The sequence below is a fragment of the Bradyrhizobium sp. ma5 genome (assembly GCF_042258955.1).
In the GTDB taxonomy this organism is placed as follows: domain Bacteria; phylum Pseudomonadota; class Alphaproteobacteria; order Rhizobiales; family Xanthobacteraceae; genus Bradyrhizobium.
Genome location: NZ_CP170156.1, coordinates 3,760,511 through 3,816,667, shown reverse-complemented (window position 1 = coordinate 3,816,667; position 56,157 = coordinate 3,760,511). Strand labels below are relative to the sequence as shown.

The window sequence follows — 56,157 nt, the reverse complement described above, 5'->3', positions numbered from 1 at the left end:
GCGCCACCGCGCAGGAGACCGCGGCCGAACATGCCGCCGATGGCGCGGAAGGACAGCGCAAGACGCTGTGGCAGGCCACGACCCAGATCATCATAGCCGACGTCTCGATGTCGCTCGACAACGTGCTCGCGGTCGCCGGCGCGGCGCGCGAGCAGCCGATCGTGCTGGTGTTCGGCCTTGCGCTCTCGATCGCGATGATGGGCGCGGCCGCGACCTTCATCGCTCGGCTGCTGCAAAACCACCGCTGGATCGCCTATGTCGGCCTCGCCGTGATCCTCTACGTCGCCGTCGACATGACCATTCGCGGCGCATCCGAGATCGCGAAGGTCGCGCCGGGCTGACGATCGAAAGCAAAACGGCGGGCCTTTCGGCCCGCCGTTCGGCATATCGAGGACGCGCGTTGCGTCAGTGGATTTCCGCCGAACGCTTCAGCGCGTCCTTCAGCTTCTCGAGGGTAAAGTCCTTGCTGCGCGCGATATCCAGGATCGGGGTCTCGCGGCGGCCGCAAAGCTCGGCGGTCTCGGGCAGCTTTGCCGCGATCTCATAGGGGATCACGATCGCGCCGTGGCTGTCGGCGTGGATCAGGTCGTCGGAGCGCACCGTCATGCCGGCGACACGGACCTCGCCGCCAAAGCTTTCCGCATGCACCCAGGCGTGCGACGGGCCGATCGAGCCGGCCAGCGCCTGGAAGCCCGGCGCCCATTGCGGGATGTCGCGGATCGAGCCGTCGGTGATGACGCCGAGGCAGCCGAGCGCCTTGTGCACCGCGCTCTGCACCTCGCCCCAGAATGCGCCGTAGCCGACGTCGGGCCCGTCGATGTCCTGGATCACGGAGATGCGCGGACCGAAGCCGGAGCCGACATATTCATAATAGTCGATGCGGCGCTTCGACTGCTCCTCGGCCGAGAGGCCGGACTTCAGCACCGAGCGGATCGCGACCGTGCGCGCGTAGCCGACGATCGGCGGCAAGGTCGGGAACGGGCAGACCAGCGGCTTCACGGTGTAGCCGATCAGACGGCGCTCCGGCGCGACGATCTCCATCGCATTGCAGATCGTCGGCGTGTCGTAGCGCGCCAACGCCTCGAGGACGGAAGCAGGCAGCGGGGCGGAAGCGGATGTCACGGCGTTTCTCTCCTGATTTTTGGCGTTCGCTGGGCCGTCTCAGCCTATAGCCGAGATCGCAGGCGAACCCAACCGAGCCACGCTCATGGCTGATATTTGGGAGAAGACGCACACATCGCCCTATGACCGTCACCCTGAGGTGGCCGCTTCTTCAGCGGCCCTCGAAGGGTCGACGGCCCCAGCTGGTGGCCGTGCATCCTTCGAGGCTCGCTTCGCTCGCACCTCAGGATGACGGATCAGGGAGAAGCACCTCAATGCAAATGCGTCGGACGATCGTCGTTGTCAGCATCCGCGACCGGCGCCGCGTAAGGAGCAGCGGCTTGCGCCGCCACCGGCGCACTCGCCCCTTGCGTCTGCGCCGCAAGCTGACGCTCCTGGTCGCGATACGACTTCCAGCCCCAGGGCAGGCTGATCAGATAGGCGACCGAGCCCGCCGACAGGATGTGCCAGGGGTAGCCGATCAGCAGCGCGACGAAGAACACCACCGACACGAACACCGGCAGCACCATTTCCGGCGGCACGCGCATCTTCACGGTCTTGCCGGAGAACACCGGCAGCCGCGACACCATCAGGAAGGCGATCAAGAGTGTGTAGAACGCCGTCAGCGTCGCCGGCGGCATCGGCACGCCCAGGAAGGCGAGATAGATCGGCAGCAGCACGGTGATCGCGCCGGCCGGCGCCGGCACGCCCGTGAAGTAATTGGCCGCGAAGGCCGGCTTGTTCGGATCGTCGATCGAGGCGTTGAAGCGCGCCAGCCGCAGGCCGCCGGAGATCGCAAACACCATCGCGGCGATCCAGCCGCCATTATTCAATTCATGCAGCTGCCAGAAATACAGGATCAGGCCCGGCGCGACGCCGAAATTGACGAAGTCGGCGAGGCTGTCGAGCTCGGCGCCGAATTTCGACTGGCCCTTGATCATGCGCGCCACGCGGCCATCGATGCCGTCGAGGATCGCGGCGAACACAATGGCGGCGACCGCGAGCTCCATCCGCCCTTCCGTCGACAGCCGGATCGCGGTGAGGCCGGCGCAGATCGCCAGCAGCGTGATCATGTTCGGCACGAGCATCCGCACCGGGATCGGGCGGAACCGGCGGCGGCGCAACTCGCTGGAATTGGGATCAAAGGGCATCATGGTTTGCAATATAGCAAGCATGGCCCGGCTCCGCCATTGGCGCCGGAACCGGCTGATCGTGCGGGCGAAAGAGAGTTAACCGCCTCATAGGCGTGCCAATTCCCTGCTCGTCAAGCCCGGCCTCGTGCCGGGCATCCACGTCTTTGCGCCCATCACACGACAAGACGTGGATGGCCGGGACAAGCCCGGCCATGACGAAAACTCGGTCCAGAGGATTCCGCGCAATCAATCGGCGCGGTAGGTGCGGCCCGGGTCGGCGTTGCGGAAATCCGCCAGAATGGTCTCGCCGGCAACCGCGGTCTGGCCTTCCGAGACCAGCGCCTTGGTGCCTTCAGGCAGATAGACGTCGAGCCGCGAGCCGAAGCGGATCAGACCGAAGCGCTCGCCGGCGCCGATCGACTGGCCTTCCTTGACGAAGCAGACGATGCGGCGCGCCACGAGGCCGGCGATCTGGACCACGCCGATGCGACCATTGGCGCCCGAGATCACCAGCGAGTTGCGCTCATTGTCCTCGCTCGCCTTGTCTAGCTCGGCATTGATGAAGGCGCCGGGCCGGTAGGCGATGCGGTCGATGCGGCCGGCCACCGGGCTGCGGTTCACGTGGCAGTTGAACACGCTCATGAACACCGAGACCCGCGGCAGCGGCTTGTCGCCAAGGCCAAGCTCGGCCGGCGGCAGCGCCTGCACCACCATGGAGACGCGGCCATCGGCCGGCGACACCACGATGCCGTCGCGCAGCGGCGTCACGCGGACGGGATCGCGGAAGAACAGAGCGCACCAGACCGTGAGCAGCGTCCCGATCCAGCCCAGCGGGGTCCAGATCCAGAACAGGATCAGGCTCGCCAGGGCGAAGCCGCCGATGAACGGATAGCCCTCGGGGTGGATCGGCGGGATCTGCGCGCGGATGGAATTGGCGATCGACATCAGAGCTCGCTTGCGTTTCCCCGCCCCGTTTGGCGGGAGAGGCCCTAAATCGACTATTCCGCGGCGGTCGGCAAGGGTTTCTCACCCTCAACGGGGGTGGAATCCTCCGACGAATCGGTGACCACCGGCGGCAGGCGATTCGGCGCGCTGCCGTCGTCATCGACCTGGGCGAGCCGTTCGCGGGCCTCCTCGGCCTCGCGCTGCCGGTTCCACATGCTGGCATAGAGGCCGCCCGAGGCCAAAAGCCGCGCGTGGGTGCCGCGCTCGGCGATCCGGCCCTGGTCCAGCACGATGATCTCGTCGGCGCCGACAATGGTCGAGAGCCGATGCGCGATCACCAGCGAAGTGCGGTTGCGAGACACCCGCTCCAGCGCGCCCTGGATCTCGTGCTCGGTGTGACTGTCGAGCGCGGAGGTCGCCTCGTCCAGCACCAGGATCGGCGGCGCCTTCAGCACCGTGCGCGCGATCGCGACGCGCTGCTTCTCGCCGCCGGAGAGTTTCAGGCCGCGCTCGCCGACCTGGGTCTCGTAGCCCTGCGGCGACATCCGGATGAAGCCGTCGATCTGCGCCAGCCGCGCCGCCTCCTCCACCTCGCCGTCGCCGGCATCCCAGCGGCCGTAGCGGATGTTGTAGCGGATGGTGTCGTTGAACAGCACGGTGTCCTGCGGCACCATGCCGATCGCCGACCGCAGCGAGGTCTGCGTCACATTCTTGATGTCCTGGCCGTCGATCAGGATGCGGCCGCTCGAGACATCATAGAGCCGGAACAACAGCCGCGAGATCGTCGACTTGCCGGCGCCGGAGGGACCGACGATCGCGACCGTCTTGCCGGCCGGCACCTCGAAGCTCAGGCCTTTCAGGATCTGGCGATCGGGCTCATAGGCGAAGCGGACGTCCTCGAAGCGCACGCTGCCTGTGGACACCACGAGCGGCTTGGCGCCCGGCATGTCCTTCACCTCGGCATCGCGCGCCAGCACGTCGAACATCTTCTCGATGTCGATGATCGCCTGCTTGATCTCGCGATACACCATGCCCATGAAGTTCAGCGGCTGGTAGAGCTGGATCATCATCGAGTTGATCAGCACGAAGTCGCCGACGGTGTGGGTGCCGTTGCGGATGCCGAACGCGCACATCAGCATGGTCGCGGTCAGGCCCGCGGTGAAGATGATCGCCTGCCCGGTGTTGAGCACAGCGAGCGAAGTGTAGGTCTTCACGCTGGCCTGCTCGTAGCGCTCCATCGAGCGGTCGTAGCGCCCTGCCTCGCGCTCCTCGGCGCCGAAATACTTCACCGTCTCGTAGTTGAGCAGCGAGTCGATCGCCTTGGTGTTCGCCTCGGTATCGGAATCGTTCATCTTGCGGCGGATCTCGATCCGCCACTCGGTCGCGATGTAGGTGTAGTACATGAACACGACTACCGTGATCAGCACCGCAAGCACATAGCGCCAGTCGAACTGCCAGAGCAGCACCGCCGCCAGCAGGGTGACCTCGACGATGGTCGGGATCAGCTGCAGGATCACCATCCGCACAATAGTCTCGATGCCGGAGCGACCGCGCTCCAGTACGCGGGTCAGGCCGCCGGTCTTGCGCTCGAGATGGAAGCGCAGCGACAGCTCGTGCATGTGCACGAAGGTGATGTAGGCGAGCCGCCGCACCGCGTGCATCGCGACGCGGGCGAAGATGCCATCGCGCCACTGCGTCAGCACCGCCATGATGATGCGCACCGCGCCGTAGCTGATCGTCATCAGCACCGGCGAGGCGATCAGCCAGACCATCCAGTTCGAGGAAGCGACTGGCGCCGAGCCCGTGCCGTTCAGCGCGTCGATCGCCCATTTGAAGGTGAACGGCACCGACAGCGTCGCGAGCTTGGCGAACAGCAGCAGCACCACCGACCAGATGACGCGCATCTTCAAATCGGCGCGATCGCCGGGCCAGATGTAGGGCCAGAGATGAACGAGGGTGCCGAGCAGCGTCCCCTTCTCGGCCGCCGAGGTCGTGGCCGCGGGCTGATCGGCCGCCGTCACAGTCTGTTGCGGCGGCACCATCAGGAGCCCGCTCGCGACGTCATGGCGCGGCGGTCCGCGGCCACATCTTTTCCACGATTTGCCATTGTGCCCGTCATATAGATCGTTTCAACGTGGCGTACAGGCTTATGACGAAAATTGTTCGCGATTCGCGGGAATTTACGGGATTTTTTGGCTCTCAATCCCCATATGCTAGTCTTGACCCTGTTTACGCTGCAGTGCCACAAGGATCGTATGAACCAAATCAAGACTGTCTGTGTTTATTGCGGCTCCGGCCCCGGTAACAATCCCCGCTTCGTTGAAGCTGCCGTCGCGCTCGGCAAGGCCTTTGCCGAAAACAACGTGCGCCTGGTCTATGGCGGCGGTTCGATCGGCCTGATGGGTGCGGTCGCGAAATCCACGCTCGATCATGGCGGCTCCGTCACCGGCATCATTCCGGAATTCCTGCGGGCGCGCGAGAATGCGCTGACCTCGGTGCAGGAGATGATCGTCACCCCCGACATGCATGAGCGCAAGCGGCTGATGTTCGAGCGCTCCGATGCGTTCGTCGCGTTGCCCGGCGGCATCGGCACGCTGGAGGAACTGGTCGAGCAACTGACCTGGCAGCAGCTCGGCCGTCATCACAAGCCGATCCTGCTCGCCAACATCGACAATTTCTGGGAGCCCCTGCTCTCGCTGCTCAGCCACATGCGCACGACCGAGTTCATCCGCCCGACGCTGCCGATCAACGTGCTGATGGCCGACCGCGTCGACGACATCCTGCCGCGGCTGCGTTCCGCGGTGGCCGGCAAGCCGGCGGCCGCGAAGGAGCTTGCGCCCGAAGTGGCGCGGCGGCTTTAAACGATCGAGCGCACGAAACCATCCCCGTCATCCTGAGGTGCGAGCGGAGCGAGCCTCCAGCGACAAAGGCGAAGCCTTTGCGCGGGGATGACGGATTGAGAGAGGCACTCGTCCCCGTCCAAATCACTCGCTCGGAAACGTCACAGCCTCGATGCGGTTGCCGTCGGGGTCGAGGACGAAGGCGGCGTAGTAGCGCACGCGGTCGTGCGGGCGCAGGCCCGGTGGACCATCGGACTGGCCACCGGAAGCCAGCGCCACGGCATGGAACGCATCGACCTCGGCGGTAGTCTTCGCGCGCATGCAGATGTGCGTGCCGCTCTCATGCGCGACCTGCGCCATCGTGGCGCGCAGATTGATCCAGAATTCGGGATAGGCCTTGCCAAAGCCGATCGTCGCCGGTCGCGTAACGAGGCGGCTCAGGCCAAGCGCGGCCAGCGTCGGCTCATAGAACCGCGCGGCGCGTTCGAGATCGCGGACGCCGACGGAGACGTGGTCGATCATGAAAACCTCTCCCCTGTCATTCCGGGATGGTCCGCAGGACCAGACCCGGAATCTCGAGATTCCGGGTTCGATGCTTCGCATCGCCCCGGAATGACGGATCAATCGCTCAAGCTTGCGCGCCCGACTTCACCAGCTTGTAGAACACCGAATCCATCAGCGCCTGAAACGAGGCGTCGATGATGTTGGGCGAGACGCCGACCGTGGTCCAGCTCTCGCCGGTTTCGTCCTCGCTTTCGATCAGCACGCGCGTAACGGCCTCGGTGCCGCCATTGAGGATACGCACGCGGTAGTCGATCAGCTTCAGGCCATCGATATATTTCTGGTACTTGCCGAGGTCCTTGCGCAGCGCCACGTCGAGTGCGTTGACCGGACCGTTGCCCTCGGCGGCCGAGATCAGCCGCTCGCCGTCGACGTCGACCTTCACCACCGCAAGCGCCATGGTGACGCGCTGGCCGTTGGCGTTGTAGCGCTGCTCAACATTGACGTCGAACTGCTCGACCTTGAAATATTCCGGGACCTTGCCGAGGGTGCGGCGCGCCAGGAGGTCGAACGAGGCGTTCGCCGATTCATAGGCAAAGCCCGCCGCCTCGCGTTCCTTCAGCTCTTCGACCAGGCGCGTCAGCCGCGGATCGCCCTTGTCGTAGACGATGCCGGCGCGGTCGAGTTCGGCCATCACGTTGGAGCGGCCGGCCTGATCGGAGACCAGCACCTTGCGGTGGTTGCCGACAGAATCCGGCAGCACGTGCTCATAGGTCTGCGGATCCTTCATGACAGCGGAGGCATGGATGCCGGTCTTGGTGACGAAGGCGCTCTCGCCGACGTAAGCTGCGTGGCGGTTGGGCGCGCGGTTCAGCATGTCGTCGAGCGTGCGCGACACCTTCATCAGCGTCGCCATCTTCTCGGTGGTGACGCCGATCTCGAACCTGTCGGCAAACTCCTGCTTCAGCTTCAACGTCGGGATCAGCGAGCAGAGATTGGCGTTACCGCAGCGCTCGCCGAGGCCGTTGAGCGTGCCCTGGATCTGCCGCGCACCGGCCCGCACCGCTGCGAGCGAATTGGCCACCGCCTGTTCGGTGTCGTTATGGGCATGAATGCCGACATGGGTGCCGGGCACCTGCTTGACGACATCAGCGACGATGGTCTCGATCTCGTGCGGCATGGTGCCGCCATTGGTGTCACACAGCACCACCCAGCGCGCGCCGGCTTGATAGGCCGCTGTGGCGCAGGCAAGCGCATAGTCGCGGTCCTCCTTGTAGCCGTCGAAGAAATGCTCGCAGTCGACCATCACCTCGCGGCCGAGCTCCTTGGCGGCCGCGACGCTGTCGCGGATCGAGGCGAGGTTCTCCTCGTTGGTGGTCTCGAGCGCGACCCGGACCTGATAGGCGGAGGATTTGGCGACGAAGCAGATCGCATCCGCCTTGGCCTCGAGGATGCCGGCGAGCCCCGGATCGTTCGAAGCCGAACGGCCGGGCCGCCGCGTCATGCCGAACGCGGTGAAGCGCGCATGGTCGAACGCAGGCTTCTTGCTGAAGAACTCGGTGTCGGTCGGATTGGCGCCGGGATAACCGCCCTCGACATAGTCGATGCCGAGCGCGTCGAGCATGCCGGCGATCACCTGCTTGTCCTGCAGCGTGAAATCGACGCCGTTGGTCTGCGCACCGTCACGCAGCGTGGTATCGAACAGATAGAGGCGCTCGCAGCTCATGCGTGGCCTCCGGGCGTGGCAACGCCGTCGAGCGTCTTCTGCATCGTGGTGTTGGCGAGCCATTCGTCGCCGATGGTGACCGTATTGCGCTGCTGCGCGACATAGCCGCGCTTGCGGAAGAATTCGAGCGCGGTGTCGCTGGCATCGACCTTCAGGGCCTTGGTGCCGCGGGCGCTCGCGATCTTCTCTAGCGCATCGCACAGCGCGCTGCCTGCACCCTGCCCGACCGCGCTCGGATGCACATAGAGCATGTCGATGTGATCGGCCCCCTTCAGCGAGGCGAATCCGACCGGCGCGCCCTGCAATGTCGCGATCAGGGTCAGCTGCCCGGCGAGCTTCTTGCCGAAGGCTTCCTCATCGTCTGCGGCCATCGCCCAGGCTTCCTGCTGCGCCTCGCTGTAGTCGTCGCCGGTCAGGTCCATGATCGACGCCGCGAAGATCGACGCCAGCAGCGGCGCATCGTCGGGCAGATACGGGCGCAACGCGGGTGCGGATCGGCTCATCGCGCGACCTCCCAGGTCGTGATCGGCTTTCCTTCGGCATCCTTGCCGTCCTTGATCGCCACGCCCATCGCCGCGAGCTGATCGCGGATCCGGTCGGATTCCTTGAAGTCCTTCCGCGCACGCGCCGCAGTGCGCTCGGCGATCAGCGCCTCGACCGCGGCGGCATCGACGCCGCTAGCCTGCTCCTTGCGGCCCTTCCACGCCGCCGCGCTCTCGGAGAGGAAGCCGAGCAGCCGCAGCGAACCGGCAAATTCCTTGCGGCTCGCTTCACTGCTCGCGGCAGCATTGCGCAAGCTGTGCAGCACGGCCATGGCCTGCGCCGTGTTGAGGTCGTCGCAGAGCGCCTCGACCATCGCCGGCGACGGCGCTCCGGGCTCGGCGTCGGCCGCGACCGCATACCAGTCATCAAGCGTCCTTGCGGCTTCCTCCGCACTCTTCAGCGTCCAGTCCAGCGGCGAACGGTAGTGCGTTCTCAGCATGCTGAGCCGCAGCACCTCGCCCGGCCAATCCGCCAAGAGATCGCGGATCGTGAAGAAGTTGCCGAGCGACTTCGACATCTTCTCGCTTTCGATCTGCAGGAAGCCGTTGTGCATCCAGACATTGGCCATGCGGTCGGTGTGGAACGCGCAGCAAGTCTGCGCGAGCTCGTTCTCATGGTGCGGAAACACCAGGTCGATGCCGCCGCCATGGATGTCGAACTTTTCGCCGAGATGCTTCCAGGCCATCGCCGAGCACTCGATGTGCCAGCCGGGCCGGCCTTCCATCGCAATGCCTGCCGGTGACGGCCAGGACGGCTCGCCGGGCTTCGACGGCTTCCACAGCACGAAGTCGGTGTTGTCGCGCTTGTAGGGTGCAACATCGACGCGGGCGCCCGCGATCATCTCGTCGAGCGAGCGCTTCGACAGCGCGCCGTAGCGCGGCAGCGTGGAGTTAGCCGCATTCATCGCCTGCGGCGAGAACAGCACGTGATCCTCGGCGACATAGGCAAAGCCGCCGGCGACCAGCTTCTCGATGATCGCGCGCATCTCCGGGATGTGCTCGGTCGCGCGCGGCTGCACGGTCGGCGGCAAGCAGCAGAGCGCGGCGACGTCGTCCTGGTACTGCTGATAGGTCAGCTCGGTGACCTTGCGGATCGCCTCGTTCAGGGGCACGCCGGGATAGTCCCGCGCGGCGCGAACGTTGATCTTGTCGTCGACGTCGGTGATGTTGCGGACATAGGTGACGTGATCGGCGCCGTAGCGATGGCGCAGCGCGCGGAACAGCACGTCGAAGACAACAGCGGCCCGACCGTTGCCGATATGGGCGAAGTCGTAGACCGTCGGTCCGCAGGCATACATGCGGACATTATCGGCATCGAGCGGCACGAACGTCCGCTTCTCCCGGGTCAGCGTATCGTAGAGGCGCAAATCCATGGGTACCCATCCCTTGCGGCCGGGCGTCCAGTGATCTCAGGGTGATTGAGAAAAGACGGCCTCAGCCAGCGAATCGCTAGCTCATAATCTCGCGGCAAATGCTGCAGATGGCGAGGTGGCCGTTCATGGTTCCATCGTGTCTCACGGCCCCCTGATCGCGTCAAGGGGCAGTTTTCGGGCGTTATGCAGCGCCCACCGCACCGAAATCACGCCAACGCCCTCTTGGTTAATCATTATTAAGGAATTGGGCGTACGGGAGGGCCAGCGGATTCCCCGCCATTTTCACTGGTGCACCATGCGGCCCATTTCAGCATTGATTGCCTCCACGTTCCTCCTTGTCTCCTCGGCCGCTTTGGCCGACAGCCGCGTTTTCATCGTCGCCAACCAGGCCGACGGATATGGCATCGACCAGTGCCTCGCTCACGGCGACCGCTGCGGCGCCTCCGCCGCCCGCGCCTACTGCCGGTCACGCGATTTTGCGCAGGCCACCAGTTACCGCCGCGTCGATCCCGACGAGATCACCGGCGCGGTTCCGCACGCCGCCAACGAGACCTGCAGTGGCAATAGCTGCGGCGAATACGTCGCCATCACCTGCCAACGCTGAGCCAAGCCGCTGGACAAACGGGGTTATTGCCACACCGGCGCCCCGGAAACGACGTGACGCTGCCCCGAGAAACGGCTATTGCAGCGGCCTTGCCTGCGCGCATTGGCGTTGATCGCCGCGCGGCGTCGTTTTAATGGCCGGATATGCCCAATAGCTCCCGTTCTCGCTTTTCCCGCTGGTTCCTGACTTGCGCCGTGCTGGCGGGCATCGTCCTGCCTGCCGCGGATGCCCTGGCGCAGGTGCCTCCGGGCCCGCCCGGCCCGGCGCCCCAGGGCGCGCAAGCCAATCCGATGTGCGCCCGGCTCGAAGGCCAGCTGGCGGCGATCGACCGTGGCGGCGGCGATCCGGCCAAGGACGAGCAGATCCGCCGCTATCAGGACGCGGCGACCCGGCAGCAGGGCGAACTGGATCGCGTTACCGCGCAGGCCCGGCGGATGGGCTGCGACAGCTCCGGATTCTTGTCCCTCTTCAACAACAACTCGGCGCAGTGCGGACCGGTCAACAACCAGATCCAGCAGATGCGCGCCAATCTCGACCAGATGACTGGAAATCTCGAACGGTTGCGCACCGGCGGGCTCGGCGGCGCCGATCGCGAGAACCAGCGCCGCTCGGTGTTGACCGCGCTGGCGCAGAACAATTGCGGCCCGCAATACGCGGCGGCCGCGCGCGGCCCCGGCAATTTCATCGAGAACCTGTTCGGCGGCGGTGGCGGTGGCAATCCCAACAATCCGCTGCCCCCGCCCGACGCGCAATATGGTGGGCAGTCCGGCACCTTCCGCACCGTCTGCGTCCGCACCTGCGACGGCGCCTACTTCCCGATCTCGTTTGCGACCAGTCAGGCGCGCTTTGCCGCCGACGAGCAGATCTGCAAGGCGCAGTGCCCGGCCGCGGAAGCCAGCCTGTTCGCCTACCGCAATCCCGGCGAAGACATCAACCAGGCGGTCTCGATCAACGGCCAGTCCTACTCGTCGCTGCCGAACGCCTTCAAGTACCGCACCGAGTTCAATCCGTCCTGCTCCTGCAAGGCGGCCGGCCAGAGCTGGGCGGAGGCGCTGAAGGCGGTCGACGACCAGGCGTCCGCCGCGCAGCAGGGCGACATTATCGTCACCGAGGAGAGCGCGCGGAAGATGCAGCAGCGCGCGCAGACCAAGGCTGCCGCAGGCAAGAAGGGCGCGCCCGCAACCGCGGCGGCTCAACCGCAGCAGCCCGCCGCCGCCGACGCCACCGCGCCGGCCGCGCCCGCAAGCGACGGCCAGATCCGCACGGTCGGCCCGACCTTCATCCCGAAGAAGCAGTAAGGCTCATTACATTTTGAGCGTGATCTCCGCGCAAACGCTTACGCGTTTGTCGCGTGGGAAAACCGGTCTCCACTTTTCCGGATCACGCTCTACCCCTCGAACGCTTCCGCTGACGCGCGCGAACCGCGCGTCACTAGCTTCTCGTCCGGCGCCGGCAGCGCCTTGCCGAAATCGCGGAAGCGGTTGGTGATGGGATAGCGGCGGTCGCGGCCGAAATTCTTCCGCGTCACCTTCACGCCGGGCGCCGCCTGCCGCCGCTTGTATTCGGCGATGTTGAGCAGGCGGTCGACGCGCGTCACCACATCGCGGTCGAAACCGGCTTCGATGATGGTCGCGAGCGGCTCCTCGCGCTCCACCAGCCGCTCGAGGATCGCATCCAGCACCTCATAGGGCGGCAGCGAATCCTGGTCGGTCTGGTTCTCGCGCAATTCCGCGGTCGGCGGCCGGATGATGATGTTGACCGGGATCACCTCGCCCGAGGGCCCAAGTGCGCCGTCCGGCTTCCATTCATTGCGCAGGCTCGAGAGGCGGAACACCTCGGTCTTGTAGATGTCCTTGATCGGGTTGAAGCCGCCATTCATGTCGCCGTACAGCGTCGCGTAGCCGACCGACATTTCCGACTTGTTGCCGGTCGTCACCACCATGGCGCCGGTCTTGTTGGAGATCGCCATCAACAGCGTACCGCGGGCGCGCGCCTGCAAGTTTTCCTCGGTGATGTCGCGCTCCAGCCCTTTGAACACCGGCGCCAGGATTGTCTCGAAGCCGTTGACGGCGTCGGCAATCGGCAGGATCTCGTAGCGGATGCCGAGCGCGGCGGCGAGCTTGGCGGCATCGTCGAGCGAGACCTGCGCGGTGTAGCGGAACGGCAGCATCACGCCGCGCACCTTGTCGGCGCCGAGTGCATCGACCGCGATCGCCGCACACAGCGCCGAGTCGATGCCGCCGGAGACGCCGAGCAGCACGCCGGGAAAACCGTTCTTGCGGACATAGTCGCGCAGGCCGAGCACGCAGGCCGCGTAATCCGCCTTGTCACCTTCGAGTTGCGGCGTGATCTGCCCATTGCAGCGCCAGCCGTCCGCGGTCTTGCGCCAGGTCAGCGTCGTGATGTTCTCCTCGAACGCCGGAAGCTGCGCCGCCACGGAGAGATCGGCATTCAGCGCAAACGAGGCGCCGTCGAAGATCAGCTCGTCCTGGCCGCCCATCTCGTTGAGATAGATCAGCGGCAGCCCGCTCTCGGTGACGCGCGCGACCACGATCGAGAGCCGGAGATCGGCCTTGTCGCGCGCATAGGGTGAGCCGTTCGGCACGATCAGGATCTCGGCGCCGGTCTCGGCCAGGCACTCGACGACGTTTTCGTAGTCCTCGGATTCCTCGAGCCAGATGTCCTCGCAGATCGGCACGCCGATGCGCACGCCGCGCACCGTCACCGGGCCCGATGCCGGGCCACGCGCGAACAGCCGCTTCTCGTCGAACACGCCGTAGTTCGGCAGATTGGCCTTGAAGCGGAGCGCCGCGATGCGTCCGCCGTCGAGCAGCGCGCAGGCATTATAGAGCTTGCGGTCCTCGACCCAGGGCGTGCCGATCAGCATCGCCGGGCCGCCATCAGCGGTCTCGCGCGCCAGTTCCTCGATCGCGGCACGGCAGGCCGACTGGAACGCCGGCTTGAGCACCAGATCCTCCGGCGGATAGCCGGCGACGAACAGCTCCGACAGAACCACGAGGTCGGCGCCGTCGGCCTTGGCTTTCTCGCGCGCCGCACGCGCTTTCGCGGCGTTGCCGGTGACGTCACCGACCGTCGGATTGAGTTGCGCCAGGGTGATCTTGATCTGTTGTTCGCTCATAGCTTTATGTTGTCCCGCACAACGGCAAACTGCAATGGTCGTCCGATCATGGTGCGATTGCAGAAATCGCACTGGGATCTTGGGCGCCAATCAGGGGGCAAGCTCCGCCCTCACCTCGCCGAGCAGCGCCATGCCACCCAGCCGGCCCAATTCGTCCGAACATTTCGCGCTCTTGCCATAGCAGCCGAATGCGACCCTGACCCGCTCGGAAAGTGGTCCGATGCTGGGCAAGCCGGTGTCGCCGAAGGTGGTCATGCAGGGCACGACGCGGCGTTCCTCGAATTTGAGATCGCGAATGCGGTCAAGGATCTGGCCTTGCAGCCGATCGGCGACGTCAACCGATCCGCCCGATCGGAACCAGTCCTTGATCTCAGCCTCGCTTTCGAGCGCACGATCGACCGGATCGCCGCCGAGCTTCAGCCAGCTCTGGCCGTCCGGATATGGGATCGGCGGCAGAATGTAGGGATTGTCGCCCTTCGGCCCGAGACACCGCATCGAGGGCATGCCGGCGAGGCGTTGTACCTCCGCCGCACGGAGTCGGAACAGCGCCGCAGTCCGCGCATAGACCGTGAAGCCCAGCGATCGGCCGAGCAGCGATTGGGTGTGCCCGCCGGCCGCAACCAGCACACGCTCGGCCTCCACGCTGCCCGATCGCGTCCGGATCGTCACACCGGAGCCGCTCTCCGAGATCCCCAGCGCCGGCTCGTCGACGATCCGGGCGCCTGCGCGCTCCGCCGCGATGGTCTGCGCCCGGACCAGGCGGCGCGGTGAGATGTAACCGGCCTTGCGCGGCTCGAAATAGCCGAGCATTCGCGCCGTCGATTTCAGGAACGGAAACCGCTCCGCGAGCGCTGCATCCTGATAGGCTTCACACGCGATCCCTTCGTCGGCGCAGACTTGGCCGACCGAGGCGACATCGGTGGTCTCGCGATCACCGATGTGAAGCGCACCGGCTTCGCGGTAGAACTCGACACCACTTTCCGCTGCAATCTCGCCGTAGCGCGCGATCGCAGCGCGGTTCATCTGCCGCCAGAACGGCTGCGGATCGTAGACCCGCGTGATGCGGCCCTCATCATAGTGGCTGCCGAACACGCCGCTGTGCTGCGAGAAATTGACCGGCTCGTCGGGCCCGATCAGCGCGACCTCATGGCCCATCTTGCTCAGATGTCGCGCGGCCGCCGAGCCGATCAGTCCACGTCCGATCACCGCAAGCTTGATCGGCTTGTCAGTACTCACGACGAGAACGCACCCAGGCGTTCGGCGAGGGCGAACAGCCAGAACAGCCCGGCCATCACGAGCGCGACGCCGACGGCGGCGGAGCCCATATCCTTGACCCGGCCGATCTGCGGATCGTGATCCATGGTCAGGCGGTCGGCGAGCTTCTCGATCGCGGTGTTGAGCAGCTCGATCACCAGCACCAGCACCACGGTCGCGACCAGCTCGACCCGGCGCATCACGGTGGCGCCGACCAGCCAGGCCAGCGGCACCGACAGCACCAGCGCGACGACTTCCTCGCGAATCGCCTGCTCCGAGCGAATGGCGAACGCCAGCCCGTTGCGCGAGTTGATGGTGGCTCGCCAGAACCTCAGCAAGTCACTGCCCTCAAGTCACCTGCCCCCAACTCACATTCCAGCAGCGGCCGGCATCGGTTTGACCTTGCCTGCGCGCTCCTGCTTCAGCAATTCGGCGATCAGGAAGGCCATGTCGATCGACTGTTCGGCGTTGAGGCGGGGATCGCAGACCGTGTGATAGCGGTCGTTGAGATCCTCGTCGGTGATGGCGCGCGCGCCGCCGATGCACTCGGTGACGTCCTGCCCGGTCATCTCCAGATGCACGCCGCCGGCATGGGTGCCCTCGGCGGCATGGATCTGGAAGAATGCCTTCACCTCCGACAGCACGCGGTCGAACGGCCGCGTCTTGTAGCCCGAGGTCGAGGTGATGGTGTTGCCGTGCATCGGATCGCACGACCACACCACCTTGCGCCCTTCCCGCTGCACGGCGCGGATCAGGCCGGGCAGATGGTCGCCGACCTTGTCGGCGCCGAAGCGGTTGATCAGCGTCAGCCGTCCCGGCTCATCCTCGGGGTTGAGGATGTCGATCAGCTTCAGCAGTTCGTCCGGCTTCAGCGACGGACCGCATTTCAGGCCGATCGGATTCTTGATGCCGCGGAAATATTCGACATGGCCGTGATCGAGCTGGCGGGTGCGGTCGCCGATCCAGATCATATGGCCGGAGGTCGCGTACCAGTCGCCGGTGGTGGAATCGACGCGCGTCATCGCCTGCTCGTAGCCGAGCAAGAGCGCCTCGTGGCTGGTGTAGAAATCGGTGGCGCGCAGCTCCGGATGGCTCTCGAGATCGAGGCCGCAGGCGCGCATGAAGTTCAGCGCGTCCGAGATGCGGTCGGCCAGTTCCTTGTAGCGGCGAGATTGCGGCGAATCCTTCAGGAAGCCGAGCATCCATTGATGCACGCTGCCGAGATTGGCGAAGCCGCCGGTCGCGAAGGCGCGCAGCAGGTTCAGCGTCGCCGCGGATTGGCGATAGGCCATCAGCTGGCGCTGCGGATCGGGAATCCGCGCCTCCGGCGTGAAGGCGATGTCGTTGACGATGTCGCCGCGATAGCTCGGCAGCTCGACATCGCCCTGTTTCTCGGTCGGCGACGAGCGCGGCTTGGCGAACTGGCCTGCGATGCGGCCGACCTTCACCACCGGCAGCGCGCCGGCATAGGTCATGACGACGGCCATCTGCAGCAGCACGCGGAAGAAGTCGCGGATGTTGTTGGCGCCGTGCTCGGCAAAGCTCTCGGCGCAGTCGCCGCCCTGCAACAGGAAGGCCTCGCCGGCGCAGACCCGCGCCAGCGCCTTCTTCAGGCTGCGCGCCTCGCCCGCGAACACCAGCGGCGGAAAGGTCGCAAGCTGGGTCTCGACATCGGCCAATGCCTTGGCATCGGGATAATCGGGCACCTGCAGCACCTTCTTGGCGCGCCAGCTATCGGGTGTCCACCGCTCGGACATGAGGTCAACTCCTGAGCAAAAACCGCGACTTAATCGACGGGAAAGGTGGGCTTATACACAGCCGCCCGCCCCGCCGCTAGAAGGATTCCTGCAATCCCGTCAAACTCTTGCAGGAAAATACGAATTCGCATTTGCTAGACCATACCATGAATGCCAGGAAAACTGCCGCAGCCTCCGCCACGCTAGACGACGTTTTTAGCGACGACATCGTCGTGCCGGCCGCGGACGGCTATCCGCTCGCCGCGACGCTGTTCCTGCCGCGCGGCAGGAAGCGCCACGCCGTCCTGATCAACTCGGCGACCGCCGTGCCCCGCAAGGTCTATCGCGGCTTTGCCGGCTACCTCGCCCGCCGCGGCGCGGCGGTCTTGACCTACGACTACCGCGGCACCGGCGAGAGCAGGCCGATGGCGGCGACCGGCCTCAACAGGCCGAAGTCGCTGGCCGGCTTCAAGGCCACGATGGCGGATTGGGCCGCGCTCGACACCACCGCGGCCGTGAACTGGATGCGCTATCGCTACCGCGACCTGCCCTTCGCCTATGTCGGCCACTCCTTCGGCGGCCAGGCGCTTGGGCTCCTTGCCAACAACGCTGAAATTCCGCGCGCGCTGCTGGTCGCCTCGCAGGCCGCCACCTGGAAGTTGATGGCCTCGCCCGAGCGCTACCGCGTCGTCGCCTTCATGAACGGCATCGGCCTGCCGCTGGCGCGCACGCTCGGCTATGTCCCCGCCTGGGCCGGTCTCGGCATGGACCTGCCGCGCGGCGTGTTCGAGCAATGGCGCGGCTGGGTGATGCGCGAGCGTTATCTGCTCGATGATGCCACGCTCGCGGCGCGCGTGAATTTTCCGAAGTTCAAGGGCAAGCTCCGCGCGCTTGCGATCACCGACGACACCTGGGCAACGCGGCCGGCAGTCGAACTGTTGTGCTCCGCCTTCACGTCGATCACCCCGGAGATCATCTCGATCCACCCCGCCGATGCCGGTGCGAAAGCGATCGGCCATTTCGGCTTCTTCCGCAGCGAGCACCGCGACGCCCTGTGGCGCGGCGCCGCGGAATGGCTCAAGGCGGAGAGCTAGGCGCAATCGAACCTTCGTCATTACGAGGAGCGAAGCGACGAAGCAATCCATTGCTCCGCATATGCGGTGAGATGGATTGCTTCGCTTCGCAATGACGAGCTCTTGATTTAAGGGTCAAACAGCATATTCGGTGTCATCGCCCGGCTCGACCGGGCGATGACAGTTCGGACACCGACTTGTGCCGGTTGCGGGTACTAGCCGAGCATGGTTGCTGCGGCGAAGCAGCGAAATTAATTATTGCTTATTTCGTAAGCGCATTCTTGGTTCCCACCTCTTGGGGCCCGGCACCGATCTCACACCACCTTCCGAGGCGCAGCCGTCGCCTTATCACCTGTGTTCGGCGTCCCCGTCGGTTCGATCAGCAACAGATGCACCTCTTCCCTTGCGACGGGTCGATGCTCGACGCCCTTCGGCACGATGTACATCTGGCCGGGATGCAATGTGATGGTGCGATCGCGCAGCTCGATGTCGAGCACGCCTTTCAGCACGAGGAAGAAGTCGTCGGTGTCGTCATGCTTGTGCCAGACGAACTCGCCCTGCACCTTCACCACCATGACGTCGCAGGCGTTGAATTGCGCGACGGTGCGCGGCGACCAGTGATCGGTGAATGTCGACAGCTTCTGCGAAAGATCGATCGCGGCGCTCATGATGCCTCCGGGTCCGGGCCAGCTTGCCGGGCTCGTTAGCTCAGGCGCGCGACGCACTCAATGCACGCCCCTCAACTTCTCCGGATACGTTCCGTTGTGCCCGTTGACCTCGCAATGCGCCTCGCCGTTGGCGGCCTTGCGCTCGAGCAGCTCGCGTTCGGCCTTGTACCAGAGCTGATCCATCTGGCCCGGCGGTTCGCCGGCGTCCTTCCACAATTCGTAGGCGCGGGTCCGAATCTCCTGCTCGGTTGGGCCTGTCATGGGCGGCTCCCTCAATTTGAGACATCAAACTGTTTGGAGTGGAACTGCCAGCATAGCGCAAGGTTCCAAGGCGCGCGAGATCGCCGCGCTGCCATCTGTGCACAAGCGCCGTTGCGCAGGCCATTTGCCGGAAGCTGGGTCTGATTTGAGCGCGCGCGAAGAGCGGCCTATGCGCGTCAGCAAGGGTGCCCTAGTTCCCGCGACCCGATGCGGCCGCCGACAGCGCGCTGTCTTGCGGAGGCCCACCTACCCCTTTTGAGGTATGAAACCTTTGCGCGCTCCCACAGACTTAAGGTTATCAGGATTTTGCCATCACCTTCCTGGGGCTAGAGACAACGCCGCTCGCATGTATTTTAAGCGGGCGGCGTTGGACTTTCAGGCAGGGCTCGCTCCGTCCCCCCCCCCCCCCGCGAGAGCCGCACCAAGGCGCCGCGGTTGTTCAGCGCAAGCTTGCGGTGAAGAAATCGAGCGCAAGGCCGATCGTCTCGGCATGGACCGCGTCGCGGTCTGTGCCGTCGGGATCGCGGCATACGGCTCCGATCACCAGACGCCCTACCACAGTACAGCTGTCGAAGAAGACGAAATGGCCCGCGCGCGGAAACAGCTTCAGCGTCGCATGGGGAATAGCCTTGCCGAGCGCCTCGGCGCCCGAGGCCGGCGGCGTGATCTCGTCGGCGCTTCCCGCGACGATCGCGACCGGGATCGATATGGCGCCAAGACTCTCCGGCGTGAAGGCCGGCACCGGCCCCGGCGCCATCGCGAACACGGCGCGAACGCGCTCATCGCGATAGGACTGGCCACCAAGGCTGTAGCGCTGCCGGAAATCGGGATCGGTGGTCAGGCGTATCACGCTCTTCTGGCGCAGTTCCGTCGCGCCAGGCTGTGACGTACACAACGCGTCAGCGGCGGGCGAGCGGCAGAATGCCTGAGTCCGCTCCGGATCGGTGATGCCGCCGGCGATGGCGATGACAGTGTAGCCGCCATAGGAATGGCCGACAGCGCCGATCCGCGCCGGATCGATCCGGTCGCCGAAGGTCCGGTCGGTGCGCATGGCGTCAATGACCCGGCTGAAGTCGACGGCGCGCAGCCACTTCAGCGCATAACCGTCGACAGTCCTGTCCTCGGATCGATTGTTGCCGGGGTGATTGACCGCAACGGCGATGAAGCCGTGCGCCGCAAGCCCCGCGCCGAGCCAGGCGAGATCGGTCGCAAGGCCGCCGAAGCCATGGGACAGCAGAACGAGCGGACGCGGTGGCCCCTCTGCCGGCGGTGCATCAGGCGCGGCGCGTCCGGTGCTGACGAGCGGGACGAGGCGTGGTCCGATCCATTGCGGCTGCTCGTGCGCATCGGCCGCAGCCGGATACCAAATCACGGCGCGGAGCATGTGCGTCCCGGCACCGCGCCAGTCGTAAGGCTCGGCCGGAATGAAATCGCGCGTGGTGACGCCGACCTTGAATACGGCGTCCTCGGCAGATGCGAGATCCGGTCCCGCGAGCATGATCAGCAAGAGCGCCAGAAACCTCATCGGGATCTCTCCCTCCGGGGCGCAGGATCACCCCGGATGGCGTGTGCCCTACTCCGCCGCCTGGCGGACGTGGCGCGCGGTTGGCGTCCGCATCGTCACCAGCTCTTCCGAGGCGGTCGGATGCAGCGCGACGGTGGCGTCGAAGTCCGCCTTGGTCGCCTTCATCTTGACGGCGATCGCAACGGCTTGCGTGATCTCGGCGGCGGCATCGCCGACGATGTGGCAGCCGAGCACGCGGTCGCTCGAACCGTCGACCACGAGCTTCATCAGCACGCGGGTGTCGCGGCCGGACATCGTCGCCTTGATCGGGCGGAAATCGGTCTTGTAGATGTCGACGTGGCTGTACTGCGCCCGCGCCTCTTCTTCCGTGAGGCCGACGGTGCCGACCTCAGGCTGCGAGAACACCGCGGTCGGGATCGTCGCGTGGTCGACCTGCACCGGGCGCTTGCCGAACACGGTGTCGGCGAAGGCATGCCCCTCGCGGATCGCGACCGGCGTCAGATTGGTGCGGTGGGTGACGTCGCCGACCGCGTAGATGTTGTCGACCGAGGTCTTCGACCAGCCGTCGACCTGGATGCCGCCATTGGCGGGATTGATGGCGACGCCGGCGGCCTCCAGCCCGAGACCCCTGACATTGGGATGCCGGCCGATCGCGAACATCACCTGGTCGGAGGCGATGCTGGAGCCGCTGGACAGATGGGTGGTGTAATCCTTGCCGTGCTTGTCGACCTTCGACACGGTGCAGCCGGTGATAATGGTGATGCCGCGCTTCTCCATCTCGGTACGGACATGCTTGCGCACGTCCTCGTCGAAGCCGCGCAGGATGTTGTCGCCCCGATAGACCACCGTCACGTCGGAGCCGAAGCCGGCGAAGATGCCGGCGAATTCCAGCGCGATGTAGCCGCCGCCCTGGATCACGATCCGCTTCGGCAGCTCTTTCAGGTGAAAAGCCTCGTTGGAGGAGATCACGTGCTCGATGCCGGGAACGGCCGGGCCGTGATTGGGCGCGCCGCCGGTGGCGATCAGGATGTATTTCGCCGTCACCTTCTCGCCGGTGGCGAGGCGGATGGTGTGGGCATCCTCCAGCACCGCGCGGGTCTTGACGATCCTGGCGCCGGACTTCTCGACATTGGTGGTGTAGGCGCCCTCGAGCCGGGCGATCTCCTTGTCCTTGTTGGCGACGAGCGTCGCCCAATCGAACGAGACCTGACCGATGCTCCAGCCGAAGCCGGCCGCGTCCTCGATCTCCTGGTGGACGTGGCTGCCGATCACGAACAGCTTCTTCGGCACGCAGCCGCGGATCACGCAGGTGCCGCCCATCCGGTATTCTTCGGCGACCATGACCTTCGCGCCATAGTTGGCGGCGATGCGGGCGGCACGAACGCCGCCCGAACCACCACCGATGACAAACAGGTCGACGTCGAACTCGGCCATGGCAACCTTCTTTCTTCCTGCTCCCTCGCCCCGCTCTTGCGGGGAGAGGGTTGGGGTGAGGGGCTCTCTCCACGATCCAATTCGCGGAGAGTCCCCCTCACCCGGCGCTGCGCGCCGACCTCTCCCCGCAAGCGGGGCGAGGTGGCAACCGCCTTAGATATCCTTACCGCGCTTCTTCATCTCGGCCTTGAACTGGCCGTTGACGATCACGCCGAACTGCTGCGCCCATTGCTGCATATATTGCAGCGATCCGTTGATTGCCGTGGGCTCCGCGGTCAAAAGCTTCTGACCGAGCGGGGTCTTGTAGAACGTCACGAGGTCCTTCAGCTCCTGCTCGGTGAACTCGGCGGCGTAGATCTGCGCCATGCCGTCGCCGATCTCCTTCTCGCCGCCCGCGAATTGCTTGGCGACGATCACCGCGACCTCGTCGAGATCCTTCTGGTAGTTCAGGTACTGCTGCAGCAGACCGGTCTTGGTCTTTTCGATGATGCCGGGAACGGCGCCGGAATACATCACCGCCACGTTCTTCATCGTCAGGATTTCCTTGGCAGCCGCAATCGCCGCCGGGGTCGACTGCTTGACCTTGGGCATCGGAGGCAGCTGCTGCTGCGCCATGGCCGGTGCGGCCGCGAGCGCCAGTCCAGCCGCCAGGGCCGCTACCGACAAAAGTCCCGAAAAACGCTTCATTCCAAGTCTCCTTGCTTGCGGCGCTATCGCCGTTCAACAACCCGAATTCCCTGTGCGCCGGCCAGAACGGCGACGCTGCCGAGCCCGATGAACAGACCATGTTCAACCACGCCCGGGATCACGCTGAGCAAACCGGCGAGACGCGGCGGGTCGCCGATCCGGCCGAGATGGGCATCGACGATCCAGTGGCCGCCATCGGTGACAAAAACGTGACCGTCCTTGCCCTTACGGACGATCATTTGGCCGGACACGCCGGCCTCGGCGAACGCCCGCGCCATCGCGGCCTGGGTCGCGGCGAGCCCGAACGGGATCACCTCGACCGGCAGCGGAAAGCGGCCGAGCACGTCGACCCATTTGCTGTCGTCGGCGATCACGATCATGCGATCACTGGCGGCTGCCACGATCTTCTCGCGCAGCAGTGCGCCGCCGCCGCCCTTGATCAGATTGAGCGCGTGGTCGATCTCGTCGGCGCCGTCGATCGTGAGGTCGAGATGATCGACCTCGTCCAGCGTGGTCAGCGGAACCCCGCAACGGATCGCATCCGCTCGGGTCGCCTCCGAGGTCGGCACGCCGATCACCTTCATGCCTGATCGGACCTTCTCGCCGAGCAGCTCGACGAAATGCTTGGCGGTCGACCCGGTGCCGAGCCCAAGCGTCATGCCGTCACGCACTTCTTCGAGCGCGCGCGCCGCCGCCTGGCGTTTCAGTGCGTCCATGTCCACGGCCGATAGCCCCTCGGTTGTCCGTTACGGGCGCGCCATCGGCCGCCCGGCGGGCGCATATCTAGCCTCGATTCACGGGCAGGAATAGCGCCATCCGGGCCCGTCTTTAGGCCGAAACGGCATCCATCGCGGCCAAAATCGCCGCAAAACGGTCCTCGACCTCGGCCCGCATCCCGGGGTGGGTGAAAACATAGAGCTGGTCGTCGTGAATCGCGGCCAGCACGCGGGCGGCAACCGACGCCGGATCGAGACCGGCTTCCAGCCGGCGCGCGATCTCGGCGACGACAGCGGCCATCGGGCTTGCCGGATCGAGCTGGCGCGGCGGCCCGTAGTGCTCGAGGCGATTGCGCCCGCTCTCGCCGATCCGGGTCCGCACATAGCTCGGACAGAGCACGCTAACGCCGATCCCGAGCGGCTTCAGTTGCGCCGAAAGCCCTTCTGAAAGGCTGACGACGGCGAATTTGGTCGCCGAATAAGGGCTGACGCCGAGCCCGGCATTCATGCCGGCCATCGAGGCGGTGTTGACGATATGGGCGCCCTCACCGTGCGCGCGGATATGCGGCAGGAAGCTTCTGATGCCATGCACGACGCCCATCAGGTTGACGTCGATCACCCAGCGCCAGTCGTCGACCGAGATCTGGTCGATGCCGCCGCCACCCGCGACGCCGGCATTGTTGCAGACGACATGGACGTTACCGAAGGCGCGGAACGATGCCTCTGCCGCGCGGTCGACACTTGCGGGATCGGCGACGTCGCAGACCACGCCACGGACATCCGCGCCGCCGGCCCGCAGCGCTTCGACGGCCTTGTCGAGCGCGCCGATTTCGATGTCGGCGAGCATCACCTTCATGCCTTTACGCGCGAACGCGGTTGCCATGGCGAGGCCAATTCCGCTGGCCGCGCCGGTGACAAAAGCGGCTTTTCCGGCAAGTTCCCGCATCCGAGCCTCCCTTTTTTGCGCGACCCTAGCATCTTCGCTTGCATCGTGCCGCGCTGCCCGATAGCCAGAAACAGATGTCCGCCTCCTCTCCCCCCATCATCGTGTTCGATCTCGACGGCACGCTGGTCGACACCGCGCCTGATCTGATCAGCGCGCTGAATTATGTGCTCGACCGCGAAGGCCTGCGGCCGGTTCCGCTGTCGGCGGCCCGCAACATGATCGGCGCCGGCGCGCGCAAGCTGCTTGAGCGCGGGCTCGAGGTGGACGGACGCGTGGTCAGCCTCGCGGACCTCGATCGTCTGACCAAGGATTTCATCGACTATTACGCCGAGCACATCGCCGACGGCTCGCGCCCGTTCGACGGGCTTGAAGCCGCGCTCGATCGGCTCGCGGCCAAGGGCCATCGCTTCGCGGTCTGCACCAACAAGCTGGAGTGGCTGTCGAAGCTGCTGCTCGATCGGCTCGGATTGACGCCGCGGTTTGCCGCGATCTGCGGCCAGGACACGTTCGGTGTCGCCAAGCCCGATCCGGCGTTCCTGCGCGAGACGGTCGCCCGTGCCGGCGGCAAGCTGCCCGGCGCCATCATGGTCGGCGATGCCGGTCCCGATGTCGGGGTCGCCCGGCGCGCCAGCGTCCCGGTGATTGGCGTCGATTTCGGCTATACTGACGTCCCGATGACCGAGCTGAAGCCGGACCGGCTGATCAGCCATATGCGCGATCTGCCGGACGCCGTCGCCAGCCTCGGCGCAGCATAATCTTTCCGCAACACGTTGATATTGCTTGGCAATGATCTGCCATGCGAATTTTCCATTAACCATCCTTTAACGAACAGACCTCCCCCTGTTGCACCTCTGTTCCGACGCTCCTATGGTCGCGCCGGGGATTGTGGCTGATTGCCGCAGTAAGAGTGTGGATCATGCGTCGTACCATCGTGATTGCGGCCGCCGGGCTGAGCCTGGCGGGCTGCTCTTCGTTCTCATTGGATTCGTTCAAGTCGGCACCGCCGCCGATGCAGGTGCAACTGGATTCGGCCCCGCAAGGCGCCGACGCCGTGACCTCGATCGGACCGGGTTGCAAGACGCCCTGCTCGGTGTCGATCCCGGCGCCGGAGGCCAACTTCACCGTTACCTTCAACATGCCGAAGTTCCAGCCGGCGACGGTGCCGGTGACGGTGACCCGCTCGCCGGGCGACTTCACCAGCCCGGCCACCACCACGCTCGATCCGAGCCCGGTGTTCGCCGAGCTGCAACCCGCCGGCCCGCCGCCGCGCGGGCACAAGGCGATGCGGCCGAAAAAGAAGAAGCCGAAGCCGGCTGCCGCTGCGGCTCCTGCCGCTCCGGACGCCGCCGCACCGCCGCCGGCCGCCGCGCCCACGCGCTGACGCGCAACGCTGCGCGTATCTGATCGAGATTGCACTGCACAAGAGCCCGGCCCAAAGCCGGGTTTTTGCATTTTGTGGAGACTCATCGGCGATTGCGATCATGCATCGCGCGATCTGTCTCACCTATCGCTTTGCAATTGGCGTTGCAGGTTGCGGATCATCCATTGGAACGCATTGTGACGGCGTGCCAACATGCATAGATTGCGTGTGCGGGGCCCGTCACGGCCCGGCGCTCTGGGAACGCCTTGGTTGAAGGCTTGGCTTGAAGGCTTGGGTTGAATGAACGGATCCACGCAGGCGCAGTCCGACACGCTGTTTCGTCCGATGACCGATCCGTTCGGCCGGACGATCCGCTACCTGCGCGTCTCCGTCACCGACCGCTGCGACCTGCGCTGCTTCTACTGCATGTCGGAAGACATGACCTTCCTGCCGAAGGCCGATCTGCTGACGCTGGAAGAGCTCGACCGTCTGTGCTCGGCCTTCGTCGCCAAGGGCGTGCGCAAGATCCGCCTCACCGGCGGCGAGCCGCTGGTCCGCCGCAATGTGATGGGCCTGGTGCGCTCGTTGTCACGCCACCTTTCGACCGGCGCGCTCGACGAATTGACGCTGACCACCAACGGTTCGCAGCTCGCCCGCTTCGCGCAGGAGCTGGCCGATTGCGGCGTGCGCCGCGTCAACGTCTCGCTCGACACGCTCGACCCCGTAAAATTCCGGGCCATCACCCGCTGGGGCGACATCGACAAGGTGCTGGCGGGCATCGAGGCGGCGCGATCGGCGGGGCTCGCGGTCAAGATCAACGCGGTCGCGCTGAAGAACATGAACGAGGACGAGATTCCCGCGCTGATAGAATGGGCGCATGGCAAGGGCATGGGCCTGACCTTGATCGAGGTGATGCCGATGGGCGATATCGGCGAAGGCCGCATCGATCAGTACGTTCCGCTGTCGCTGCTGCGCGCGCGGCTCGAGAAGCACTACACGCTGACCGATCTCGCCGACGACACCGGCGGCCCTGCCCGCTATGTCCGGGTCGCCGAGACCGGCGGCAAGCTCGGCTTCATCACGCCGATGACCCACAATTTCTGCGAATCCTGCAACCGGGTGCGGATCACCTGCACCGGCACGCTGCACACCTGCCTCGGCCATGAGGACGCCTCCGACCTGCGCCGGCCGCTGCGCGCCTCCGACGACAACGATCTGCTGTCGGCGGCCATCGACCGGGCCATCGGGCTGAAGCCGAAGGGGCACGATTTCATCATCGACCGCCGCCACAACCGCCCGAGCGTCAGCCGCCACATGAGCGTCACCGGCGGCTAGCTATAAAGCCCGCTGCCGACGCCTGCGACGTCCCCCGATTACCAAGGCGGGACAACGATTTGCCGCGCCGTCAATTTGCCCATTTTCCGATTGACGGCGTTCGACGGCGCTGATTTGGTGCCCCGGCTTTCACGCTCGCCCGGCCGGATAGGCCGCTGCCCCTGTCGGTACCCGCCGACGATCCGGCAGCCAAGAGCAACGAACAACGGCGGAAGCGGATTTCGGGGGAGGACGATCGCTTGCAACTGCTCCTGAAGGTGAGCCGTGGCTCCGTGCGCATGCGCGCGGCGGCCTGATGATGCTTGAGAAGATATTCGGTGCGCAGATCGCGCGACCGCGGAGATCGTGATGCGCCCAATGTTGGCACTCAGTCAGGCCATCGACCGACTGAACGAGAAGATCGGATACGTCTGCAATCTCCTCGTCCTGCTCGCCTGCTTGGTCAGCGCCGGCAACGCCATGATCCGTTACGCGTTCAGCTACTCCTCGAACGGCTGGCTCGAGGCGCAGTGGTACATGTTCGCGATCCTCGTGATGTTCGGCGCCTCCTACACCTTCAAGCGCAACGAGCATGTGCGCGTCGAGATCCTCTATCTGATGCTGTCCGAACGTGGTCAGCTCTGGCTCGACTTGATCGGCACCCTGTTCTTCCTGATCCCCTCCTGTCTGCTGCTCGCCTATCTGTCCTGGCCGTTCTTCCACCAGGCCTACGCGGTCGGCGAGATGAGCGGCAATGCCGGCGGTCTGCTGCGCTGGCCGATCAAGTTCGTTATCCCGTCCGGCTTCGTGATGCTCGCGTTGCAAGGCGTCTCCGAGGTGATCAAGCGGATCGCCGCGCTGCAGGGCTATGTGACGATCGACGCGAAGTACGAGAGGCCGACGCAATGACGATTACGCTGGAGATGATGCCGCCACTGATGTTCGGCGGCCTGATCATTGCAATGCTGATCGGCTACCCGGTGGCGTTCACGCTCGCCGCGGTCGGCCTGTCGTTCGGGTTTCTCTCGATCTATCTCGGCTTCTTCGACCTCAACTTCCTGCAGGCGATCCCGGGCCGCATCTTCGGCAGTGTGCTGTCCAACGAGCTGTTGCTCGCGATCCCGTTCTTCACCTTCATGGGCGCGATATTGGAGAGATGCGGGCTTGCCGAGGACATGCTGGATTCGATGGGCCAGCTGTTCGGCCCGATCCGCGGCGGCCTCGGCTATTCCGTGATCATCGTCGGCTTCATCCTCGGCGCCATCACCGGCACGGTGGCGGCGCAGGTGATCGCGATGGCGCTGATCTCGATGCCGGTGATGATCCGCTACGGCTACAATATCCGCTACATCACGGGCGTGCTCGCCGCCTCCGGCACCATCACGCAACTCGTCCCTCCCTCTCTCGTCCTAATCGTGCTCGCCGACCAGCTCGGCAAGTCGGTCGGCGACATGTATCTCGGCGCCTGGGGCCCGTCGGTGTTCCAGATCCTGCTGTTCGCCGGCTACACCTTCCTGCTCGGCATCTTCAAGCCAAGCCATGTGCCGGCGGTGCCGATCGAGGCGCGCACGCTGACCGGCTGGGCGCTGTGGAAGAAGTGCCTGCTCGGCATCATCCCCTCCGCGGTGCTGATCTTCGTCGTGCTCGGCACCATGATGATGGGCCTTGCGACCCCGACGGAAGCCGGCGCCATGGGCGCGGTCGGCGCCATCGTGCTCGCCGCGATCCACCACAAGGATTTCAGCGCGACCGGCCGCAAGGTGCTGATGACAGGCGTGATCGCCGGCGGCATCGGCACCATCATCGCGATGCTCTACACCGAGAACCTGCTCTTCAAGCTCGCCTTCGCGATCACCTACGCCGCGGTGGTCTGGATCTGCGCCGAGGCCGTCAAGATCCCGGACCTGCGCGACCTGATCAAGCAGGGTTACGAGACCACCATGCGCATCACCTGCATGGTCACCTTCATCCTGATCGGCTCGACCTGCTTCTCGGTGGTGTTCCTCGGCGTCTCCGGCGGCGTCTGGCTCGAGCACCTTCTGACCTCGCTGCCGGGCGGCGTCTGGGGCTTCCTGATCTTCATCAACCTGTTCATCTTCTTCCTGGCGTTCTTCCTCGACTTCTTCGAGATCGCCTTCATCATCCTGCCGATGATCGCGCCGATCGCGCAGAAGGTGCTGGCGCCGGTGGTCGGCCCCGACGCCGCGCTGATCTGGTTCGGCGTCATGCTCTGCGTCAACATGCAGACCTCGTTCCTGCATCCGCCGTTCGGCTTCGCGCTGTTCTATCTGCGCGGCGTGGCGCCGAAGGAAGTGAAGAGCTCCGACATCTACTGGGGCGCAATGCCCTGGATCGGGCTGCAGGCGATCATGGTGGCGCTGGTGATCGCATTCCCGGTCGTCGTCACCGGACTGCTCGACAAGCCGCTCGATGTCGACCTCAACAAGGTGAAGATCGAGGTGCCGCAGATCGAGCTGCCGCCGCTCGATTTCGGGCAACCGAAGCAGTAGCCGGCGTCAGCTTGTTCGGCGTGCCTAGAGCATTTTCGGTTCTGATTGAATCAGAACCGAAGCTCTAGATTCTTGTTTTGACGCGTTTTCTTTACGCGAACCGGTGTCCACTTCGCTCGAAAACGCTCTTGCGGAAGTGGGGCACGCTGGAACCGTTGACGGCGGCATCAAGTCCTGTGAAGACGCGGGGATACGGATCGTCCTCCAACTCACAGATGCCGCCCATGCCCCAACCGCATCCCGCCCGTTCATTCGTTCGCCCGCTCGTCGCATCCCTCGGCCTGGCCTCCCTCAGCCTGGCGTTTGCCGCTGCCACAGCACATGCGGCGCCGGCGGCCGACATTCGCGCACTGGCGCAACAGGAGCAACAGCCGCTGCTCGACACCCTGCGCGACCTCGTGCAGATCGAATCCGGCAGCAAGGACATCGAAGGTCTCAATCAGATCGCCGCGCGCATCGCCGGCCAGCTCAAAGAGCTCGGCGGCGCGGTGGACATCCTGCAGACCACCGACATCTACCGGCTGGACGACACGCCGGAGAAGATCGGCCCGGCCGTGCAGGCCGTCTTCAAGGGCACCGGCAGCGCGAAGATCATGCTGATCGCGCACATGGACACGGTGTATCTCAAGGGCATGCTGAAGGACCAACCCTTCCGCGTCGATGGCGACAAGGCATACGGCCTCGGCATCGCCGACGACAAGCAGGGTATCGCCACCATCCTCCACAGCGTGGCACTGCTGCAGAAGCTCAACTTCAAGGACTACGGCACGCTCACGGTGCTCATCAACGGCGACGAGGAGATCTCGTCGCCCGGCTGGCGCAGCACCATCACCCGCGTCGCCTCAGAGCAGGATGCCGTGTTCTCGTTCGAAGGCAGCGACGCCAGCGGTACGCTGCGCCTCGCCACCAGCGGCATCGGCTCGGCCTACCTCACGGTGCATGGCAAGTCGTCGCATGCGGGCGCGAGGCCCGAAGGCGGCGTGAATGCGCTCTATGAGCTGTCGCACCAGGTGCTGCAGATGAAGGACCTGTCGAAGCCAGAGCAGGGCCTGAAGCTGAACTGGACGGTTTCCAAGTCCGGCACCAACCGCAACGTGATCCCCGCCGAGGCCACCGCCCAGGCCGATGCGCGTGCGCTCAAAGTGTCCGACTTCGACGAGCTCGAGACGGCGCTGCAGGACAAGATCAAGAACCGCCTGCTGCCCGACTCCAAGGTGGACGTGAAGTTCGAGGTACGCCGCCCGCCGCTCGAAGCCAACGACGCCTCGCGCCGCGTGGCCGGCCACGGCGAGACGATCTATCACGACCTCGGCATGCCGCTGAATGTGGCCGAGCGGGCCACCGGCGGCGGCACCGACGCCGCGTTTGCCGCCCTCAAGACCAAGGGAGCCGTGGTTGAAGGCATGGGCCTCTCCGGTTTCGGCGCGCACTCCAACGATGCCGAGTATGTGCAGATCAACAGCATCGTGCCGCGCCTGTATCTGACCACGCGCATGATCATGGACCTGTCCGACGGCAAGCTGAAGTAGGCCGGCCCGCGGCACGACAGGTGCCGCAGGCCGTGCCGCTCAGGCGGCCGCCGGCTCTGTCTTGGCGAGGCGGAAGCTCAGCGTAAACTGGGCACCGCCGGACGGCAGGTTCTCCACCCTGATCGTCGCGTCGTGATCGTCGACGACGCCGCGGACGATCGAGAGCCCGAGCCCCGCCCCGTCGGTACGCTGGCGCTGGCGATCGCCGCGCCAGAAGCGCTGGAACACCAGGCCCTGCTCGGCGGGCGCAATCCCTGGCCCGCAGTCGCGCACCTGCACCGAACCGTCCTCGTGCACCTCGACATCGACCGAGGTCGCATCGGCGGTGTACTTGATGGCGTTTTCCGCCAGATTGAAGATCGCGCGCTGCAGCATCTCGGCATTGCCCCTGACCCGCACCGGACCGTCGGTGCCGCGCAGCGCGATATCCTTCTGCTGCGCCAGCGCATAGGGCGCGATCGAGCCGACCACCTCGGCGCACACCGCGCGCAGATCCGCGGTTTCGCCGGGGTCCAGCACCAGCGTATCGAGCTCGGCGATCTCGAGCAGCTGGCTGACGATGCGGCTCATGCTCTCGATGTCGGCATGCAGCTCCTTGGTCCCCTTGGCTACATCCAGCGTCTCGATCCGGGTCCGCAGGATCGCGAGCGGGGTGCGCAATTGGTGCGCGGCATCGGCAGTGAACTGGCGCTGCACGTGAAAGCCGTCCTCAAGACGATCGAAGGCCTGGTTGACGGCGGTCACCAGCGGCACGATCTCGCTCGGAATCCCCTCCGTCGGCAGACGAATGTCGGTCCTGGCTGGTCCGATGGCCCTGGCCTCCTCCGAAGCCCGCAACAGCGGAATCACGGCGCGGCGGAAGATCAGGATGTCGGTCGCCAGCAGGATGAGGAGGATCGGGATGGTGATCCAGCCGACCCGGCGGAAGAAGTTGGAAACGATGTCATCGATGATGACGTCGCGATGCGACAGATCCTCGGCGACCTGGATGCGCAGCGTCTGGCCGCCGACGAGTTTGGTGGCGCTGGCGCCGGAAATCCGGTCGGCCAGGGCCGGCAGTCGCGGCGCGCCGCGATGCGACGAAAACAGCAGATTGTCGTCCGCATCGTAGATGTCGTAGCGATAGCGGCCATAGGCGTCGGAATAGAGCCCCCTCAGGCTGTCCGGCAGATTGAGCTGCACCTTGCCGGCGGAATCGACCACGAGGTTCTGGCCGAGATCGGCGGCCTGATCGCGCATCGCTTCGCGATGCAGCTGGTTGATCTCCGAATTCAAGAGCCACAGCAGCAGCAGCGGCAGGAAGATCGCGGCGACCGCGACCGCCACGATGTGCAGGAACACGATCCGCGAAGTCAGCGACGTGAAACGGAACACCCCTATTTCTCCTCCGCCATCAGATAGCCGACGCCGCGAATGGTGTGGATGATGACCTTGGCGCGGTGCTCGGTGAGCAGCTTGCGCAGCCGCGACACGTAGACCTCGACCGCATTCGAGGCGACCTCGCCCGACAGGCCGAATATGTGATCCTCGACATTCTTCTTCGGCACCACCCGTCCCTGCCGCCGCAGCAAGATTTCGAGCACCGACGTTTCACGCGCGGAGAAGACGTGCGGAGCACCGTCGACGAACACCTGCTTGCTCTCGGTGTCGTAGACCAGATTGGCGAGCTTCAGCGATGAGCCGAGCAGCTGGCCGGGCCGGCGCAGGATGGCTTCGAGCCGCGCCACCAGCTCCTCCAGCGCGAACGGCTTCGCCAGATAGTCGTCCGCGCCGCTGCGCAGGCCGTTGACCCGATCCTGCAGGCCGTTGCGCGCGGTCAGCACCAGGACCGGCAGCGGGTCGGTCTTGCGGCGCAGCTCCGACAGCACCGACAGACCATCGCCGTCAGGCAGACCGAGATCGAGGATCATGGCAGCATAGGTGACGCTGCGCAGCGCATCACGCGCCTCGGCAACGCTGTTGACGATATCGGACTCATATCCCGCCGCCACCAGCCCGCTCGCGAGCAGTCGCGAGAGCTCTAGATTGTCCTCGACGATCAGAAGGCGCATCGCAGCAGTCCTGTTTTCATTCGACCGGTCTTCCGTTTGCACACCTTGTTGCGATGCGCCAGCCTAGCGACAATTCCGCAACAGATCGCGCGCTGAGCAATCCCGATGTGCAAACGATACGCATTTAAGCACAACGCCCGGATTGCCGCTCACAGCGCTATGTTTTGGCTATATGCCGCCGCTGCTATTCCCACGCAAAATAGATAAACCGGCACCCGCCGCAATCAAATTCGCGCGCCGGGCGCGCTATTGAAAAGGGCAAATGTAAGGCTGGCGTCAGCTAGCACTGATAACTGTTCATTCGCTCTCACCGGGAGATCGGACGACGGCCCGCCATGCGGCAAGACCTCGTCTCTCGCGCGAGGCTTTCATGCAGTATTGGCGGCGGGCGATGTCATTTCGAATGAAGTATATGGGCTTTGCGGCGATGCCGGTGCTGGCGGCGCTTCTCGTCGGCGCGTGGCTCACGACGCGCGCCGATGGTGTCGTGAATGCCAAGGCCGCGCAGGGGACCGCGCCGCAGGACGTCAACGTCGAGCAGCAATACGTCGCGCTGAGCGACAAGCAGGCGGCTTCGCTGAAGACCATGGCCGCGGAGCAGCGTTCGTTCCGGACCCTGAAGAACGCGGTCGGCTCGATCGACTTCAATCAGAACATGCTGGTGCAGGCGTTTACCCCAAATCCCGGCAGGATCGTCGACACGCCCCTCAATGTCGGTGACGAGGTTGCGAAGGGCGACAGGCTGTTCACGATCGACAGCCCCGATCTGCTGCAGGCCGAGTCGTCGCTGCTGGCCTCGGCGGGCGTGCTCGAACTGCAGACCAGAACGCTGGCGCGGGTCAAGCAGCTGCTGAAGACCGGCGGCGGCGCGCAAAAGGACGTCGACCAGGCGACGTCGGATCAGCAGACCGCCGAGGGCAACTACAAGGCCGGGCGCGACGCGGTGCGCATCTTCGGCAAGAGCGACGCCGAGATCGACCGCATCGTCGCCGACCGCAAGGTCGATTCGATCCTGGTGGTGCCGAGCCCGATCTCGGGCCGGATCATTGCGCGCAATGCAGCGCCGGGACTCTTCGTGCAGCCCGGCAATGCGCCGGCGCCGTATTCGCTGGCTGACATCTCGACGATGTGGATGGTCGCCAATGTGATCGAGACCGACGCTCCCGCCTACCGGATCGGCCAGCCGGTCGAGGTGCGGGTGCCGGCCTACCCGAACGAAGTGTTTCGCGGCCGCGTGACGACGCTTGGCCTCAACATCGATCCGAATTCGCACCGCCAGCTGGTGCGTTCGGTGATCGACGATCCCCAGCACAAGCTGCGCGCCGGCATGCTGGCGAGCTTCACCATCGAAACCGAGCCGCCAAAACTGTCGGTGAGCGTTCCGCTGGACGCCATCGTGCGCGAGGGCGACGGCACGATGACAGTGTGGGTCACGAGCGACGGCCGCAAGTTCGACCGCCGCACAGTGACGATCGGCATGGAGCAGGACGGCTGGCGGCAAATCCTCAACGGCCTCGCAGCCGGCGAGAAGGTCGCCTCGACCGGCGCGATCTTCCTCAGCAACAAGTTCGCCAACGCGGCCACCGGCTAGCGCGCCAGCCGCAACGCTGACCGCGCCCTCGTCCGCTCAAGAGTAAGTGCAGCACCTTGATCAAGAGCCTCCTCCAATTCGGTCTGACCCGAAGCGCCGTCATCGTGCTCGGCCTCGCCGTGTTCTGCGCCGCCGGCTTCGCTGCGTTCACCAAGCTGAACATCGAGGCCTATCCGAACCCGGCACCCGTCATCCTCGAGATCACGGCGCAGGCCGCCGGCCTCTCCGCCGAGGAAATGGAGAAGTACTATACGATCCCGATGGAGGTCGGGCTGTACTCGACGCCGGGTGTGGTCAACATCCGCTCGACCTCGTTCTACGGCCTGTCGTTCGTCCGGGTCACCTTCAGATACGGCGTCGACTATTACTTCGCGCTCTCGCAGGCCACCAACAACCTCACGCAGAATGTCCAGCTTCCCGGCAACCAGATCCCGCAGATCCAGCAGTCCAGTCTGGTCGGCGAGATCTATCGCTACCAACTCGTCGGTCCGCCGAATTTCGGCCTGACCAATCTCCGGACGTTGCAGGATTACGTGGTTGCCCGCCGGTTGATGACGATACCGGGCGTCGTGCAGATCAATTCCTGGGGCGGCACCACCAAGCAGTTCAACGTCGACGCCGACCTAGCCAAGCTCGAAGCCTACAACATCACCGTGCCGCAGCTGATCAGCGCGCTCGGCAACGCGAACATCAATGTCGGCGGCCGCGAAATCGCCATCGGTCAGCAATCCGTCAACATCCGCGGCATCGGCCTGATCAATTCAGGCGGCGATGATGACATCACCAAGGGCTACCGGGTCCGGGACATCGAGAACGTCGTCCTGACCCAATCCAACGGACTGCCGATCCAGATCAAGGACGTCGCCAAGGTCTCGGTCGGCTACGTGCCGCGGCTCGGCATCGCCGGCAAGGACAGGAACGACGACGTCGCCGCGGCGATCGTCGTGATGGGACGCACCCAGCACACCAACGACATCGTGCCGAAGGTCGAGGAGGAAGTCGCCAAGATCAACAGCGATGGCACCCTGCCTGCCGGCGTCAAGGTGGTCCCCTATTACGACCGCACCTCGCTGGTCAGCGTCACGACCCACACCGTGCTGCACAATTTGATGTTCGGCTGCCTGCTGGTGTTCGTGATCCAGTGGGTCTTCCTCGGCGACCTCAGAAGCGCGCTGATCGTCAGCGCCAACATCCCGTTCGCGCTGTTCTTCGCAATCATCATCCTGGTGCTGCAGGGCGAGGACGCCAATCTGCTGTCGCTCGGGGCCGTCGACTTCGGAATCATCGTCGATTCCGCCGTCATCATGATGGAGAACATCTTCCGCAACTTCCAGTCCAGCCCGGAGAACCGGCTCCGGGTGCTGCAAAACCTCGCCGAGGGATACTGGGGTGGCGACCCCACGACGCGAAACGGCCAGCCAGCGCCGGGTTGGACCGAGCGGCTGCGGATGATCTTCGTCAGCGCATTGCAGGTCGACAAGGCGGTGTTCTTCACCGCTGCCATCACGGTGACCGCGTTCGTGCCGCTGTTCACCATGCAAGGCGTCGAAGGCCAGATCTTCGGACCGATGGCGCGAACCTACGGTTACGCGCTCGCCGGCGCGCTGCTGGCGACCTTCACCGTGACACCGGTGCTGGCATCGCTGCTGCTGCCCCGGCATATCGAGGAAACCGAAACCATCATCGTGCGCTCGCTGCGCAAGGCCTACACGCCGGTGCTGCGCTGGTCGCTGACGCATCTGAGGGTCGCGGTCGCAGCCGGCATCATCTTCCTCGGACTGAGCGGCCTTGCTGCGAGCCAGCTCGGCAGCGAATTCCTGCCTGCGCTCGAGGAAGGCAATTTCTGGATCCGCGCCTCGATGCCGCCGACCATGTCGCTTGATGCAGGCACCGAACCGACCCGCAAGATGCGCGAGATCCTGTTGCGTCACCCTGAGATCATCACGGTGGTGTCGCAGCATGGCCGCCCCGACAATGGCAGCGACGCTTCTCCGTTCTCGAATGTCGAGCTGTTCGCGCCGATCAAGCCGTTCGACCAGTGGCCGCCCGGCCTGACCAAGGAGAAGCTCACCGAGGAGCTCCAGCGGGAGTTCGACGAGGAGCTGCCCGGCGTTACCTTCAACTTCTCGCAATACATCCAGGACAACGTCGAGGAGGCGCTGTCGGGCGTCAAGGGCGCGAACTCGGTCAAGATCATCGGTCCCAACCTCGCCGTGCTCGAGCAGCTCGCGACCAAGGTCGCGCAGGACATGGCCAAGATCCGCGGCGTCGCCGATCTCGGTATCTTCCACCTGGTCGGACAGCCCAACCTCAACATCAAGGTGAACCGCGAGAAAACTGCGCGCTACGGTCTCAATACCGGCGACGTGACGACCGTGGTCCAGGCGGCGCTCGGCGGCACCAGCGCGACGACGGTGCTGGAGGGCGACCGGCAGTTCGGCGTCGTCGTCCGGCTTGATCCGAGATTCCGCCAGAGCATCGACGAGGTGCGCGAGATCAAGGTGGCCTACCAGACGCCATCCGGCACCAACGCCTACATCCCCTTGAGCGAGCTTGCCGACATCTCGCTCGATACCGGCGCTTCGTTCATCTACCGTGAGCGCAGCCAGCGCTACATCCCGATCAAGTTCAGCGTGCGTGGCCGCGATCTCGGAAGCACGGTGGCGGAGGCGCAGACGCGCGTCGCCGAGGCCGTGCAGCTTCCGACCGGCTACCGGATGATCTGGTCCGGCGAATTCGACAATCTCGAAGCCGCCAAGGCGCGGCTGATGATCGTGGTGCCGGTGACGCTGCTGCTGATCTTCGTGCTGCTCTACAGCCTGTTCAACTCGCTGCGCGACAGCCTGCTGGCGCTGGCCGGCATACCCTTCGCGGTCGGTGGCGGCCTGATCGCGCTGTACTTCGCCGGGCTCGATTTCTCGATTTCGGCCGCGATCGGCTTCATCTCGCTGTTCGGCGTCGCCGTCATGGACGGCATCCTCAACATCACCTATTTCCGCGAATTGCGGGCCTCGGGCATGAGCATCGCGGAGGCGGTGTTCAACGGCGCCGAGCAGCGCATGCGGCCGATGCTGATGACCGCGCTGTCCGCGGGCGTCGGCCTGTTCCCCGCGGCGCTGTCGCATGGCATCGGCAGCCAGGTGCAGCGACCGCTCGCGACCGTGGTGGTCGGCGGCATGTTCATCGGCCCGCTGCTGCTGCTGATCGTGGCGCCTGCGCTGCGCAAGATTTTCCTGTCGCGCGAGCCTGTCGCCTCTCCCGGCCAGGCGGCTGCCACGGCGCCGCCCGAAGCGGCGCATGAAGGGGGCGCCTGATGTCCGAGATCGTCGCAAGGATTGTTGCCGCGCTCGCGCGGTGCGGAAGGCGCGCCCTGCGTCCGACGCTTGGCGCCGGCGCCGCCGGGCTGTTGCTGGCAAGCTGCGCCGTCGGTCCGAATTTCGTGCCGCCGGCCGCCCCCGACGTCGATCGCTATACGCCGGAGAAGCTGGCCTCCCCCAGCTCGAATGCCGGGGGCCCCAGCGTGCTCAAGCAGCATTTCGTCAGCGGAGAGGACGTATCGCTGCGGTGGTGGACGGCATTTCGCTCAAAGCCGCTCGACGACCTCATCAAGATGTCGGTCGAGCACAACCCGTCGCTGCAGGCGGCCGAGGCGTCGATCAGGATCGCGCAGTACAACGCGCTGGCCCAGCGCGGGCTGTTCTTCCCGCAACTCGGCGCAAACTACACGCCTTCCCAGCAGCAGATTTCCGGCGCGTCGGGTTCGGGCCCGGGCGGCCAGTCGCCCTCGGTATTTTCGCTTCATACCGCGCAATTGAACGTCAGCTTCGTGCCGGACATCTGGGGCCAGAATGTTCGCGCGGTCGAGGGCCTCGACGCGATCTCCGAGCAGCAACTGTTCCAGCTGGAAGCGGCCTACCTCACGCTGACGGCCAACGTCGTTACCGCGGCGATCCAGGAAGCATCGCTGCGCGGCCAGATTGCAGCGATCCAGCGCGTCGTGAAGATCGAACGCGGCATTCTGGAGATCGTGAAGAACCAGTTCAACGCGGGCAGCGCCGCCCAGGTCGACGTGCTGGCGCAGGAGGCCGCGCTGGCCCAGTCCGAGCAGCTGCTGCCGCCGCTCGAAAAGCAGCTCGCGGTTCAGCGCGACCTGCTGACGTCGCTAGCCGGGCAATTCTCGGCGGATGAGATCCTGCAGAAGTTCACGCTCGACCGCCTGGCGCTTCCCGCGCACCTGCCGGTGAGCCTGCCGAGCAAGATGATTGCCCAGCGTCCCGACGTCAGGGCCGCGGAGGCGCTGCTGCATTCGGCGAACGCCCAGGTCGGCGTGTCGATCGCGGCGCGGCTGCCCAACATCACGATCACCGGCAATGCCGGCTCCGCCGGCTTCAGCCTCGCCGAATTGTTCGCGCCGGGGACCAGTTTTTACGTCATCGCCGCGAGCGCGACCCAGCCGTTGTTCGATGGCCTGACGCTCTACCACAAGCAGAAGGCTGCGGAGGCGGCGGTGGACCAGGCGGATGCGCTCTATCGCCAGGCTGTCGTCACGGCGATGCAGAACGTCGCCGACGCCTTGCGCAGCCTGCAGGCCGACGCGCGCGCCTTGCAGGCTGCGGTCAAGGCCGAGCTCGCCGCCAAGGCCAGCCTCGACATCATCCAGAAGCAGCTTGCGCTCGGGCAGGTCAATCAGGTGGTCGTGCTCAATGCCCAGCAAGTCTATCTGACGGCGGCAGTGGTCCGCGTTCAGGCCCAGGCGACGCGTCTCTCGGACAGCGCAGCGCTTTTCATGGCGCTTGGTGGCGGCTGGCCGACCAACTGCGCATCCGACGACTGGCGCAAATGCGCCCTGGAGGATTTGCCCGCCGCCGCCCCACAGCGGGTCAGCGAAAACGGGCCACCTGCCCGCTGACAAGCGCCGGAGAGACCACTGACTAGAGGAACCGACGAATGAAAAACATGCTCACCTTGGCGGCAATTCTCCTCGCGGTCTCCGCGGGATCCGCGGCCGCACAGAGCGCGGTCGGCGGTCCGAAGAAGCCAAGCAATCTCGGCGGTCCCACCGAGCAGAAGAACCCGGTGGTTCGCACGACGCCGGCTGCCGCATCAACAACGCCTCCCGCAGCGCCGCCAAAGCGATCGCCGAGGAAATAGCGGCACCCTCCGGCAATTGAGTTGGCTTCCGGGATTCACGCTGATCGGCTCGATCAGACCAACATGAAAAATACAACGCGTCTGCTTCTCATCGCTCCGGCTACCGCAATGATGGCGTCGGTTGCCTGCGCGGCGCCTGTTCAGGTCACGCGGCTGTCGCCGCAAGGCCCCGCAAGCGTCATTCCGGTACGGCTCGCGTGTGATCAATACTGCTATTGCTGGCAGACGCGCTATCAGCAGCGAAGCTATCGCCGGACAATCGACGATCAGGCGCGTCAGGATCCGAACTATTGCCCGGGCGGTGGGCACTATAACGGCCATTACCGCACCGGACCGGCCACCGGATTGAGCTTCGAATGCCGCCTTCCCGTGCGCTCATTGCCGTTTCCATTTTGATCGACGGGGCTTGCACGGTGGTTGCGAGCGAAGGCGCCTACCAGATGACGGCCGCGCATACCAGCGCCAAGGGCACCGCGGCGCCGCCGATCACCACCCACCTGCTCATATCAGCGGGATCTCTGGAATACCTGAAGATCTGGACGGCGACGAAGAGGCAGACCGCGGCGCCCAGGATGATGCGAAACAGATCGGACGGCGTCTCGTAGGCCGACCAGATGGTTTCGTTTTGCGGGCTCGCGACGCGAGCCGTTATGACCACCACAAGGATCAGAAACAACGTCCGCAGGATAAGACCGAGGAAACGCATATGGCGCCCTGATTCACACTCCTGGGCAACGTTAGCACGAATCTCGCCGAAAAGCATTCATTTGGCTGGCCCCTCGCCAGCTCCAGCAAAAACCCCGGGCTTTTGCCCGGGGTTTTGCTCGCATTGAAGGTGCGTGGCATCAGGCCTGAGAGTGGCGCGCCATGAAATTGTCGTAGCCGACTTCGGCGACCTGGAACCACTGATAGCCGTTGTTGGAGAACGTCGTCAGCGAGTCATAGACCTTCTTGAAATTGGCATTGGTCGCCGAAACCTCGGCATGCAGCTCCTTGGCGGCCTTGAAGGACGCTTCCATCACCGTAGCCGGGAACGGGCGCAGCTTGGTGCCGGCCGCGAGCAGCTTCTTCAGTGCGAGCGGGTTGGCCTGGTCGTAGCGCGCCATCATCCAGTTGTTGGCGAGATGGCCGGCCTGCTCGAGCACGAACTGATAGTGCTTCGGCAGCGCGTTCCACTTGTCGAGGTTGATCATCGCCACCAGCATCGGGCCGCCTTCCCACCAGCCGGGGAAGTAGTAGTTCGGCGCGACCTTGTAGAAGCCGAGCTTCTCGTCGTCATAGGGACCGACCCACTCGGCCGCATCAATGGTGCCTTTCTCCAGCGCCGGATAGATGTCGCCGCCGGCGAGTTGCTGCGGCACCGCGCCGAGCTTCTGCATCACCCTGCCGGCAAAGCCGCCGATGCGGAATTTGAGGCCCTTGAGATCGTCGACGCTGTTGATCTCCTTGCGAAACCAACCACCCATCTGGCAGCCGGTGTTGCCGGCAAGCAGCGAGGTGACGTTGTAGCTCTTGTAGAACTCGTTGAGCAGCTCCTTGCCGCCGCCCAGCATGAACCAGGCCTGGTTGAGCCGCATGTTGGGCCCGAACGGCACCGAGGAGCCGAAGGTGAAGGTCGGGTCCTTGCCGAAATAGTAATAGGGCGCGGTGTGCCCCATCTCGACCGTGCCGTTCTGTACGGCGTCGAGCACCTGCAGGCCGGGCACGATCTCGCCGGCGGCAAAGGTCTGGATCTGGAACTTGTTGTCGGTGGCTTCACCGACCGCCTTGGCCATCAGCTCGGCGCCGCCGTGCAGCGTGTCGAGCGACTTCGGCCAACTCGTCGTCAGGCGCCATTTGAGCTCCGGCATCGACTGCGCGATCGCGGGAGCTGCGACCGTTGCCACGCCTGCGACACCTAAACCCGTGACCTTGATGAAATCTCTGCGCTTCATTTGAATCCCACCCTGTATGATTGTGTTTATCCGAGCGTCGACAGCTTGCGATCGTCGCGCTGCGTTTCTTTGCCGTCATGACCGGTGACCGGTCACGCGCCCGCCTTCGTGCCGAGGCTTCGGGCGCGAGCATGGAACATCCCCTCGGCGAATGCCAGACGCAAAGAACCCGGCCCCCTTGCGGGGGCCGGGCTACTTAAGTCGAAGCTTCTGGCGCGTTCTCTGCTCGCGAACGCTCGAAGCGCTGTTAGCCGCGGGTTCGCGAGCGGATCATGAAGCTGTCGAAGGTGTATTCGGCGACCTGCCACCACAGATACTGGTCGGAACGGTACGCCTGCATCGCGTCGATCGACTTCTTGAAGTCGGCATTCTTGGCCGAGATTTCACCCCACAGCTCGTTGGTCGCCTTGAGGCAGGCCTCGAGCACTTCGTTGGTGAACGGACGCAGCTGCGTACCGCCGGCAACCAGCCGCTTCAGCGCGGACGGGTTCTGCATGTCGTAGCGCGCAGCCATCCAGGTGTTGGCGTTGGCGGTCGCGTTGCTCAGGATCGCCTGGTAGTTCTTCGGCAGCGCGTTCCACTTTTCGAGGTTGCAGTAGGCGTGCACGGTCGGGCCGCCTTCCCAGAAGCCCGGATAGTAGTAGTACTTGGCGACCTTCTGGAAACCGAGCTTCTCGTCGTCATAGGGACCGACCCACTCAGCGGCGTCGATGGTGCCCTTTTCCAGCGCCGGATAGATGTCGCCGCCGGCGAGCTGTTGCGGCACCACGCCGACCTTCTGCAGCACCTGGCCGGCGATGCCGCCGATCCGGAATTTGAGGCCGGAGAGATCGGCGACCGTCTTGATCTCCTTGCGGAACCAGCCACCCATCTGGGTGCCGGTGTTGCCGCAAGGAAAGCCGATCACGCCGAACTTCTTGAAGAACTCGTTGCCGAGTGCCTCGCCGCCGCCCTGGTACCACCAGGAGTTCTGCATGCGGGCGTTGAGGCCGAACGGCACCGACGCGTAGATCGCAAAGGTCGGATCCTTGCCGACGTAATAGTAGGACACGGTGTGGCACATCTCGACCGTGCCGTTGGAGGTCGCGTCCAGCGCCTGCAGGCCGGGGACGATCTCACCCGCCGCGAACACCTGGATCTGGAACTTGTTGTCGGTCATTTCGGCGACATACTTCGCCACCTGGTCGGCACCGCCATAAATGGTGTCCAGCGACTTCGGGAAGCTCGAGGTCAGGCGCCACTTGATTTCAGGCGAGGACTGCGCAATCGCCGGCGCGGCAACCGCCGTCGCGGCAGCACCAGCCGCAGACACTTTCAAAAAATCACGACGCTTCATCGTAAGGCTTCTCCTTGAGGGGCGTTTCCCAGTGACCGCAAGCAGTTCTCCGGCAGGAGGCTCGCAAGCAGAACACTTGCAAAAGGCCCGCCGAGGCGCTCTCGATCGGCCCTTTAACACGGAAGACGGCCTCACGGAAACGCGACAATGGCATGACCGCACCAATTAAACGAAAGTCTGATGAGGCGGGAAATTTGCCGGAAAATGCAGGCTCAGGCTGCGGCAACGACGACTTGCAGCGGCTGGCGGAGCTTGCTGCCGTCACGCGGTAAATCGCCGCGTGCGGGCCGCCCGGCCGGTGCTCAATCACCGGGCTAACGTGGCAATCAGCGCCGCGCCGTCTCTCGCGCCTTCTTGGCCTTGTCGGCCAGATGCCGCCCACGCCGAATCCAGCTTTGCGCCGTCGTCTTGCTGACGCCAAAGGTCTTGGCGATCGCCACGGCGGCCTCGCCGATCGAGTCGGATTTCTTCGCAAGGTTGAACGCCGCCCGGGAGGCCTCTTCGCGCTTCTCCCGCGTCAGGTGCTTGCGGCGTTGTTTGTTTGCTTCGCGTGATGCTGCCATGTCGCTGGTCGCCTCACGGCCCCTCCCCGTATGTCGGCTGCCCGTGCCCGCCTTCAATTGACGGAACGGTGGTACGATTCGGCCAGTGCCGGACAAACATACAGGCCGGACGCGATTCAGCAATCGTCCAAGGGCGACAGGCCTGTGAAGAAGGGCCGCCGGGATCCCGGCCTTTCAGGCTCATCGGCCATCGCGCAGGCTCAGGCGGCGGCGATCACGCCTTGCAGCTGCTCACGGACCTTGCTGCCGATCGCGCGGTAGATCGCCGCATGCGGGCCGTCCGGTTCGCTCTCGACAACCGGGTTGCCGGAATCCGAGGCAGCGCGGATGGCGATGTGCAGGGGGATCTCGCCGAGGAACGGCACTCCGAGCTTCTCGGCCTCGTGGCGGGCGCCGCCATGGCCGAAGATGTCCGAGCGCGTGCCACAATGCGGGCACTGGAAATAGCTCATGTTCTCGACAATGCCGAGCACCGGCACATTGACCTTCTTGAACATCGCAAGGCCCCGCCGCGCGTCGATCAGCGAGAGGTCCTGCGGCGTCGAGATGATGACGGCGCCCTTGAGCGGGACGTTCTGCGCCAGCGTGAGCTGGGCGTCGCCGGTGCCTGGCGGCATGTCGACGACCAGCACGTCGAGCGTGCCCCAGACGACGTCGCGCAGCATCTGGGTGATCGCCGACATCACCATCGGCCCGCGCCAGATCATCGCGGTGTCTTCCTCGACCAGGAAGCCGATCGACATGATCGCCAAGCCGAAGCGCTGCAGCGGGATCATCTTCTTGTCGTCGTTGAGCTGCGGCTTCTCGCGGATGCCGGTCAGCCGCGGCACCGATGGGCCGTAGATGTCGGCATCGAGCAGCCCAACGCGCAGGCCGATGTCGCGCAGACCGAGCGCAAGGTTGAGCGCCGTGGTCGACTTGCCGACCCCGCCCTTGCCGGAGGCAACCGCGATGACAGCGGAGATGCCGGGGATCTCGGCCTGGCGCGCCATCGGCGATTGCGCACCAGGCGGGTGCGGATGACGGTGCGCGGACGCGGGCTGGACGCCGCCGGCCGGCCGCGGCGCAGGCGCCGCGCCACCGGCCTTGCGCTCCGCGGTCAGCGCGATCATCGCGACGCTGACGCCGGGAATGGCGCGCACGGCGTTCTCGGCCTGCGCACGCACACTCTCCCAGGCGCGGGCTTCCGCGGCATCGACATTGATCGAGAAGAACACCTTGCCGTCGGTGACCGTGATCGCCGACAGCACATTGGCGTTGGTCAAGGCTGTGCCGCGCGGCGACATCACCTTGGCAAGACAATCGAGAACCTGTTGCTGCGTCACGCTCACCGCGCATCTCCTGGCTTTTTAGCGGGGCGTGATCTTGTCGGAAAACCGCTTCACACTTTTCCGGATCACGCCCAGGAGACGACCCAATAAAGCGTTGCAGCGCAAAAGGCTACCTCGCTCCGACGTCGTCCCGCCGTTCGGACGGCGCTGCGGAGCCGCCCTCCTTGGCGGCCTCGTAATTCAGCTCGATCATGACCCCGTTGGGGTCGTTGACGAAGATCTGCCAGAGGTCGCCGCCGGGAACCTGGCGCGAGTCGAATTCCATGCCTTTGGACTGCAGCCGCTTCCGCATCCCGTCAAAGCCCTGACTGGCAAAGGCGACGTGATGGACGACGCCCGAGTCAGGCTTTTGTGCCTCGTCGGTCGCGGAAATATCGACCAGGTGCACGACCGCCTTGCCCTCGCTGTACATCCACGCACCGGGGAACGCGAAGTTCGGCCGCGCACCCTTTTCCAGGCCCAGAATGTCCTCATAGAACCGCACCGTGGCGGTGAGATTCCGGGTCCGGATATTGAAATGATCGAGCACACCGACGCTCATGCCCATGCGAGACACTCCCTTTTTTGTGAGGTTCTTTGGTGGGCCGATCCTAGCACAAAACCGGGGTCTGCCATCCAACGAAGCCGTTGCCCTCCGCTGCGCAGGGGGTATGGTGCGGCTCCCTTCCATGGACGGAATGCCCTGCCCGCCGCGCCGTTTTCCGGCGGTCTCAAGGGGCGATCACCACGGCAATCACAAGGTAACAGACATGGCTAAAGTCGCTTTCCTCGGTCTCGGCGTAATGGGTTTCCCGATGGCGGGACACCTCGTGAAAAAGGGCGGCCATGAGGTCACCGTTTACAACCGGACCGCGGCGAAGGCGAAGGAATGGGCCGACAAGTTCGGCGGCAAGACGGCGCCGACCCCGAAGGCCGCCGCCGAAGGCCAGGATTTCGTGATGTGCTGCGTCGGCAACGACAACGACCTGCGCGCGGTCACGATCGGCCCCGACGGCGCCTTTGCCGGCATGAAGAAGGGCGCGACCTTCGTCGACCACACCACCGCCTCCGCCGAGGTCGCCCGCGAGCTCGACGCCGCCGCTACCAAGGCCGGCTTCAAGTTCATCGACGCGCCGGTGTCGGGCGGCCAGGCCGGCGCCGAGAACGGCGTGCTGACGGTGATGTGCGGCGGCAGCGCGGACGCCTATGCCGGCGCCGAGCCGATCATCATCGCCGCCTATGCGCGGATGTGCAAATTGCTCGGACCGGCAGGCGCCGGCCAGCTGACCAAGATGGTCAACCAGATCTGCATCGCAGGCCTCGTGCAGGGCCTGTCCGAGGGCATCCACTTCGCCAAGAAGAGTGGCCTCGACGTCGCCGCCGTGATCGAGACCATCTCCAAGGGCGCCGCGCAGTCCTGGCAGATGGAGAACCGCTACAAGACCATGAACGAAAACAAGTACGATTTCGGCTTCGCGGTCGAGTGGATGCGCAAGGACCTCTCGATTGCACTGGCGGAAGCCCGCCGCAACGGCGCCACTTTGCCGGCGACCGCGCTGGTCGACCAGTTCTATGCCGAGGTCGAGAAGATGGGCGGCAAGCGCTGGGATACGTCGAGCCTGCTCGCCCGGCTGCAGCGCTAACGCCTCTTCGCATACGGCCAGGTGACCCGCGCCGGCGGGTCACCTGTGATGCGGCGCCGTCTCGCGAAGGAGAATTCCCCTTTGAAGGTCGCGCTGCCAAAATATCGAAAACAACCCCATGCAAAGTAACTGGCCGGCCGCCGGCATACGATTTGTCAACTTGACACGTCGGGCAAATCAGGCGCACATTTCCATTATTCCGAAATCATGTAGACGTGGCTAGCGTCTGGGGTTCACAGGCGGTCACGCAATAGATGTATGCCGAAACATGCCGTCTTTCGTTGCAGTCCTCGAAAGCCGTGGCTCTCCTCGGACCAACGGCGCGGCGCTCGGCGCAAAAGTTAATTTAACCTCCGGTTAACGCTTTTCTTTAGCTCTTTAAGGTAACGCTTAATGAATTGGCGTCACAGATAGACAATGCAAAAAGCCCGCGCGGTTCGCGGGCAGGATTTGTGTTGTTGATGAGTAATCCCGCAGAAAAGCCTGAAGTTGTACAGCTTCCGGCAGGACCTCAGGTGACGGTGCCGGTGAACAACCGGCGCGTCGCAGCACAGCGGGTGCGCGAGGCGCGGGATCGGTTAACGTCAACCAGTGGAACCCGCCCGGCTTTCGACGCCGAACTGCTCCGGCAATATGCCCAGACCCGGATGTCGGCATCCTACGTCGTGATGCTGCTCGTGGTGGCAACCGGCGTTCTGTTTAGCCTCTGGATGAAGCCGATCGTGGCCGGCGCCTGGACGGTCGGCATCCTCGGCGTCCATCTCGCGATCATCCGCAGTTGCTCCCGCTTCCTCGCCGAGCCCACCTCGGTCGCGGTGACCCGCAAATGGCGGACCCGCTTCGTGCTGCTCGACCTGTTGTACGGCCTGTGCTGGACCGCGATCCTGATCCACCCAGCCGGGCGCGATCTCTCCTCCAACACGCTGATGATGTTCCTGATGCTGCTGGTGATCGCGGTCTCCAGCATGCTGGCGGCGAGCCTGCCGATCGCGGCCCTCGCAGCGACCGTTCCGGTGACGGTCGGGATTGCGCTCGACCTCGTGCTCAACGGCGCATTCGACAATTACGTGCTGGCGCTGCTCGCACTTGCCGCCGAGGGTTACTTCGCGCTGCTGGCCCACCGCCTGCATTCGACCACGCTGGCGACGCTGGAAGCCCGCGCCGAAAAGGACGCGCTGATCGGCGAGCTGGAACAGGCCAAGGCGATCTCCGATGAGGCGCGGCACCGCGCCGAATCCGCCAACGTCGCCAAGTCGCGCTTCCTGGCCCAGATGAGCCACGAACTGCGCACCCCGCTCAACGCCATCCTCGGCTTCTCCGAGGTGATGAAGAGCGAGATCTTTGGCGCGCACGCGGTGCCGGTCTACAAGGAATATTCCGCCGACATCCATAACTCCGGCGTGCACCTGCTCAATCTCATCAACGAGATCCTCGATCTGTCGCGCATCGAGGCCGGCCGTTACGAACTGAACGAGGAAGCCGTGGCGCTGGTGCATGTCGTCGCCGACTGCCACCATTTGCTGAAGCTGCGCGCTTCCAGCCGCGGCATCACCATCCACGAGGTGTTCGAGCATGGCATGCCCAGGATCTGGGGCGACGAGCGCGCCATCCGCCAGGTCGTGCTCAACCTGCTCTCCAACTCGATCAAGTTCACCCCGCAGGGCGGCGAGATCTGGCTGAAGGTCGGCTGGACCGCGTCGGGCGGGCAGTATCTGAGCGTGAAGGACACCGGAAGCGGCATCGCCGAGGACGAGATCCCGGTCGTGCTGGCCTCGTTCGGCCAGGGCTCCAACTCGATCAAGTCGGCGGAACAGGGTGCGGGCCTTGGACTGCCGATCGCGAAGAGCCTGATCGACATGCATGGCGGCACCTTCACGCTGAAATCGAAACTGCGCATCGGCACCGAGGTGATCGTGACCTTGCCGCCGGAGCGGGTGATGAGCGCACTGGCGCCGATGACGGAAGAAGCGCCGCCGATGCAGCCGGAGCCCGCCGAGCCCTCGATGGGCGCCGACCGGAAACGCGTGCGCCGCAGGTCGATCATGAGTGCCGGCACCGGATTGTAGAGCATGTCGCGGACAATCGTGACGCGGTTTTCATTGCCCTTACGCGCAAGGCGTTCGCGCCGGGACCATGCTCGCGACAAAAAGCCGGGGCGTGATGGCGCATCCCGATTCGACCGGCTTGCACTGGCGGCTGAAACGGTTCAACAGTTGAACAATGAGCTCAGAAACGCCGTGTATCGCAGTCTGCATGATGGACCCCAGGACGAAGCTCTGCTTCGGCTGCGGTCGCACGCTTCCGGAGATCGCGCGCTGGCACAAGATGGACCGCACCGAGCGGCTGTCCGTCATGGCGACGCTGCCGGCGCGGATGGCCGAGGCTGGGCTCGATCGCATGGAGCCGCGTCCGAAGCGCGCGTGACCACCGCCGCGAGCGGAGCCGCACCGTGAACCGCATCCTTCTTGTCATCCTGCTCTTGATGGCAACCGCCGGCGCCGTGGTCGCCTACGGCGATCCCGATCAGATCGCGCGCGCCAGGCAGAATCTGACCCAGATCTTCGGCCGCGGCATCGCCGCGCCGGCCGCCGTCCCTGCCCCCGCGGTGCAGATTGCGCGCAGCCAGGGCGGCGAGTTCGCGTTCCGCGCCAAGATCAACGGCGTCAGCGCGCCGATGGTGATCGACACCGGCGCGACCTCGGTGGTGCTGACCTGGGAAACCGCCAAGGCGATCGGGCTGCCGACCGACATGCTCGAATACAATGTCGACCTGGAGACTGCCGGCGGTCACACCAAGGCGGCGCGGCTGACGCTCGATCGTCTCGCCGTCGGCAAGCTGGTCGAGAAATCGGTGCCTGCGCTGGTGGTGCAACGCGGGCAGATGAAGACCAACCTGCTCGGCATGAGCTTCCTCGACCGGCTCGAAAGCTGGGGGGTCCGTTCCGATACGCTGAGCCTCACCGGATACCCTGATGTCACCGGCAGCATCACGCCCTCGAGCCGCCACCGGCGCCCGCGCGCGGTTGTCGACTAGCGGTGTGCATCTCAGGCAAAGCCAAAGTCAGTTGGCTTAGCCCGTCATCGACAGCTCTTGATCTAAATCGGATATGTCGGAAGGTCCGGTGAAAATTGGTGCTGTGCGCCAACGGGCCCGAAAGCCTCATTTGGCAGACGCCGCTCGTGACGTATCCTCTCCGAGTTGTTGACCCTGGGCCAACCTCCGCTCCAACATGCCCATTACGGTGCTTACTTCGTCGAAGGCTCTGGAGTGCGAGTCGTCTCCCCCCAGATGAGTAAGGTCGAACACCAGAATTTTCTGCTGAGCAAGCGCGCTCTTGTACGGTTCTTCTTCCGGATTGATGTCGCCGACGCGGTTTGTCCCTCCCGCAATTGATCTTGAGATTTTGAGAGCGACATCATCTTGAGACAAAAGCAATCCGATCCGAGGGCGCCGGGATCCCATTTCTCCGACCTGGCTGATGAACTGGTCAAACGCGACGTCGGGCGCGACAAATGCCACGTTCTTCAGCTTCGAAATCGTGTTACGGCGGGAAGCTTTCATATGGAGCGCATCAAGGGTTACGAGGCAACCCATGGAATGGCAGACAAGTGTGATCTCCTTGATGCTAGGATTCGAGTTCACGACGTCCAGGAATTGGGCCAGGGGCGCGGCTGACTGCGTCGCAACCTTGCGGTCGTACTCATACGACCCCAGATTTCCGGCTCCCTGTGACGGCCACGAAAAGAGGACCGGAACAACGGGAAGTCTGCCGTCTTGCACGAATTGCGCGTACCGATACACCGCATCGTCGAAGCGGTTGTTGAATCCATGAACGAAGACCATCGCCTTGCTGCGATGTTTTGCTTTTGCCACGATGGTGACAGCATTTCCAAATCCGGCGCGATCCAGATACTCCGTCGACGTCGTTACAAAGTCTTTACGTGGGTCGCCCGGGAGAGTCACCGGCCACTGTATTTCGCCGACCGCTCGTGAATGATCCGGCGGAATAGAGACCGTGACCTGACCGAAAGCCATCTCGTTGGACGGATCCCGGCCGAACATCTCGCCGACATCGCTGCTGGACCGAGCGCGCGTCGTTCCGATAAGAATAGGGACTTGCGAGGCGGCATCAACCGTCTCACTGCTCGGCACAAGTACGCCTTGCAAGGGACGGATCGTGCATGAACAGCAGGCAATGGCCGCCAACACGGCGATTGTAACCCGCAAAGAAGCGACAGCACGGCCCCGTGGATGCATCCGGCTCTCCTCTTGCCACACAGCGAGGACCCGAAGCAGCCAGCATTCTCATAGCGTCTGCCTGACCTTGACCTTCGGCCCCCGCCGGCGGGTGCATCCAACACCTGAGTGAGTTCCACACAGTTCGGATTGATTCAGATCAATGATCCGGTCCGGTTGCCGGGAGCTTCCCGACGTCAGCGATCCTCTTCGCTGGCGCTGGCATACAAATGCTGATGACACGAGTTCTGGACCCCTGGTCCAGACGGCCGCTCCCACAACCCGAGTGGCCTTACCAGTCCGTCATTACCGGTCATCGTCGTGGATCGACGACGGATGCCGGCATAGCGGCGTGACCTGGATCTCCATGAATGGAAACAGCGGCAGGCTGGACAGGATGTCGTGCAATTCCTGCGCGCCCGACACATCGAAGATGCTGACATTGGCGTAGCGTCCGGCCACCCGCCACAGATGACGCCAGGCCCCGGTGCGTTGCAGCTCCATGGCACGGGTACGCTCGGCCTGCTTCAGCGCATCGACCTTTTCGGCCGGGAGATCGTGCGGGATCCGCACGTCCATTTCGACGTGAAACAGCATGATGATCAACTCTCTCTGCAAGCGATGAAGCGGTAGCGCGAAAAACGAACGGGAGCCGCCGCACGATCGCGGCGGCTCCATTGCTCGTCTATCAGATATTCGTCCCTGTCGTCAGCCCTGCACCAGACCGCGGCTGACGAGATTGATGTCATCGGGATTGATCAGATCCTTCGCCGTCCAACCGGAAACGTCGTAGTCGCTCATGCAATTGCGCACGAAATCCTGCATGGCGCCGAGGTCGCCGGTCGCGCTCGCGGCCATCAGCGTCTCGACACGAAGGTTCTCGTAATTGCCCGCGTAGTTACGCTCGTACAGCTCGTGCCGGCCGCCGAACTCGGAGCCGACTGCGTCCCAGAGCAACTTGAGCAGCTTGATCCGGTCGATCGCGGCATAGCCGTTGGAACCGCGCACGAAGCGATCGAGATAGGGCCTGATCGCCTCGCTCTCGAGATCGGCCGAGCTTGACGGCAGGTAGATCAAGCCGCTCGCGACATGGCGCTCGATCAGTTCCTTGATCCGCGGATAGGCCATCGGCGCGAACACGCGATAGGCCAGCCCGTAGTTCAGGTTGGGCAGATTGTAGCCCTCGGTCCCCTGCCAGGCGATCGGCGATTTCACCATCGCATCCGAAATGCCGTGGAACAGATTGCGCCAGGCGATCACCTCGCCCACCGCGGTCTGCACGCCGCGGAAATCCTTCGATCCGGTCGCCTCCACCGCCATCGAGAACAGGCCGGCAATGAAGTCGAGCTTGACGGCGAGCCGCGTCACGCCGTGCAGCGTGAAGCGCGGGATGAAGCCCGACGCCGGGAAAAACTGGTTGATCTTGTCGACGTCGCCGTAGATGAAGACGTTCTCCCAGGGCACCAGCACCTTGTCGAAAACCAGGATCGAGTCGTTCTCGTCGAAGCGGCTGGACAGCGGATAGTCGAACGGCGAGCCGGTCGCAGCCGCCGTGAATTCGTAGGACGAGCGAGCAATCAGCTTGACGCCCTTGGCATCCATCGGCGCCGTGAAGATCAGCGCGAACGACTTGTCCTTGATCGGGATGCCGTAGTGGGCAATGAAATTGTAGTGCGTCAGCGCCGAGCCGGTCGCAACCACCTTCGCGCCCGAAACGATCAGGCCGGCATCGGTCTCCTTCTCCACATGCATGAAGACGTCGCGCACCTCCTCGATCGCCCGGTCGCGATCGATCGGCGGATTGACGATGGCGTGATTCCAGAAGTCGAGCCGCTCCTGGGTCCGGGCATACCATTTCTTCGCGTTGCCGGCGTATTCGCCATAGAAGCCCGAGTTCGCACCCAAGGTCCCAAGGAACGCCGCCTTGTAGTCCGGCGAGCGGCCCATCCAGCCATAGGCAACCTTCTGCAATTCGGCGATCGCGTCGCGGCCTTTGATCAGGTCATCGGCCGTTCGCGAGCCGAGGAAGAACGGATGGGTCAGCTGGCCCGAGCCGGTATCGGTCAGGACGCCGATCTGATCCTTCTTCTCGTGGAAGCGGTCGTACCAGCGCGCCACCATCCGCGCCGAATTGCGGAAGGCGGGATGCTGGGTGACGTTCTTGACGCGTTCGCCGTAGATGTAGATTTCGCGGCCATCCTGGATGCTGTCCAGGAATTCCGCGCCGGTATAGACGCTGGTGGTTGACGCAGGCACATCGGCGCGCAGCGCAGCTGCTGTAGTCATGGGTTTCTCCTCCGCTTGTGTCGTTGGACCGGCGGGCGTTGCCACACCGGCCCGGACCATCCCGTCACGCTCTTGGTCGGCGTGACATCGGAGGAAAAGCTACGCGCTCAGCCTGCGCCGGCGAAAGGTATCACACCATACCGCGCGAACCGGCTCGGCTCGGGCTATGACTTGGATGCGCGGACCGGACGGCAAACGATCGTCCGGCCGATGCAACGCCGCAGCTGACGCAGCAATCGCGCAGCACGGCAAGGGAGCGAAAACCGGAGCGAGCCATGGGCAAAGACTCGGCCAAGGGTTTTGACAGCGCTGCTGTCGTTTTCCATCGCGATGGGGAATTGGCCCTCGACGCCAGCGTCGTCACCATCGGTGCGTTCGACGGCGTCCACCGCGGCCATCAGGAACTGCTGAGGCAGACAATTGCGGCAGCGCAACGCCGCGGCGTGCCGGCCGTGGTCTACACCTTCGATCCGCCGCCGAAGGTGTATTTCGGCCAGGCCGAGGCGCTGATCCCGCTGCGCGAAAAGCTCGAGCGCATCGCAACATTCGCACCTGACCATGTCATCGTCGCCGACTTCAACCAGATCTACGTCCGCCGCACCGCGGCCGATTTCCTCGCCGAGTTGCGGCTTCTGCAACCGCGCGAGGTGATCGTCGGCGAGGATTTCCGCTTCGGGTCCTGCAAGGGCGGCACCGCGCAGCTGCTGCGGCGCCACTTCGACACAAGCATCCTGCCACCGGTGCGCTGCGGCAATGGCGAGATCGTCTCCAGCAGCCGGATCCGTTCGCTTCGGCGATCCGGTCTTGCGGCCGCCGCGGCGGCGCTGGAAAACTGGCGCAGCATCGTGACCACATCGCCTGCCAATCGATCCAGCCTGGTCCAACTCGAGGTCATCAGCCCATGACCGCCATCGATCCGCGCGAGCTGCGCAATGCCTGTGGCCAATTCGGCACCGGCGTCACCATCATCACCACGCATTGTGAGGGACGCGACCATGGCATGACGGCCAATGCCTTCATGTCGGTCTCGCTCGATCCGCCGCTTGTCGCGATCTCGATCGCGAAGAGCGCGAAGATGCTTTGCAACATCCAGAACACCGGCCGCTTCGCGGTCAGCGTTCTGGCCGAGGGGATGGAGGATCTTGCCTGGCATTTCGCGGGCAAGCCAAAGCTCGACCTCTGCGACGTCTTCGAGCGCCGCAACGAGCTGCCCGTCATCGCTAACGCGGCGGCATATTTCGTGACCGATCTTGCGGATGAGATCGTCGCAGGCGACCACACCATCTTCCTCGGCCATGTCCGCGAGATGGCGCTGGAGCCCGGCAAAAAGCCGCTGCTGTTCTGCCGCGGCCGCTTCGGCGCCCTTGCCGACCCGCATCCGGCGCCCGCGATGCTGGAGAATGCGGCTTACGAATTTATCTGGTGAGACCGCCAGGAGATATTCCCGAAAACGGGGATGCAAGTTTGATCCAAACTGCAAGAAAAGGAGGAAACGACCATGCTGAACGTCAACAAGGACACCATCACAGACCACGTGATCGCCGCGCTTTCGAAGGACATTCCGGATCGCAACCGTCAGATCATGACGAGCCTGATCCGTCACATGCACGCCTTCTGCAAGGAGGTCGATCTGACCTTCGCCGAATGGTTCGCGGCCTGCGAATTCCTGCGCCGCGCCGGCGACATCTCGGACGAGAAGCGCAACGAGTTCATCCTGATCGCCGATATTCTGGGCGTCGAGGTGCTGGTCGACATGCTCGACCACCGGGTCACCGACGGCGAGAGCGAGTCCACCGTGCTCGGCCCGTTCTACCGGGAGAACCCGCCGGTGCTGCCGAAGGGCGCCTCCATCATCAAGAAGACGTTCGACAATGCACAGACCGTCAGGGTCAGCGGGCGGATCAGCGACACCGCGGGCCGGCCGATCGAGGGCGTCACCATCGACGTCTGGGAAGACGCACCGAACGGGCTGTACGATCTGCAGGATCCCGAGCAGCCGGCCTATAATCTGCGTGGCCGCTTCACGACCGACGCCAACGGCGAATACGCCTTCGTGGCACTCCGCCCCGAGCCCTACCCGATCCCCTATGACGGCGCCGGCGGCGAGCTCCTGAAATACATGGGCCACCATCCCTGGCGTCCCGGCCATATCCACTTCATGCTCTCCAAGGACGGCTATCAATCGCTGATCTCGCAGATCTACGATTCCGAGACCAAATATCTCGACAACGACTCGGTGTTCGCCGTGAAGCAGAGCCTGATCGGCAAGTTCGCCAAGGCACCGGCCGGCGCCGATACCGACCTCGTTCTCGATTTCGACTTCAAGCTCAAGAAGGCCGCGGTCGAACGGCTCGTCGCGGCCGAGTGATTCACATTACGCCCTGCCGGGCTCGAAAAGCCCGGCAGGGTTCACCTTGAACTGACCTGCGAGGACCTATGAGTCGTGCCGTCATCGAAATCGCCGAGCCCGTTGAGCAAGTGCGGAGCCTCGCAAGGGACACTGCGATCCGCAGTATCCGCGCTACCATCGTGGAAGCGCCGACCCGCCGGCGGCACAAGCTTTCGAACACGGAAGTCACGCACCAGGGCTACGTTCTGGTGCGTGTGCTGCTCGACAACGGCGTGACCGGTATCGGCGAAGCCTCGACGCTCGGTGGACCGCGCTGGGCCGAGGAGAGCGTGGAATCGATCAAGGCCGCGGTCACGAATTACCTGGCGCCCGCGCTGCTCGGGCAGCCTGCCCTCGCCTTCGAAGCCAATGCCTTGCGCATGGGCAAGGCCGCGACCCGCAATTTCGCCGCCAAGGGCGCGATCGAGTCCGCCCTGCTCGATGCCGCCGGCAAGACCCTCGGCCTTCCCGCCAGCGCGCTGCTCGGTGGTGCAGTTCGCCAGCGCATGGAAGTGATCTGGGCGCTGGCCTCGGGCGACAGCGGCCAGGAGCTCGAGGAAGCGAAGGAGAAGCTGCGGCGCCGCGAACACCGCCAGTTCAAGATCAAGTTCGGCTTCAACCGCCCACCGGCGGACGTGATGCGGTTGCAGACGTTGCGCGCCGGCCTCGGCGACGAGGTGCGCCTGATCGTCGACGTCAACCAGGGCTGGACCGAAGCCGAATGCATCCGCTTCATGCCCGCGCTGGAG

The 56,157-nt window shown here is 64.7% G+C and carries 53 protein-coding genes (2 of these 53 only partly in view); 23 read left to right on the top strand and 30 right to left on the bottom strand.

The window, feature by feature from the left end:
- A protein-coding gene (locus ACE103_RS17320; RefSeq protein WP_375780423.1) for a TerC family protein crosses the window boundary here: on the top strand, positions 1-341 show its 3' portion. It extends 280 nt beyond the left edge of the window; the window shows 341 of its 621 coding nt (coding positions 281-621); its start codon lies beyond the left edge, outside the window; the stop codon is at positions 339-341.
- Between the two features lie 64 nt (positions 342-405).
- Here the strand turns inward: ACE103_RS17320 and ACE103_RS17315 are convergent, their stop codons facing one another.
- From ACE103_RS17315 to ACE103_RS17300, 4 genes are all read right to left on the bottom strand, one after another.
- The gene (locus ACE103_RS17315) at positions 406-1,041 is read right to left on the bottom strand and encodes an RraA family protein (RefSeq protein ID WP_375781126.1); all 636 of its coding nucleotides are present in this window, start codon (positions 1,039-1,041) and stop codon (positions 406-408) included.
- 332 nt (positions 1,042-1,373) lie between these two features.
- Positions 1,374-2,252, bottom strand: a complete 879-nt coding sequence (pssA, locus tag ACE103_RS17310) for a CDP-diacylglycerol--serine O-phosphatidyltransferase (protein ID WP_375781125.1) — start codon at positions 2,250-2,252, stop codon at positions 1,374-1,376.
- Between the two features lie 228 nt (positions 2,253-2,480).
- Positions 2,481-3,179, bottom strand: a complete 699-nt coding sequence (locus tag ACE103_RS17305) for a phosphatidylserine decarboxylase (RefSeq protein ID WP_092127222.1) — start codon at positions 3,177-3,179, stop codon at positions 2,481-2,483.
- A gap of 53 nt (positions 3,180-3,232) precedes the next feature.
- Positions 3,233-5,221, bottom strand: a complete 1,989-nt coding sequence (locus tag ACE103_RS17300; protein ID WP_375780422.1) for an ABCB family ABC transporter ATP-binding protein/permease — start codon at positions 5,219-5,221, stop codon at positions 3,233-3,235.
- Positions 5,222-5,434: 213 nt separating this feature from the next.
- Between ACE103_RS17300 and ACE103_RS17295 the strand changes: the two genes are divergently transcribed.
- Positions 5,435-6,040 carry a TIGR00730 family Rossman fold protein gene (locus tag ACE103_RS17295; RefSeq protein ID WP_223973323.1) on the top strand — a complete coding sequence of 202 codons (606 nt, stop codon included), beginning with the start codon at positions 5,435-5,437 and terminating at the stop codon, positions 6,038-6,040.
- A 123-nt stretch (positions 6,041-6,163) separates the two neighbouring features.
- Here ACE103_RS17295 and ACE103_RS17290 read toward each other — a convergent pair whose 3' ends face one another.
- From ACE103_RS17290 to cysS, 4 genes are all read right to left on the bottom strand, one after another.
- Positions 6,164-6,541 carry a VOC family protein gene (locus ACE103_RS17290; protein ID WP_375780421.1) on the bottom strand — a complete coding sequence of 126 codons (378 nt, stop codon included), beginning with the start codon at positions 6,539-6,541 and terminating at the stop codon, positions 6,164-6,166.
- A 106-nt stretch (positions 6,542-6,647) separates the two neighbouring features.
- Positions 6,648-8,246: a citramalate synthase gene (gene cimA, locus ACE103_RS17285; protein WP_375780420.1), complete on the bottom strand. Its 1,599-nt coding sequence runs from the start codon at positions 8,244-8,246 to the stop codon at positions 6,648-6,650.
- A complete protein-coding gene (locus ACE103_RS17280; RefSeq protein WP_375780419.1) occupies positions 8,243-8,749 on the bottom strand; it encodes a GNAT family N-acetyltransferase in 507 nt (168 codons plus the stop codon). The genes cimA and ACE103_RS17280 overlap by 4 nt, the downstream gene beginning before the upstream one ends.
- A complete protein-coding gene (gene cysS, locus ACE103_RS17275; RefSeq protein ID WP_375780418.1) occupies positions 8,746-10,161 on the bottom strand; it encodes a cysteine--tRNA ligase in 1,416 nt (471 codons plus the stop codon). Before cysS ends, ACE103_RS17280 begins: the two co-directional genes overlap by 4 nt.
- Positions 10,162-10,456: 295 nt before the next feature.
- Here cysS and ACE103_RS17270 point away from each other — a divergent pair, with 295 nt between their 5' ends.
- Positions 10,457-10,765 (top strand): hypothetical protein, encoded by a 309-nt coding sequence (locus ACE103_RS17270; RefSeq protein WP_375781124.1) that lies wholly within the window; start codon positions 10,457-10,459, stop codon positions 10,763-10,765.
- A gap of 143 nt (positions 10,766-10,908) precedes the next feature.
- Entirely contained in the window at positions 10,909-12,063 is a 1,155-nt protein-coding gene (locus ACE103_RS17265; RefSeq protein WP_375780417.1) for a DUF2865 domain-containing protein, read from the top strand.
- Between the two features lie 89 nt (positions 12,064-12,152).
- Here the strand turns inward: ACE103_RS17265 and ACE103_RS17260 are convergent, their stop codons facing one another.
- From ACE103_RS17260 to ACE103_RS17245, 4 genes are all read right to left on the bottom strand, one after another.
- Entirely contained in the window at positions 12,153-13,904 is a 1,752-nt protein-coding gene (locus ACE103_RS17260; protein ID WP_375780416.1) for an NAD+ synthase, read from the bottom strand.
- 90 nt (positions 13,905-13,994) lie between these two features.
- Complete coding sequence (locus ACE103_RS17255) at positions 13,995-15,140, bottom strand: NAD(P)/FAD-dependent oxidoreductase (protein WP_375780415.1); 1,146 nt, start codon at positions 15,138-15,140, stop codon at positions 13,995-13,997.
- Entirely contained in the window at positions 15,137-15,496 is a 360-nt protein-coding gene (locus tag ACE103_RS17250; RefSeq protein ID WP_229170836.1) for a diacylglycerol kinase, read from the bottom strand. The genes ACE103_RS17255 and ACE103_RS17250 overlap by 4 nt, the downstream gene beginning before the upstream one ends.
- A 30-nt stretch (positions 15,497-15,526) precedes the next feature.
- Positions 15,527-16,915 carry a class II 3-deoxy-7-phosphoheptulonate synthase gene (locus tag ACE103_RS17245; RefSeq protein WP_375780414.1) on the bottom strand — a complete coding sequence of 463 codons (1,389 nt, stop codon included), beginning with the start codon at positions 16,913-16,915 and terminating at the stop codon, positions 15,527-15,529.
- A 146-nt stretch (positions 16,916-17,061) separates the two neighbouring features.
- Between ACE103_RS17245 and ACE103_RS17240 the strand changes: the two genes are divergently transcribed.
- Positions 17,062-17,988: an alpha/beta fold hydrolase gene (locus tag ACE103_RS17240; RefSeq protein ID WP_375780413.1), complete on the top strand. Its 927-nt coding sequence runs from the start codon at positions 17,062-17,064 to the stop codon at positions 17,986-17,988.
- A gap of 293 nt (positions 17,989-18,281) precedes the next feature.
- On the opposite strand, the gene ACE103_RS17235 is transcribed toward ACE103_RS17240, so the two are convergent.
- The 7 genes from ACE103_RS17235 to ACE103_RS17205 all read right to left on the bottom strand — a co-directional run bounded on the left by ACE103_RS17235 (position 18,282) and on the right by ACE103_RS17205 (position 24,204).
- Positions 18,282-18,635 carry a cupin domain-containing protein gene (locus ACE103_RS17235; RefSeq protein WP_375780412.1) on the bottom strand — a complete coding sequence of 118 codons (354 nt, stop codon included), beginning with the start codon at positions 18,633-18,635 and terminating at the stop codon, positions 18,282-18,284.
- Between the two features lie 57 nt (positions 18,636-18,692).
- Positions 18,693-18,896 (bottom strand): DUF2934 domain-containing protein, encoded by a 204-nt coding sequence (locus ACE103_RS17230; protein WP_375780411.1) that lies wholly within the window; start codon positions 18,894-18,896, stop codon positions 18,693-18,695.
- Between the two features lie 439 nt (positions 18,897-19,335).
- Positions 19,336-20,421 (bottom strand): alpha/beta hydrolase family protein, encoded by a 1,086-nt coding sequence (locus tag ACE103_RS17225; RefSeq protein ID WP_375780410.1) that lies wholly within the window; start codon positions 20,419-20,421, stop codon positions 19,336-19,338.
- Positions 20,422-20,469: 48 nt separating this feature from the next.
- Positions 20,470-21,855, bottom strand: coding sequence for a glutathione-disulfide reductase (gene gor / locus ACE103_RS17220; RefSeq protein ID WP_375780409.1), 1,386 nt, complete (start codon positions 21,853-21,855; stop codon positions 20,470-20,472).
- 153 nt (positions 21,856-22,008) lie between these two features.
- Positions 22,009-22,542 carry a DUF2059 domain-containing protein gene (locus tag ACE103_RS17215; protein WP_375780408.1) on the bottom strand — a complete coding sequence of 178 codons (534 nt, stop codon included), beginning with the start codon at positions 22,540-22,542 and terminating at the stop codon, positions 22,009-22,011.
- A 23-nt stretch (positions 22,543-22,565) separates the two neighbouring features.
- Positions 22,566-23,264, bottom strand: a complete 699-nt coding sequence (gene rpiA / locus ACE103_RS17210; RefSeq protein WP_375780407.1) for a ribose-5-phosphate isomerase RpiA — start codon at positions 23,262-23,264, stop codon at positions 22,566-22,568.
- Between the two features lie 106 nt (positions 23,265-23,370).
- Positions 23,371-24,204: an SDR family NAD(P)-dependent oxidoreductase gene (locus ACE103_RS17205; protein WP_375780406.1), complete on the bottom strand. Its 834-nt coding sequence runs from the start codon at positions 24,202-24,204 to the stop codon at positions 23,371-23,373.
- A 74-nt stretch (positions 24,205-24,278) separates the two neighbouring features.
- Here ACE103_RS17205 and ACE103_RS17200 point away from each other — a divergent pair, with 74 nt between their 5' ends.
- From ACE103_RS17200 to ACE103_RS17175, 6 genes are all read left to right on the top strand, one after another.
- The gene (locus ACE103_RS17200; RefSeq protein ID WP_375780405.1) at positions 24,279-24,959 is read left to right on the top strand and encodes an HAD hydrolase-like protein; all 681 of its coding nucleotides are present in this window, start codon (positions 24,279-24,281) and stop codon (positions 24,957-24,959) included.
- Between the two features lie 161 nt (positions 24,960-25,120).
- The gene (locus ACE103_RS17195) at positions 25,121-25,585 is read left to right on the top strand and encodes a hypothetical protein (RefSeq protein ID WP_223973392.1); all 465 of its coding nucleotides are present in this window, start codon (positions 25,121-25,123) and stop codon (positions 25,583-25,585) included.
- Positions 25,586-25,864: 279 nt separating this feature from the next.
- A complete protein-coding gene (moaA, locus tag ACE103_RS17190) occupies positions 25,865-26,899 on the top strand; it encodes a GTP 3',8-cyclase MoaA (protein WP_375780404.1) in 1,035 nt (344 codons plus the stop codon).
- Positions 26,900-27,247: 348 nt separating this feature from the next.
- Positions 27,248-27,787 (top strand): TRAP transporter small permease subunit, encoded by a 540-nt coding sequence (locus ACE103_RS17185; protein WP_375780403.1) that lies wholly within the window; start codon positions 27,248-27,250, stop codon positions 27,785-27,787.
- Positions 27,784-29,388, top strand: a complete 1,605-nt coding sequence (locus ACE103_RS17180; RefSeq protein ID WP_375780402.1) for a TRAP transporter large permease subunit — start codon at positions 27,784-27,786, stop codon at positions 29,386-29,388. Before ACE103_RS17185 ends, ACE103_RS17180 begins: the two co-directional genes overlap by 4 nt.
- 224 nt (positions 29,389-29,612) lie before the next feature.
- Entirely contained in the window at positions 29,613-30,917 is a 1,305-nt protein-coding gene (locus ACE103_RS17175; RefSeq protein WP_375781123.1) for a M20/M25/M40 family metallo-hydrolase, read from the top strand.
- Positions 30,918-30,956: 39 nt separating this feature from the next.
- On the opposite strand, the gene ACE103_RS17170 is transcribed toward ACE103_RS17175, so the two are convergent.
- Positions 30,957-32,291, bottom strand: a complete 1,335-nt coding sequence (locus ACE103_RS17170) for a sensor histidine kinase (protein WP_375780401.1) — start codon at positions 32,289-32,291, stop codon at positions 30,957-30,959.
- Between the two features lie 2 nt (positions 32,292-32,293).
- Positions 32,294-32,968 (bottom strand): response regulator transcription factor, encoded by a 675-nt coding sequence (locus ACE103_RS17165; RefSeq protein ID WP_092125557.1) that lies wholly within the window; start codon positions 32,966-32,968, stop codon positions 32,294-32,296.
- Between the two features lie 391 nt (positions 32,969-33,359).
- On the opposite strand from ACE103_RS17165, the gene ACE103_RS17160 reads away from it, so the two are divergent.
- The 4 genes from ACE103_RS17160 to ACE103_RS17145 all read left to right on the top strand — a co-directional run bounded on the left by ACE103_RS17160 (position 33,360) and on the right by ACE103_RS17145 (position 40,106).
- The gene (locus tag ACE103_RS17160; protein ID WP_375780400.1) at positions 33,360-34,559 is read left to right on the top strand and encodes an efflux RND transporter periplasmic adaptor subunit; all 1,200 of its coding nucleotides are present in this window, start codon (positions 33,360-33,362) and stop codon (positions 34,557-34,559) included.
- Between the two features lie 56 nt (positions 34,560-34,615).
- A complete protein-coding gene (locus tag ACE103_RS17155) occupies positions 34,616-37,873 on the top strand; it encodes an efflux RND transporter permease subunit (RefSeq protein ID WP_375780399.1) in 3,258 nt (1,085 codons plus the stop codon).
- Positions 37,873-39,468: an efflux transporter outer membrane subunit gene (locus ACE103_RS17150; protein WP_375780398.1), complete on the top strand. Its 1,596-nt coding sequence runs from the start codon at positions 37,873-37,875 to the stop codon at positions 39,466-39,468. The genes ACE103_RS17155 and ACE103_RS17150 overlap by 1 nt, the downstream gene beginning before the upstream one ends.
- A gap of 305 nt (positions 39,469-39,773) precedes the next feature.
- Positions 39,774-40,106 carry a hypothetical protein gene (locus ACE103_RS17145; RefSeq protein WP_375780397.1) on the top strand — a complete coding sequence of 111 codons (333 nt, stop codon included), beginning with the start codon at positions 39,774-39,776 and terminating at the stop codon, positions 40,104-40,106.
- 37 nt (positions 40,107-40,143) lie between these two features.
- On the opposite strand, the gene ACE103_RS17140 is transcribed toward ACE103_RS17145, so the two are convergent.
- The 6 genes from ACE103_RS17140 to ACE103_RS17115 all read right to left on the bottom strand — a co-directional run bounded on the left by ACE103_RS17140 (position 40,144) and on the right by ACE103_RS17115 (position 45,421).
- Positions 40,144-40,473: a hypothetical protein gene (locus ACE103_RS17140; protein WP_375780396.1), complete on the bottom strand. Its 330-nt coding sequence runs from the start codon at positions 40,471-40,473 to the stop codon at positions 40,144-40,146.
- Positions 40,474-40,555: 82 nt separating this feature from the next.
- Positions 40,556-41,644 (bottom strand): TRAP transporter substrate-binding protein, encoded by a 1,089-nt coding sequence (locus ACE103_RS17135; protein WP_375780395.1) that lies wholly within the window; start codon positions 41,642-41,644, stop codon positions 40,556-40,558.
- Between the two features lie 247 nt (positions 41,645-41,891).
- Positions 41,892-42,980 carry a TRAP transporter substrate-binding protein gene (locus tag ACE103_RS17130; protein WP_375780394.1) on the bottom strand — a complete coding sequence of 363 codons (1,089 nt, stop codon included), beginning with the start codon at positions 42,978-42,980 and terminating at the stop codon, positions 41,892-41,894.
- A 326-nt stretch (positions 42,981-43,306) separates the two neighbouring features.
- Positions 43,307-43,543: a hypothetical protein gene (locus tag ACE103_RS17125; protein WP_223973429.1), complete on the bottom strand. Its 237-nt coding sequence runs from the start codon at positions 43,541-43,543 to the stop codon at positions 43,307-43,309.
- Positions 43,544-43,743: 200 nt separating this feature from the next.
- The gene (locus tag ACE103_RS17120) at positions 43,744-44,874 is read right to left on the bottom strand and encodes an Mrp/NBP35 family ATP-binding protein (RefSeq protein WP_223973431.1); all 1,131 of its coding nucleotides are present in this window, start codon (positions 44,872-44,874) and stop codon (positions 43,744-43,746) included.
- Positions 44,875-44,983: 109 nt separating this feature from the next.
- Entirely contained in the window at positions 44,984-45,421 is a 438-nt protein-coding gene (locus tag ACE103_RS17115) for a VOC family protein (RefSeq protein WP_223973434.1), read from the bottom strand.
- A 202-nt stretch (positions 45,422-45,623) separates the two neighbouring features.
- On the opposite strand from ACE103_RS17115, the gene ACE103_RS17110 reads away from it, so the two are divergent.
- From ACE103_RS17110 to ACE103_RS17095, 4 genes are all read left to right on the top strand, one after another.
- Positions 45,624-46,496, top strand: a complete 873-nt coding sequence (locus ACE103_RS17110; protein WP_223973436.1) for an NAD(P)-dependent oxidoreductase — start codon at positions 45,624-45,626, stop codon at positions 46,494-46,496.
- 461 nt (positions 46,497-46,957) lie between these two features.
- A complete protein-coding gene (locus tag ACE103_RS17105; protein WP_375780393.1) occupies positions 46,958-48,562 on the top strand; it encodes a sensor histidine kinase in 1,605 nt (534 codons plus the stop codon).
- A gap of 154 nt (positions 48,563-48,716) precedes the next feature.
- Positions 48,717-48,920, top strand: a complete 204-nt coding sequence (locus ACE103_RS17100; protein ID WP_375780392.1) for a DUF1289 domain-containing protein — start codon at positions 48,717-48,719, stop codon at positions 48,918-48,920.
- Between the two features lie 25 nt (positions 48,921-48,945).
- The gene (locus ACE103_RS17095) at positions 48,946-49,530 is read left to right on the top strand and encodes a TIGR02281 family clan AA aspartic protease (RefSeq protein ID WP_375780391.1); all 585 of its coding nucleotides are present in this window, start codon (positions 48,946-48,948) and stop codon (positions 49,528-49,530) included.
- 126 nt (positions 49,531-49,656) lie between these two features.
- Here ACE103_RS17095 and ACE103_RS17090 read toward each other — a convergent pair whose 3' ends face one another.
- The 3 genes from ACE103_RS17090 to ACE103_RS17080 all read right to left on the bottom strand — a co-directional run bounded on the left by ACE103_RS17090 (position 49,657) and on the right by ACE103_RS17080 (position 53,019).
- Positions 49,657-50,754: an alpha/beta hydrolase gene (locus ACE103_RS17090; protein ID WP_375780390.1), complete on the bottom strand. Its 1,098-nt coding sequence runs from the start codon at positions 50,752-50,754 to the stop codon at positions 49,657-49,659.
- Between the two features lie 285 nt (positions 50,755-51,039).
- Positions 51,040-51,330 carry a muconolactone Delta-isomerase gene (catC, locus tag ACE103_RS17085; RefSeq protein ID WP_375780389.1) on the bottom strand — a complete coding sequence of 97 codons (291 nt, stop codon included), beginning with the start codon at positions 51,328-51,330 and terminating at the stop codon, positions 51,040-51,042.
- Positions 51,331-51,441: 111 nt separating this feature from the next.
- Positions 51,442-53,019 (bottom strand): 4-hydroxyphenylacetate 3-hydroxylase family protein, encoded by a 1,578-nt coding sequence (locus ACE103_RS17080; RefSeq protein ID WP_223973456.1) that lies wholly within the window; start codon positions 53,017-53,019, stop codon positions 51,442-51,444.
- Positions 53,020-53,294: 275 nt separating this feature from the next.
- On the opposite strand from ACE103_RS17080, the gene ACE103_RS17075 reads away from it, so the two are divergent.
- The 4 genes from ACE103_RS17075 to ACE103_RS17060 form a co-directional block, all read left to right on the top strand.
- Positions 53,295-53,924, top strand: coding sequence for an FAD synthetase (locus ACE103_RS17075; protein WP_375780388.1), 630 nt, complete (start codon positions 53,295-53,297; stop codon positions 53,922-53,924).
- Positions 53,921-54,445, top strand: coding sequence for a flavin reductase family protein (locus tag ACE103_RS17070; RefSeq protein WP_375780387.1), 525 nt, complete (start codon positions 53,921-53,923; stop codon positions 54,443-54,445). The genes ACE103_RS17075 and ACE103_RS17070 overlap by 4 nt, the downstream gene beginning before the upstream one ends.
- Before the next feature lie 72 nt (positions 54,446-54,517).
- Positions 54,518-55,387 (top strand): intradiol ring-cleavage dioxygenase, encoded by an 870-nt coding sequence (locus ACE103_RS17065; RefSeq protein ID WP_375780386.1) that lies wholly within the window; start codon positions 54,518-54,520, stop codon positions 55,385-55,387.
- Between the two features lie 68 nt (positions 55,388-55,455).
- Positions 55,456-56,157, top strand: partial view of a muconate/chloromuconate family cycloisomerase gene (locus ACE103_RS17060; protein ID WP_223973464.1) — the 5' portion only. The gene runs 477 nt beyond the window's last position; only the first 702 of its 1,179 coding nucleotides appear in the window; it begins with the start codon at positions 55,456-55,458; the stop codon falls past the right edge of the window.

Excerpts from the sequence above, each read along its gene's own strand:
- ACE103_RS17315 (WP_375781126.1), bottom strand. The coding sequence starts at position 1,041 with ATGGAGATCGTCGCGCCGGAGCGCCGTCTGATCGGCTACACCGTGAAG.
- pssA (WP_375781125.1), bottom strand. The coding sequence starts at position 2,252 with ATGCCCTTTGATCCCAATTCCAGCGAGTTGCGCCGCCGCCGGTTCCGC.
- ACE103_RS17305 (WP_092127222.1), bottom strand. The coding sequence starts at position 3,179 with ATGTCGATCGCCAATTCCATCCGCGCGCAGATCCCGCCGATCCACCCC.
- ACE103_RS17300 (WP_375780422.1), bottom strand. The coding sequence starts at position 5,221 with ATGGTGCCGCCGCAACAGACTGTGACGGCGGCCGATCAGCCCGCGGCC.
- ACE103_RS17295 (WP_223973323.1), top strand. The coding sequence starts at position 5,435 with ATGAACCAAATCAAGACTGTCTGTGTTTATTGCGGCTCCGGCCCCGGT.
- ACE103_RS17290 (WP_375780421.1), bottom strand. The coding sequence starts at position 6,541 with ATGATCGACCACGTCTCCGTCGGCGTCCGCGATCTCGAACGCGCCGCG.
- cimA (WP_375780420.1), bottom strand. The coding sequence starts at position 8,246 with ATGAGCTGCGAGCGCCTCTATCTGTTCGATACCACGCTGCGTGACGGT.
- ACE103_RS17280 (WP_375780419.1), bottom strand. The coding sequence starts at position 8,749 with ATGAGCCGATCCGCACCCGCGTTGCGCCCGTATCTGCCCGACGATGCG.
- cysS (WP_375780418.1), bottom strand. The coding sequence starts at position 10,161 with ATGGATTTGCGCCTCTACGATACGCTGACCCGGGAGAAGCGGACGTTC.
- ACE103_RS17270 (WP_375781124.1), top strand. The coding sequence starts at position 10,457 with ATGCGGCCCATTTCAGCATTGATTGCCTCCACGTTCCTCCTTGTCTCC.
- ACE103_RS17265 (WP_375780417.1), top strand. The coding sequence starts at position 10,909 with ATGCCCAATAGCTCCCGTTCTCGCTTTTCCCGCTGGTTCCTGACTTGC.
- ACE103_RS17260 (WP_375780416.1), bottom strand. The coding sequence starts at position 13,904 with ATGAGCGAACAACAGATCAAGATCACCCTGGCGCAACTCAATCCGACG.
- ACE103_RS17245 (WP_375780414.1), bottom strand. The coding sequence starts at position 16,915 with ATGTCCGAGCGGTGGACACCCGATAGCTGGCGCGCCAAGAAGGTGCTG.
- ACE103_RS17240 (WP_375780413.1), top strand. The coding sequence starts at position 17,062 with ATGAATGCCAGGAAAACTGCCGCAGCCTCCGCCACGCTAGACGACGTT.
- ACE103_RS17235 (WP_375780412.1), bottom strand. The coding sequence starts at position 18,635 with ATGAGCGCCGCGATCGATCTTTCGCAGAAGCTGTCGACATTCACCGAT.
- ACE103_RS17230 (WP_375780411.1), bottom strand. The coding sequence starts at position 18,896 with ATGACAGGCCCAACCGAGCAGGAGATTCGGACCCGCGCCTACGAATTG.
- ACE103_RS17225 (WP_375780410.1), bottom strand. The coding sequence starts at position 20,421 with ATGAGGTTTCTGGCGCTCTTGCTGATCATGCTCGCGGGACCGGATCTC.
- gor (WP_375780409.1), bottom strand. The coding sequence starts at position 21,855 with ATGGCCGAGTTCGACGTCGACCTGTTTGTCATCGGTGGTGGTTCGGGC.
- ACE103_RS17215 (WP_375780408.1), bottom strand. The coding sequence starts at position 22,542 with ATGAAGCGTTTTTCGGGACTTTTGTCGGTAGCGGCCCTGGCGGCTGGA.
- ACE103_RS17205 (WP_375780406.1), bottom strand. The coding sequence starts at position 24,204 with ATGCGGGAACTTGCCGGAAAAGCCGCTTTTGTCACCGGCGCGGCCAGC.
- ACE103_RS17200 (WP_375780405.1), top strand. The coding sequence starts at position 24,279 with ATGTCCGCCTCCTCTCCCCCCATCATCGTGTTCGATCTCGACGGCACG.
- ACE103_RS17195 (WP_223973392.1), top strand. The coding sequence starts at position 25,121 with ATGCGTCGTACCATCGTGATTGCGGCCGCCGGGCTGAGCCTGGCGGGC.
- moaA (WP_375780404.1), top strand. The coding sequence starts at position 25,865 with ATGAACGGATCCACGCAGGCGCAGTCCGACACGCTGTTTCGTCCGATG.
- ACE103_RS17185 (WP_375780403.1), top strand. The coding sequence starts at position 27,248 with ATGCGCCCAATGTTGGCACTCAGTCAGGCCATCGACCGACTGAACGAG.
- ACE103_RS17180 (WP_375780402.1), top strand. The coding sequence starts at position 27,784 with ATGACGATTACGCTGGAGATGATGCCGCCACTGATGTTCGGCGGCCTG.
- ACE103_RS17175 (WP_375781123.1), top strand. The coding sequence starts at position 29,613 with ATGCCCCAACCGCATCCCGCCCGTTCATTCGTTCGCCCGCTCGTCGCA.
- ACE103_RS17165 (WP_092125557.1), bottom strand. The coding sequence starts at position 32,968 with ATGCGCCTTCTGATCGTCGAGGACAATCTAGAGCTCTCGCGACTGCTC.
- ACE103_RS17160 (WP_375780400.1), top strand. The coding sequence starts at position 33,360 with ATGTCATTTCGAATGAAGTATATGGGCTTTGCGGCGATGCCGGTGCTG.
- ACE103_RS17150 (WP_375780398.1), top strand. The coding sequence starts at position 37,873 with ATGTCCGAGATCGTCGCAAGGATTGTTGCCGCGCTCGCGCGGTGCGGA.
- ACE103_RS17145 (WP_375780397.1), top strand. The coding sequence starts at position 39,774 with ATGAAAAATACAACGCGTCTGCTTCTCATCGCTCCGGCTACCGCAATG.
- ACE103_RS17140 (WP_375780396.1), bottom strand. The coding sequence starts at position 40,473 with ATGCTTTTCGGCGAGATTCGTGCTAACGTTGCCCAGGAGTGTGAATCA.
- ACE103_RS17135 (WP_375780395.1), bottom strand. The coding sequence starts at position 41,644 with ATGAAGCGCAGAGATTTCATCAAGGTCACGGGTTTAGGTGTCGCAGGC.
- ACE103_RS17130 (WP_375780394.1), bottom strand. The coding sequence starts at position 42,980 with ATGAAGCGTCGTGATTTTTTGAAAGTGTCTGCGGCTGGTGCTGCCGCG.
- ACE103_RS17125 (WP_223973429.1), bottom strand. The coding sequence starts at position 43,543 with ATGGCAGCATCACGCGAAGCAAACAAACAACGCCGCAAGCACCTGACG.
- ACE103_RS17115 (WP_223973434.1), bottom strand. The coding sequence starts at position 45,421 with ATGGGCATGAGCGTCGGTGTGCTCGATCATTTCAATATCCGGACCCGG.
- ACE103_RS17110 (WP_223973436.1), top strand. The coding sequence starts at position 45,624 with ATGGCTAAAGTCGCTTTCCTCGGTCTCGGCGTAATGGGTTTCCCGATG.
- ACE103_RS17105 (WP_375780393.1), top strand. The coding sequence starts at position 46,958 with ATGAGTAATCCCGCAGAAAAGCCTGAAGTTGTACAGCTTCCGGCAGGA.
- ACE103_RS17100 (WP_375780392.1), top strand. The coding sequence starts at position 48,717 with ATGAGCTCAGAAACGCCGTGTATCGCAGTCTGCATGATGGACCCCAGG.
- ACE103_RS17090 (WP_375780390.1), bottom strand. The coding sequence starts at position 50,754 with ATGCATCCACGGGGCCGTGCTGTCGCTTCTTTGCGGGTTACAATCGCC.
- catC (WP_375780389.1), bottom strand. The coding sequence starts at position 51,330 with ATGCTGTTTCACGTCGAAATGGACGTGCGGATCCCGCACGATCTCCCG.
- ACE103_RS17080 (WP_223973456.1), bottom strand. The coding sequence starts at position 53,019 with ATGACTACAGCAGCTGCGCTGCGCGCCGATGTGCCTGCGTCAACCACC.
- ACE103_RS17075 (WP_375780388.1), top strand. The coding sequence starts at position 53,295 with ATGGGCAAAGACTCGGCCAAGGGTTTTGACAGCGCTGCTGTCGTTTTC.
- ACE103_RS17070 (WP_375780387.1), top strand. The coding sequence starts at position 53,921 with ATGACCGCCATCGATCCGCGCGAGCTGCGCAATGCCTGTGGCCAATTC.
- ACE103_RS17065 (WP_375780386.1), top strand. The coding sequence starts at position 54,518 with ATGCTGAACGTCAACAAGGACACCATCACAGACCACGTGATCGCCGCG.